The organism is Neisseria sp. LACPHL-SPEC-2024-00856, assembly GCF_047915665.1.
Classification (GTDB): domain Bacteria; phylum Pseudomonadota; class Gammaproteobacteria; order Burkholderiales; family Neisseriaceae; genus Neisseria; species Neisseria polysaccharea.
In genome coordinates this window covers 57672-113324 of sequence record NZ_JBLRPR010000002.1, presented here as the reverse complement: position 1 = coordinate 113324, position 55653 = coordinate 57672, and the positions used below count along the sequence as shown (strand labels likewise).

The 55653-nt window shown below is 52.9% G+C and carries 59 protein-coding genes and 3 pseudogenes (1 of these 62 cut by a window edge); 15 read left to right on the top strand and 47 right to left on the bottom strand.

Annotated features, from left to right (window positions below; translation table 11 throughout):
• From ACNAU7_RS02720 to ACNAU7_RS02605, 24 genes are all read right to left on the bottom strand, one after another.
• Positions 1-67: the 5' portion of an electron transfer flavoprotein-ubiquinone oxidoreductase gene (locus ACNAU7_RS02720; RefSeq protein ID WP_416300472.1), read on the bottom strand. 1595 nt of this gene lie to the left of the window's left edge; only the first 67 of its 1662 coding nucleotides appear in the window; it begins with the start codon at positions 65-67; its stop codon lies off the left edge, out of view.
• A 129-nt stretch (positions 68-196) separates the two neighbouring features.
• Positions 197-1117: a glycosyltransferase family 2 protein gene (locus tag ACNAU7_RS02715; protein WP_107818527.1), complete on the bottom strand. Its 921-nt coding sequence runs from the start codon at positions 1115-1117 to the stop codon at positions 197-199.
• 149 nt (positions 1118-1266) lie between these two features.
• Positions 1267-2061: a YadA-like family protein gene (locus ACNAU7_RS02710; RefSeq protein WP_416300469.1), complete on the bottom strand. Its 795-nt coding sequence runs from the start codon at positions 2059-2061 to the stop codon at positions 1267-1269.
• A 286-nt stretch (positions 2062-2347) separates the two neighbouring features.
• Positions 2348-3274: a metal ABC transporter substrate-binding protein gene (locus ACNAU7_RS02705; RefSeq protein ID WP_118787257.1), complete on the bottom strand. Its 927-nt coding sequence runs from the start codon at positions 3272-3274 to the stop codon at positions 2348-2350.
• Between the two features lie 76 nt (positions 3275-3350).
• The gene (locus ACNAU7_RS02700; RefSeq protein ID WP_118813964.1) at positions 3351-4226 is read right to left on the bottom strand and encodes a metal ABC transporter permease; all 876 of its coding nucleotides are present in this window, start codon (positions 4224-4226) and stop codon (positions 3351-3353) included.
• Positions 4227-4261: 35 nt separating this feature from the next.
• Complete coding sequence (locus ACNAU7_RS02695) at positions 4262-4987, bottom strand: metal ABC transporter ATP-binding protein (RefSeq protein WP_416300797.1); 726 nt, start codon at positions 4985-4987, stop codon at positions 4262-4264.
• Positions 4984-5289, bottom strand: coding sequence for a hypothetical protein (locus tag ACNAU7_RS02690; RefSeq protein WP_304671346.1), 306 nt, complete (start codon positions 5287-5289; stop codon positions 4984-4986). The genes ACNAU7_RS02695 and ACNAU7_RS02690 overlap by 4 nt, the downstream gene beginning before the upstream one ends.
• A 19-nt stretch (positions 5290-5308) precedes the next feature.
• The gene (rplS, locus tag ACNAU7_RS02685; RefSeq protein ID WP_002217809.1) at positions 5309-5674 is read right to left on the bottom strand and encodes a 50S ribosomal protein L19; all 366 of its coding nucleotides are present in this window, start codon (positions 5672-5674) and stop codon (positions 5309-5311) included.
• Positions 5675-5689: 15 nt separating this feature from the next.
• Positions 5690-6439 carry a tRNA (guanosine(37)-N1)-methyltransferase TrmD gene (gene trmD / locus ACNAU7_RS02680; protein ID WP_019273085.1) on the bottom strand — a complete coding sequence of 250 codons (750 nt, stop codon included), beginning with the start codon at positions 6437-6439 and terminating at the stop codon, positions 5690-5692.
• Complete coding sequence (rimM, locus tag ACNAU7_RS02675) at positions 6439-6948, bottom strand: ribosome maturation factor RimM (RefSeq protein ID WP_416300457.1); 510 nt, start codon at positions 6946-6948, stop codon at positions 6439-6441. Before rimM ends, trmD begins: the two co-directional genes overlap by 1 nt.
• 15 nt (positions 6949-6963) lie before the next feature.
• Positions 6964-7209: a 30S ribosomal protein S16 gene (gene rpsP / locus ACNAU7_RS02670; protein WP_416300455.1), complete on the bottom strand. Its 246-nt coding sequence runs from the start codon at positions 7207-7209 to the stop codon at positions 6964-6966.
• A gap of 44 nt (positions 7210-7253) precedes the next feature.
• On the bottom strand, positions 7254-9683 hold the full coding sequence (locus ACNAU7_RS02665; RefSeq protein ID WP_416300453.1) for a GNAT family N-acetyltransferase: 2430 nt from the start codon (positions 9681-9683) through the stop codon (positions 7254-7256).
• Positions 9684-9800: 117 nt separating this feature from the next.
• Positions 9801-11207 carry a two-component system sensor histidine kinase MisS gene (gene misS / locus ACNAU7_RS02660; RefSeq protein WP_416300451.1) on the bottom strand — a complete coding sequence of 469 codons (1407 nt, stop codon included), beginning with the start codon at positions 11205-11207 and terminating at the stop codon, positions 9801-9803.
• 12 nt (positions 11208-11219) lie between these two features.
• Entirely contained in the window at positions 11220-11897 is a 678-nt protein-coding gene (gene misR, locus ACNAU7_RS02655; protein ID WP_003710489.1) for a two-component system response regulator MisR, read from the bottom strand.
• Between the two features lie 189 nt (positions 11898-12086).
• Positions 12087-13901, bottom strand: coding sequence for a Wzy polymerase domain-containing protein (locus ACNAU7_RS02650; RefSeq protein WP_416300448.1), 1815 nt, complete (start codon positions 13899-13901; stop codon positions 12087-12089).
• Entirely contained in the window at positions 13891-14244 is a 354-nt protein-coding gene (locus ACNAU7_RS02645) for a DUF2069 domain-containing protein (RefSeq protein ID WP_002232122.1), read from the bottom strand. The genes ACNAU7_RS02650 and ACNAU7_RS02645 overlap by 11 nt, the downstream gene beginning before the upstream one ends.
• A gap of 15 nt (positions 14245-14259) precedes the next feature.
• On the bottom strand, positions 14260-14865 hold the full coding sequence (locus tag ACNAU7_RS02640; RefSeq protein ID WP_416300446.1) for a Maf family nucleotide pyrophosphatase: 606 nt from the start codon (positions 14863-14865) through the stop codon (positions 14260-14262).
• A 52-nt stretch (positions 14866-14917) separates the two neighbouring features.
• Positions 14918-15688 carry a twin-arginine translocase subunit TatC gene (gene tatC / locus ACNAU7_RS02635; RefSeq protein WP_416300444.1) on the bottom strand — a complete coding sequence of 257 codons (771 nt, stop codon included), beginning with the start codon at positions 15686-15688 and terminating at the stop codon, positions 14918-14920.
• A 14-nt stretch (positions 15689-15702) separates the two neighbouring features.
• Positions 15703-16389, bottom strand: coding sequence for a Sec-independent protein translocase protein TatB (gene tatB, locus ACNAU7_RS02630; RefSeq protein ID WP_416300442.1), 687 nt, complete (start codon positions 16387-16389; stop codon positions 15703-15705).
• 3 nt (positions 16390-16392) lie between these two features.
• Positions 16393-16596 (bottom strand): Sec-independent protein translocase subunit TatA, encoded by a 204-nt coding sequence (gene tatA, locus ACNAU7_RS02625; protein WP_025457908.1) that lies wholly within the window; start codon positions 16594-16596, stop codon positions 16393-16395.
• Between the two features lie 47 nt (positions 16597-16643).
• A complete protein-coding gene (locus ACNAU7_RS02620) occupies positions 16644-16967 on the bottom strand; it encodes a histidine triad nucleotide-binding protein (RefSeq protein WP_002246030.1) in 324 nt (107 codons plus the stop codon).
• 71 nt (positions 16968-17038) lie between these two features.
• Positions 17039-17362 carry a phosphoribosyl-ATP diphosphatase gene (locus ACNAU7_RS02615; RefSeq protein WP_025457909.1) on the bottom strand — a complete coding sequence of 108 codons (324 nt, stop codon included), beginning with the start codon at positions 17360-17362 and terminating at the stop codon, positions 17039-17041.
• Positions 17363-17502: 140 nt separating this feature from the next.
• Positions 17503-18567 (bottom strand): 2,3-butanediol dehydrogenase, encoded by a 1065-nt coding sequence (locus ACNAU7_RS02610; RefSeq protein ID WP_025456896.1) that lies wholly within the window; start codon positions 18565-18567, stop codon positions 17503-17505.
• A 204-nt stretch (positions 18568-18771) separates the two neighbouring features.
• Positions 18772-19890: a histone deacetylase family protein gene (locus ACNAU7_RS02605; protein WP_416300439.1), complete on the bottom strand. Its 1119-nt coding sequence runs from the start codon at positions 19888-19890 to the stop codon at positions 18772-18774.
• 130 nt (positions 19891-20020) lie between these two features.
• Here ACNAU7_RS02605 and yajC point away from each other — a divergent pair, with 130 nt between their 5' ends.
• From yajC to ACNAU7_RS02555, 10 genes and pseudogenes are all read left to right on the top strand, one after another.
• Positions 20021-20287, top strand: a complete 267-nt coding sequence (yajC, locus tag ACNAU7_RS02600; protein WP_003687494.1) for a preprotein translocase subunit YajC — start codon at positions 20021-20023, stop codon at positions 20285-20287.
• 210 nt (positions 20288-20497) lie between these two features.
• Positions 20498-22351 (top strand): protein translocase subunit SecD, encoded by a 1854-nt coding sequence (gene secD, locus ACNAU7_RS02595; protein ID WP_416300432.1) that lies wholly within the window; start codon positions 20498-20500, stop codon positions 22349-22351.
• Between the two features lie 3 nt (positions 22352-22354).
• Positions 22355-23290, top strand: a complete 936-nt coding sequence (gene secF, locus ACNAU7_RS02590) for a protein translocase subunit SecF (RefSeq protein WP_118997686.1) — start codon at positions 22355-22357, stop codon at positions 23288-23290.
• Positions 23280-23414 carry a hypothetical protein gene (locus ACNAU7_RS02585; protein ID WP_003753973.1) on the top strand — a complete coding sequence of 45 codons (135 nt, stop codon included), beginning with the start codon at positions 23280-23282 and terminating at the stop codon, positions 23412-23414. The genes secF and ACNAU7_RS02585 overlap by 11 nt, the downstream gene beginning before the upstream one ends.
• A gap of 82 nt (positions 23415-23496) precedes the next feature.
• Complete coding sequence (gene rpsO, locus ACNAU7_RS02580) at positions 23497-23766, top strand: 30S ribosomal protein S15 (protein WP_002217790.1); 270 nt, start codon at positions 23497-23499, stop codon at positions 23764-23766.
• 78 nt (positions 23767-23844) lie between these two features.
• Positions 23845-23952 (top strand): annotated as a pseudogene (locus tag ACNAU7_RS02575) (IS5/IS1182 family transposase); the annotation flags it as partial.
• Between the two features lie 194 nt (positions 23953-24146).
• Entirely contained in the window at positions 24147-25271 is a 1125-nt protein-coding gene (locus ACNAU7_RS02570; RefSeq protein ID WP_002222840.1) for an ABC transporter ATP-binding protein, read from the top strand.
• A 15-nt stretch (positions 25272-25286) separates the two neighbouring features.
• Positions 25287-26252 (top strand): ABC transporter permease subunit, encoded by a 966-nt coding sequence (locus ACNAU7_RS02565; RefSeq protein ID WP_416300417.1) that lies wholly within the window; start codon positions 25287-25289, stop codon positions 26250-26252.
• Positions 26252-27139 (top strand): ABC transporter permease subunit, encoded by an 888-nt coding sequence (locus tag ACNAU7_RS02560; protein ID WP_003675707.1) that lies wholly within the window; start codon positions 26252-26254, stop codon positions 27137-27139. The genes ACNAU7_RS02565 and ACNAU7_RS02560 overlap by 1 nt, the downstream gene beginning before the upstream one ends.
• A 125-nt stretch (positions 27140-27264) precedes the next feature.
• On the top strand, positions 27265-28560 hold the full coding sequence (locus ACNAU7_RS02555) for an NAD(P)/FAD-dependent oxidoreductase (protein ID WP_416300795.1): 1296 nt from the start codon (positions 27265-27267) through the stop codon (positions 28558-28560).
• Positions 28561-28649: 89 nt separating this feature from the next.
• Here the strand turns inward: ACNAU7_RS02555 and rho are convergent, their stop codons facing one another.
• Complete coding sequence (rho, locus tag ACNAU7_RS02550) at positions 28650-29909, bottom strand: transcription termination factor Rho (protein ID WP_416300414.1); 1260 nt, start codon at positions 29907-29909, stop codon at positions 28650-28652.
• 223 nt (positions 29910-30132) lie between these two features.
• On the bottom strand, positions 30133-32517 hold the full coding sequence (gene ppsA, locus ACNAU7_RS02545; protein WP_196428415.1) for a phosphoenolpyruvate synthase: 2385 nt from the start codon (positions 32515-32517) through the stop codon (positions 30133-30135).
• 411 nt (positions 32518-32928) lie between these two features.
• On the opposite strand from ppsA, the gene ACNAU7_RS02540 reads away from it, so the two are divergent.
• Positions 32929-33750, top strand: a complete 822-nt coding sequence (locus tag ACNAU7_RS02540) for a pyruvate, water dikinase regulatory protein (RefSeq protein WP_416300412.1) — start codon at positions 32929-32931, stop codon at positions 33748-33750.
• A 63-nt stretch (positions 33751-33813) separates the two neighbouring features.
• On the opposite strand, the gene ACNAU7_RS02535 is transcribed toward ACNAU7_RS02540, so the two are convergent.
• The 3 genes from ACNAU7_RS02535 to ACNAU7_RS02525 are packed head-to-tail and all read right to left on the bottom strand — an operon-like array spanning position 33814 to position 36363.
• Entirely contained in the window at positions 33814-34476 is a 663-nt protein-coding gene (locus ACNAU7_RS02535) for an HAD family hydrolase (protein WP_416300410.1), read from the bottom strand.
• A gap of 60 nt (positions 34477-34536) precedes the next feature.
• Positions 34537-35496: a cation diffusion facilitator family transporter gene (locus tag ACNAU7_RS02530; protein ID WP_416300408.1), complete on the bottom strand. Its 960-nt coding sequence runs from the start codon at positions 35494-35496 to the stop codon at positions 34537-34539.
• A gap of 39 nt (positions 35497-35535) precedes the next feature.
• Positions 35536-36363 carry a ferritin-like domain-containing protein gene (locus ACNAU7_RS02525; RefSeq protein ID WP_416300406.1) on the bottom strand — a complete coding sequence of 276 codons (828 nt, stop codon included), beginning with the start codon at positions 36361-36363 and terminating at the stop codon, positions 35536-35538.
• 303 nt (positions 36364-36666) lie between these two features.
• Between ACNAU7_RS02525 and lolA the strand changes: the two genes are divergently transcribed.
• From lolA to ACNAU7_RS02510, 3 genes are all read left to right on the top strand, one after another.
• Positions 36667-37290: an outer membrane lipoprotein chaperone LolA gene (gene lolA / locus ACNAU7_RS02520; protein WP_308075818.1), complete on the top strand. Its 624-nt coding sequence runs from the start codon at positions 36667-36669 to the stop codon at positions 37288-37290.
• Between the two features lie 279 nt (positions 37291-37569).
• Entirely contained in the window at positions 37570-38709 is a 1140-nt protein-coding gene (locus ACNAU7_RS02515; RefSeq protein ID WP_416300404.1) for a polyamine ABC transporter substrate-binding protein, read from the top strand.
• Positions 38710-38780: 71 nt separating this feature from the next.
• On the top strand, positions 38781-39317 hold the full coding sequence (locus ACNAU7_RS02510; RefSeq protein WP_416300402.1) for a gamma carbonic anhydrase family protein: 537 nt from the start codon (positions 38781-38783) through the stop codon (positions 39315-39317).
• Between the two features lie 170 nt (positions 39318-39487).
• On the opposite strand, the pseudogene ACNAU7_RS02505 reads toward ACNAU7_RS02510, so the two are convergent.
• Positions 39488-39673 (bottom strand): annotated as a pseudogene (locus ACNAU7_RS02505) (gamma carbonic anhydrase family protein); the annotation flags it as partial.
• Between the two features lie 159 nt (positions 39674-39832).
• On the opposite strand from ACNAU7_RS02505, the pseudogene ACNAU7_RS02500 reads away from it, so the two are divergent.
• Positions 39833-40024, top strand: a pseudogene (locus ACNAU7_RS02500) (IS3 family transposase); the annotation flags it as partial.
• Between the two features lie 24 nt (positions 40025-40048).
• Here the strand turns inward: ACNAU7_RS02500 and ACNAU7_RS02495 are convergent.
• The 17 genes from ACNAU7_RS02495 to nudB all read right to left on the bottom strand — a co-directional run bounded on the left by ACNAU7_RS02495 (position 40049) and on the right by nudB (position 55631).
• A complete protein-coding gene (locus tag ACNAU7_RS02495; RefSeq protein WP_416300400.1) occupies positions 40049-40432 on the bottom strand; it encodes a DUF305 domain-containing protein in 384 nt (127 codons plus the stop codon).
• Positions 40433-40673: 241 nt separating this feature from the next.
• Positions 40674-42269 (bottom strand): peptide chain release factor 3, encoded by a 1596-nt coding sequence (locus ACNAU7_RS02490; RefSeq protein WP_416300398.1) that lies wholly within the window; start codon positions 42267-42269, stop codon positions 40674-40676.
• Positions 42270-42375: 106 nt separating this feature from the next.
• Positions 42376-42771 (bottom strand): phosphoribosyl-AMP cyclohydrolase, encoded by a 396-nt coding sequence (gene hisI / locus ACNAU7_RS02485; RefSeq protein ID WP_416300396.1) that lies wholly within the window; start codon positions 42769-42771, stop codon positions 42376-42378.
• Between the two features lie 30 nt (positions 42772-42801).
• Positions 42802-43569: an imidazole glycerol phosphate synthase subunit HisF gene (hisF, locus tag ACNAU7_RS02480; protein WP_416300394.1), complete on the bottom strand. Its 768-nt coding sequence runs from the start codon at positions 43567-43569 to the stop codon at positions 42802-42804.
• Positions 43570-43581: 12 nt separating this feature from the next.
• The gene (hisA, locus tag ACNAU7_RS02475; RefSeq protein WP_416300392.1) at positions 43582-44319 is read right to left on the bottom strand and encodes a 1-(5-phosphoribosyl)-5-[(5-phosphoribosylamino)methylideneamino]imidazole-4-carboxamide isomerase; all 738 of its coding nucleotides are present in this window, start codon (positions 44317-44319) and stop codon (positions 43582-43584) included.
• A gap of 32 nt (positions 44320-44351) precedes the next feature.
• Complete coding sequence (gene hisH / locus ACNAU7_RS02470) at positions 44352-44990, bottom strand: imidazole glycerol phosphate synthase subunit HisH (protein ID WP_416300793.1); 639 nt, start codon at positions 44988-44990, stop codon at positions 44352-44354.
• 131 nt (positions 44991-45121) lie between these two features.
• Positions 45122-46624: a phosphate acetyltransferase gene (pta, locus tag ACNAU7_RS02465; protein WP_416300390.1), complete on the bottom strand. Its 1503-nt coding sequence runs from the start codon at positions 46622-46624 to the stop codon at positions 45122-45124.
• Between the two features lie 240 nt (positions 46625-46864).
• Positions 46865-47929, bottom strand: a complete 1065-nt coding sequence (locus ACNAU7_RS02460; protein WP_416300388.1) for an ABC transporter ATP-binding protein — start codon at positions 47927-47929, stop codon at positions 46865-46867.
• 21 nt (positions 47930-47950) lie between these two features.
• A complete protein-coding gene (locus tag ACNAU7_RS02455; protein WP_416300386.1) occupies positions 47951-49468 on the bottom strand; it encodes an ABC transporter permease in 1518 nt (505 codons plus the stop codon).
• Positions 49469-49532: 64 nt separating this feature from the next.
• Positions 49533-50528, bottom strand: coding sequence for an iron ABC transporter substrate-binding protein (locus ACNAU7_RS02450; RefSeq protein WP_416300384.1), 996 nt, complete (start codon positions 50526-50528; stop codon positions 49533-49535).
• A 252-nt stretch (positions 50529-50780) separates the two neighbouring features.
• A complete protein-coding gene (locus ACNAU7_RS02445; RefSeq protein WP_416300382.1) occupies positions 50781-51251 on the bottom strand; it encodes a DMP19 family protein in 471 nt (156 codons plus the stop codon).
• A gap of 57 nt (positions 51252-51308) precedes the next feature.
• Entirely contained in the window at positions 51309-52685 is a 1377-nt protein-coding gene (gene argH / locus ACNAU7_RS02440; RefSeq protein WP_416300380.1) for an argininosuccinate lyase, read from the bottom strand.
• 18 nt (positions 52686-52703) lie between these two features.
• Positions 52704-53573, bottom strand: coding sequence for a UTP--glucose-1-phosphate uridylyltransferase GalU (galU, locus tag ACNAU7_RS02435; protein ID WP_002217750.1), 870 nt, complete (start codon positions 53571-53573; stop codon positions 52704-52706).
• Positions 53574-53600: 27 nt separating this feature from the next.
• Positions 53601-54200, bottom strand: coding sequence for an RdgB/HAM1 family non-canonical purine NTP pyrophosphatase (rdgB, locus tag ACNAU7_RS02430; protein ID WP_416300377.1), 600 nt, complete (start codon positions 54198-54200; stop codon positions 53601-53603).
• Positions 54193-54426 (bottom strand): NGO_0222 family membrane protein, encoded by a 234-nt coding sequence (locus ACNAU7_RS02425; RefSeq protein ID WP_416300375.1) that lies wholly within the window; start codon positions 54424-54426, stop codon positions 54193-54195. The genes rdgB and ACNAU7_RS02425 overlap by 8 nt, the downstream gene beginning before the upstream one ends.
• 111 nt (positions 54427-54537) lie before the next feature.
• Entirely contained in the window at positions 54538-55071 is a 534-nt protein-coding gene (locus ACNAU7_RS02420; RefSeq protein ID WP_101131162.1) for an inorganic diphosphatase, read from the bottom strand.
• A 101-nt stretch (positions 55072-55172) separates the two neighbouring features.
• A complete protein-coding gene (gene nudB / locus ACNAU7_RS02415) occupies positions 55173-55631 on the bottom strand; it encodes a dihydroneopterin triphosphate diphosphatase (protein WP_416300372.1) in 459 nt (152 codons plus the stop codon).
• Between the last annotated feature and the right edge of the window lie 22 nt (positions 55632-55653).

The window sequence follows — 55653 nt, the reverse complement described above, 5'->3', positions numbered from 1 at the left end:
CCGACGGGCCTGCGCCGACAATCACGACATCGTATTGCATACTGTCGCGGGTGATGGATTCTGTCATGGCGGTTCCTATGATTTATTATCGATTATAAAACGGGCAATTATACAACGCAGACAGTTGCTTACCAAATAAAACAATGCCGTCTGAAATAGCTTCTCAGGCATTCAGACGGCATTTGCCCCCATATGGTCAAAGATATTTTTTATCCGGCAGTTGCGTAAAGAGGCTGTCATATTCTTTCTTCAGTTCAGGGATATTTTTGACAATTCTGCCAACTTTATCGAATTCAATCAGTAGGATTTGACGGACAGTTTCTGCGTATCTTGAATCGGTCTGCCTTTCCATCAGCGGTACGAGGTAGGTAAGCAGATTGTGAAGGTAATCGGTCAGCCTGTGGTCGGGTAGGGCGGTTGTCAGACTTCCTTCTCTGCGGTGGTAAATAAAAAAGGGAATATCAACCTCCAAGACTTTTCCGCCTGCAATCAGAAATTCAGAGATGAAAACCATATCTTCCCCAAAACGCATACCGTTGCGATAGGTAACACCCGTAGCGACAAGGTGGCGACGGTCAATCATAAAGCACATATTGTGTAGAGGCCAGTGATGAGGCAGACTCTGCATCAATATCCCCTGCATAGATGAGATTTTCCCATTGTGCTGTTCTTTAAATTGAAAAACGGGCTTACACCTCAACATATTTTTCCCCTCTTCATAAGGAGGACGGAGATATACGCCTTTAATCGCTTGAAGTCCGTTATCTTGAGCAAGTCTTGCCCACAAACCGAAATCTATGGGGTAAAGTTCGTCATCGGGGTCTAAGAACATGATGAAATCCCCCGTTGCAAGTTTTAATCCGGCATTGCGTGCCGCCGCCACGCCCCTGTTTTGGCTGCTGACAACGGTAATAAAGGGATATTGGTGCATATATTTCGCCAGAATTTCCGCACTGCCATCTGTCGAACCGTCATCTATCAAAATAATTTCTTTGCGTACCGTTTGAAGCAATATGCTTTCGAGCGCGCGGGGGATATAGGGTGCAACATTATATACGGGCAGGATGAAGCTGATACTGGGTAGATTATCGGAGGTTGCTTTATCGTTGGAGTACATCTGAATCCTTAATTTGTTGTAAAAGGCGAAGTATGCAGATGGGCAACTTTAGGATATGGTCTGCATACAAAATCCAAAATGCCGCACTTATCTGCAAGTGCGGCATTTTTACTATAGGCTGTGTTCCAATAGGTATTAATGGCGGAAGATCACCATTGATAGCCGACAGCCGCTCCAAATAACGGTTTTTTGGTATTGTTGCCGGAGAAATTGAACGAAGCACCTGCCTTCAGGATTACTTTGCCGTTATCTGAGAGGCTGGAGTAACCGATTGCAAGAGCCTGTTCACCGTTGTAGTGTGCCGTAGAAGCGGATACCATCGAGTGTCCCGCATAAGTCGGTTGAGGAAGGAGTGCAACCGCTCCTGCTTTGGCGATACCGCCGTTCATTGATTTATCCAACTTGTCGACTTTTTGCTCTATAGAGGAAATCTGTTCAGAGGAGGACATATTGTTGATTTTCTCTTTCCCATTTTCGGAAAGGGTTAGAGTTAGTTTGTTATTTGAATATTCAATTTTAACGTCTGATTCAGACTCATTGAATTTATCCGGTAATCCTTGAATTAGATTCTCACGAAATTCCTCAAGCTTTTCCTCAATCTTTTCAGGTACGTGGTTATACAGTTGATACAGTTGATCTCCGGTAACCGCATCAGTCGAACCCAGACCAATCCCACCATTTGCAATATTGGTAATCAGGGTGCCACCGCCGTCATAGCCGATGGGAAACGGCCCACGTGTAATAAAGTTCTCCGGATCGTATGTATCTTCAACTGTTTGTTTATTTTCATCATCAGTTATTGGGTTTATAACCAGTTTTCCAACCGTCGTTGCCCCATTGCCGTCAGCCTGAGCGTATGGTACGGCGGATATGCCGATTCCTGTGGCTGCTGCTGTGAGGATGAGTTTGGATATTGCCGTATGTTTTTTGTCGGAGTGGGTCATGATTGTACCAATTAGAGTTAAAGCTAACGTAATCCTCCGATTATATATTCAGACCCTTACTCTGTAAATAATACGTTGTATTATTTTATCCATTTTTTTTTTTTTTTTTCAATGGTTTATGTTGGTCATTGTATAGTGGGTTAACAAAAATCAGGACAAGGCGGGGCAACGCCGTACCGGTTTTTGTTAATCCGCTATATATTTGTGCGTTGTGGGGCTGCCTTTTGTGCACGGGTATGAGAATGCCGTCTGAAAAAGGTTTCAGACGGCATTGTGTGTTTAGGGTTTATTTCTTCATCGCTTCGCTCATTGCCTTGATGTTGTGGCGGTACATTCCGATGTAGGTGTCGGCGGGCGCGTTGCCGAGTGCGTCGGAATACAGTTTGCCGCTGACGTTGACGCCGGTTTCTTTGGCGATGCGGTCAACCATACGGGTGTCTTTGATGTTTTCGGTAAAGACGGCTTTGATGCCTTCGCGTTTGATTTGTCGGATGATGGCGGCGACTTGTTTGGCTGAAGGCTCGGCTTCGCTGCTCACACCTTGCGGGGCGATGAATTCGATATGGTAACGTTTGCCCATATAGGAAAATGCGTCGTGCCCGGTCAGGACTTTGCGTTTGGCGGCAGGGACGGCGTTAAATGCGGCTTGTGCGTCGCTGTGCAGTTTTTTGAGCTGCATTTGGTAGTTGCCCAAACGTTGTTGATAATAAACTTTACCTTCGGGGTCGGCCTTTATCAGGGCTTCGGCGACGTTTTGGGCATAGGCGGACATAAGGACGGGGTCGTTCCAGACGTGCGGGTCATATTCGCCGTGGTCGTGGTGGTGTCCTTCGTGGTCATGGTCGTGGTCATGATCGTGGTCGTGATGGTGTCCGCCTTCTTCTTCGGCTTTGAGGGGTTGGATGCCTTTGGTCGCTTCGGCATAGGATACTTTGCTTTGTTTGACGGCACGTTGCACATCGGCAGCTTCAAGACCTAAACCGTTAATCAGGACGAGTTTTGCACTGCGGATTTTTTTAATGTCGCCGCTGGTCATATGATAGGCGTGCGTGTCTTGGTTGGCGCCGACCAAACTTTGTATGGATACGCGCTCTCCGCCGATTTGCTTGGCAACGTCGCCCAAAATGCTGAAACTGGTTACAACCGGCAGGGGTGCGGCAGTTGCGGCAGTGGTCAGCAATGCGGCAATAAGGGTGAGTTTGGGGTGTTTCATAACTGTTCTCCTGTGATATAACGTAACATTCATTATGGTAAAACAAGCTGCCTGTTTGTTCAAGCAGCCTGCCGTGTCAGGTGGTATGGTGGCGGTGGTTTTTGAGCCATTTGGGCAAGATGCCGCCTTCTTTTCCGAGTATGACGGAAAAGAGATAAAGGACGCTGCAACAGAGGATGATGGCGGGTCCGGATGGGATTTCGATGTGGTAGGAAATGAGCAGCCCGGTCAAACCGCAAAAGAGGGCGATGAGGACGGACAACAGAATGAGCGTCCCCATATTTCTTGCCCATAGGCGGGCGGTAATGGCGGGCAGCATCATTAATCCGACCGACATCAGGGTGCCGAGGGCTTGAAAGCCGGATACGAGGTTCATAACGACGAGGATGAGGAAAACGACGTGCCAAAGCCCGCCTTTGCCGCCGACGGATTTGAGAAACAGGGGATCTATGCTTTCCAGTACGAGGGGGCGGTAGATGATGGCAAGGGTAATGAGCGTGAGGCCGGAGACGGCGGCGATGAGTTGCAGGGCGGGAATATCGACGGCAAGCACAGAGCCGAAAAGAAGGTGGAGCAAATCGACGCTGCTGCCGTTTTTGCTGATGAGGATTACGCCGATGGCGAGGCTGCTGAGATAAAAGGCGGCAAAGTTGGCATCTTCTTTCAGGGTGGTAAAGCGGCTGACAAGTCCGGCAAGCAGCGCCATCAGCATACCGGCGGCAAACCCGCCCGCACCCATAGCGGGCAGGCTCAAGCCGGCAAATATGTAGCCGACGGCGGCTCCGGGCAAGACGGCGTGGCTGAGTGCGTCGCCGATCAGGCTCATCCGCCGCATAACGAGGAATACGCCGACGGGTGCGGCACTGAGGGACAGGCAGAAGACGGATGCGAAGGCATAGCGCATAAAATCGAATTCTGCAAAGGGTGTGATAAGCAGGTCGTAGGGGTTCATAGTGTTTGGCACGGGGACATGGTTTCAGACGGCATTTATGAGGCGCACCATTCGGGGCTTTCCTGTTTCTGCATCTTGGCGTTGGCCTGGGTGAGGTAAGGTTCTGCCAACACGGTCTCGGTTGCGCCTGCCGCAATTTTTTCGCGGGCGAGCAGCAGGGTATTGGGAAAGTAGGCGCGGACTTGTTCGTAATCGTGCAAAACGGCAATGACGGCGTGTCCGCCGCAATGGCATTTCTGCAATACGTCGAGAAGCTCGTAGGTTGTCCGTGCATCAACGGCATTGAAGGGTTCGTCCAGAAGTAGGAATTTGGCGTTTTGAACCAGCATTCGGGCGAAAAGGACGCGTTGGAACTGTCCGTTGGAAAGGTGGGCAATCTGGCGGTGGGCAAACTGCCGCATTCCTACACGTTCCAAGGCTTCGTGGACGCGTTGTCTTTGAGCGGCATTTATCCCTTTGAAAAAGCCGATTTCATACCAAAGCCCCATTGCCGCCAAGTCGAAAACGGTCATAGGTTGGGAGCGGTCGATGTCGGACTGCTGGGGAAGGTAGGCAATGTTCTGACGGGTCAATCCGTCCAGCCGGATGCTGCCCGTATCGATAGGCTGCAATCCCATTAAGGATTTGAGAAAGGTGGATTTCCCCGCGCCGTTGGGACCGAAAACCGCCCACATACTATGTTCTTCAAAAGTAATGTCCACATGGTGCACGGCAGGTCGGCGGCGGTAGCTGACGGTCAGGTTTTCGACAATGATGCTCATGCGGATACTGCCCAAAAGTAAACGCCCCATAAAAGGGATACGGCAATCAGGGCAAGGACGAGGCGGAAGGTCAATCCTGATAGTAAAAGGGAAGGTGTCATGATGATTTGCGGTTTTGAAAGGGAAGGCGGTAAAGCGTTTATCGTTATATGGCTGATATGATACTGTATAACGTTTGGTCTGTAAATTTTGTTCGGTTCGGACGGGGATTCGGGATGTGCCGGAAGGGGTGTGCTTCTTGGTGCTGTTCCGTTGCGGATGTTGCGGCAATAAGAAATGCCGTCTGAAGGTTCAGACGGCATTGGGGAAAACGGGTTTGGATTAACCTTTGCGTGCAGGCAATTTCTCTTTAATGCGTGCAGCTTTGCCAGTCAGGCCGCGCAGGTAGTACAGTTTGGCACGGCGTACGTCGCCACGGCGTTTGACTTCGATTTTTTCGACGGTCGGAGAGTACAGTTGGAAAGTACGTTCAACACCTTCGCCGCTGGAAATTTTACGGACGATGAAGTTGCTGTTCAGACCACGGTTGCGGCGTGCAATAACCACGCCTTCGTAGGCTTGCAGACGGCTGCGGGTACCTTCCACGACGCGTACGGATACGACTACGGTGTCGCCCGGTGCGAATTCGGGGATTTCTTTGTTCAGGCGGGCAATTTCTTCTTGCTCGAGCTGTTGAATCAGGTTCATTGTTTTTTTCCTAAATTATGATTGGATTTCCCGTTGCTCTTGCAGGATTTTTTTCAAGAGGCGGGATTCCTTTGGGATTAAATCGCGCTTTTCCAATAAGTCGGGTCTGCGCTCCAGGGTGCGGCGAAGCGATTGTTCCAACCGCCATTCCGCAATCAAGTTATGATTGCCCGAACGGAGTACTTCCGGGACAGCCATACCTTGAAATTCTAAGGGTTTGGTGTAGTGGGGGCAATCCAGGATACCGTTTGAGAACGAATCCTGTTCGGCAGACCGAATATCGCCCAATACGCCGGGTACGAGCCTCAATACCGCATCCATCAGCATCATAGCGGGAAGCTCTCCGCCGGAAACGACAAAGTCCCCGATGCTGATTTCTTCATCGACACTGCTTTGCAGCAGTCTTTCGTCTATGCCCTCGTACCGTCCGCACAGCAAAATCAAGTGCGGGAGTTTTGCCAGTTCTGCCGCTTTCTGATGTGTCAGCGGTTTCCCTTGCGGGCTGAGGCAGATAACTTTTGCAGTGTGGGAGGATTGTGCCTTGGCATATTTTATCGCCGCATCAAGCGGCGGAGCCGCCATAATCATTCCCGGCCCGCCGCCGAACGGGCGGTCGTCGATATAGCCCAGCCTGTTGTCGGCAAACGCTCGGGGATTAACCGATTGAAACTGCCAAATCCCCTGTTTGTTTGCACGCCCCGTTACACCGTAATGGATTATGCTGTCGAACATTTCGGGGAAAATGGTAATCGCCTGGATAAGCATCAGTAGTCCAAACCCCAATCGGCAATAATGGTTTTACTGCCGGCATTGACGGTTTCGACGTATTGGGATACGAACGGAATCAGGATTTGCCCGTATTCCCCGTCAACCACCAATACATCGTTTGCACCGGTTTCCATCAGGCTGCTGACTTTGCCCAGTACGGTATTGTCTTTGTTGGCGACGGTCATCCCCACCAAGTCTGCCCAGTAGTATTCCCCTTCTTCCGTCGGTGCGAAGGCTTCTCGGGGGATTTCGATGGTGTAACCGCGCAATGAGAATGCCGAATCGCGGTCGTTTATCCCTTCAAATTTGACTTGGAGTTCGCCGTTGGCAACCTTCCCTCCTTCAAGGGAGACGGCAACGGTTTTTCCGTCTTTGACCAATTGCCACTCGGGGTAATCCAAAAGGCTGTCGGAATACTCGGTATTGGCAGCAATTTTTAGCCAGCCTTTTATGCCGAATACACCTTTGATGTAGCCCATGGCTACCCGGTTTTGAGTGTCTGTCATGGCGGCAAATGCGGATTAGGCGGCTTTTTGTTCTTTAATCAGTTTTGTAACAGAGTCGCTAACCTGCGCACCTTGTGCAATCCAGTGGTTCAGGCGGTCTGCATTGAGGCGGACGCGCTCTTGTTTTTCGTTGGCTACGGGGTTGTAGAAGCCTACGCGTTCGATGAAGCGGCCGTCGCGGCGGCTGCGTGAGTCAGTAACGATGACGTTGTAGAAGGGGCGGTGTTTCGAGCCGCCGCGTGCCAAACGGATAACTACCATTTTGAGTCCTTTTGAGAAAATCGGATATATGGAAACTGCCGATTTTAGGTTATTTTGTGGTCGGTGCGCAAGTTTTTATTTGTTTTTTCTGTTGTTTTGTCTGCCGCAAGGTTCAGATATGCGCGGTACAGGTTTTTTTCGGTGTCCGATTCCTTGAGGGTAAATCCTGATTTTTCAGCAAGTTTGATCATGGGAGTATTGGTTTTGAGAATGTCGGCACTCATAGTCCGGTAGCCTTGCTGTGCGGCGGTTTGGATGATGAGTTCCATCATTTTCTGTGCCAGTCCGCTGCCGCGCATATGTTCCGCCAGTGTGATGCCAAATTCGCATTCGTTGCGGTTCAGGCGGCTGTGGCGGACGACGGCGACGATGTTGCTGTCGGCATCCTTTGCCGTCCATGCGGCTTCACAGTAGTAGTCCGGGTTGCACAGGCGTGCCAACGTGGCGGCGGGCAGTTCGTTGGTGTGGGTTATGAAGCGTGTGTACCGTGCTTCGGGGCTGAGGCTGCGGACGAACTGCTGTTTGGCTTCTGCGTCTTCGGGCAAAAGGGGGGTAATGGTAACGGTCGTGTCGTTTTTTAGGGACAGTGTTTTGGGGTGTGCTGCGGGATAGGGGGCAAGTACGTTGGGTACGGCTGCTCCGGTTTCGGTTTTGCTGCCGAGCAGTTCTGCGGCGGCTTCGCTTGTGTGGCGGAGAAATTCGGCGGCTGTCGGGTTTTTGTGTTTCAGGTATGCGGCGGCACTCTGCATTTTTGCGGCGGCATGTTCGAGGGTTTGGGCGGCTTTGCCTGTGTTCTTGCGTTTGGGCGTGTCGTGTGTTTCGGGTGTCTTTAAGAGGAAATCGCTGCTGTATTGTCCGCCGTTTAGGTTGAGGGTAATGCCGAGAATGTGTTGGCGGTATTCGGGAATGACGGTCAGTGTGTGCAGGAACTGGTCGAGGGTTTGTGTGCCGTCGAGTTCGGCAAAGCGGGCAAGGTGGCGGCTGTCGAGCGTGGTAAACGGCGGGAGTACGGCAGTGGTTTGTCCGTTGCGGCGTGCGGTCAGGATGTCGCCATAGAGGGGGTGGCTGCCAAATTGGAATTGGACGGCGTTATGGGTGGTGGTGTGCCGGTAGGGGGGGAGGTGCAGGGCTTCGGCGAGCAGGGAGGAATTTGCCGCTACAAGGGCTTTTTTGATGTTTTGGGGTTGCGGTGTTTTCAGACGGCATGGCTGCGGCGGTGCAATGTCGAGCTGTGCCTGTTTCAGGGCGGCGGCGGTGTTGCGGTAGGAAAGGGTGCGGATTGCCTGTGCGGGGGTGTCGAAATGTGTTATGCCGTCTGAAAAGGGGCTGCTGACGAGCAGGGGTTTGGCGGTCTGTTCGGACAGGCGGATAAGGGCGCGTGCTGTTTTTTTGTAATCCTCGTGTCCGGAGGGGCTGAGGATGGTCAGGACGGCTTGGGTGTCGGGGCGGGCAAGCTGACGTGAGGCGATGTCGTGGCAGATTGAGGGTGTGGGTGTGCCGGTCAGGTGTCCGTTGCGGATGTGGTGGGGAAGGTTGGGAAAGTGGAGGGTGAGGTTTTTTGGCGCGTGCGCGTGCAGCCATTCGGCAGGCGTGTCGGACAGGATGTCGAGTCGGGACAGGGGTGGAAGGTCGGACAGTTGGGCGCGCAGTGCGGCTTCAAGGTCGTCGGCGTTGAAACTGATGAGGAAGTTGCAGTGTCGGGCGAGGCAGTGCAGTACGGCACGGTCGGTTTCTGTCGTGCGGCAGGTGATGTGGAGAATCAGCGGCGTATGGCGGGTAAATTGGCGGATTGCGCTGAACAGTTTGCGCTGATCCTCTTCAGGGTTGTGGTGTAGGACGGCGGTTTTGGTGTGCAGGCTGTGGCCGAAGCGGTTGAGCCAATCGGCGGATGTGATGGGGCTTATGCCGGGATGCAGGCTGATGTGGCGGGATGTGCCTTGACGGAGTTTGTTCAGGATGTTGTCGATTTGGCGGCTGACGGCGGCATTGCCGGTCAGTATGGCGGTATGACCTGCGGCGTATCCGTCTTGGGTACTGATGTTGAGTCCGAGTGAGGGCAGTTGGATGCCTGCGGTGGTGCAGGCGGTGATGTTGAGTCCGTTGCCGTGGTGTTTGCGGATGGCAGTTTCGGCGGTGTGCAGTTCTGCGGTAGACAGGCTGTCCCAGTCCTGTATGAGGATGATGTGTCGGAGCTGCTTTTTGCGGCAGGTTTTGAGGAGGGTGTCGTAACTGTCGGGCGGGGTAACGGCAATAATCAGGTCTGCACTGCCGGGGATTTTGTTGAGGCTGGTGTAGGCGGGCAGCCCGGCTATGGTGTGGTGGCGCGGGTTTACGGGGGTGATTTTTCCTTGAAAGGGCGTACTCAGCAGGTTGCTGAGTACACGTTCGCCCAGGCTGTACGGTTGTTCGCTCGCGCCTATCAGGATAATGTGGTTGGGCATGAAGAAGTAGCCGGGATCGGTTTGTGCCGACATGATATATTCCTTTGCGGACGGTATGTGCGTGATTTTTGGAGATGCACCCGCTGTGTGTTTGTTTTGGGGTAACTGTTTGTGCAATGCCGTCTGAAACCGGTTCAGACGGCATTATGGTCAGTTCTCACTTTTTTCTGTTTTGGAACCGGTTTTTTTCTTGGGTAGGATAAAGCGCATCCGCAGACCGTTCGGTTTGATGTTTTCGGCGATGATTTTGCCGCAGTGCTGCTCGATGATGTGTTGTGTCAGGGCAAGTCCAAGCCCTGTTCCGGGTTTGTTGGCACTGGAGTCTGCACGGTAGAAAGCGGTGAAGATGTGCGGGAGCTGCATTTCGTCCACGCCGGGACCGTTGTCGGTAACGTCGATTATCCAGTGTTTGTGGTCTTGTCCGATGTTGATCAGGATGGTGCTGCCTTCGGGACTGTAGTTGACGGCGTTGCGGATGACGTTGTCGAAGGCGCGGTACAGGTAGCTTTCGTTGGCAAGGATGGTTGTGTTTTTGGGGATTTTTCCGTCGACGGACAGGGCGACCGTCTGTCCGTTCTTTTGGGCGATACTTTGGTTGTCTTCTACCAGGTTGCCTAGAAAGGGCAGGAGTTTCAGGCTTTCTTTTTCCAAAGCCATATTGGAGGTTTCGAGGCGGGACAGGGTTAACAGTTCCCCGACCAGCGTATCCATGCGGGTCAGTTCGCCTTCCAGCCGTTTGAGATATTGTTCCTGTTTTTGGGGCTGTGCCTGAATCAGTCCGACAATTGCCTGCATACGGGCAAGCGGGGAGCGCATTTCGTGGGAAACGTGGTGGAGCAGGTGGCGTTCTTTGGCAACGAGTTTTTCGAGTTTTTCCGCCATTTTGTCGAATTGGATGGCAAGATGGGACAATTCGTCGTCGCGGTCGTCGACCTGTTGGGAGATGCGGGTTTCAAGTTCTCCGTTTGCCACCCTGTCCATGCCGTTGCCTAAGATTCTGATGGGTTTGGCAATGTTGCCGGCAAGGATATATGCCATCAGCAGTCCGACGATGATGATGAAGGAGAGGATGATGAATTCGTGCCAAATCGGGGCAAGCGGCAGGCCCGGGATAAACAGCGGGCTGGGCAGGCGTTGTGCCTGGTGGTTGTCCCAGCCTTTAATGAAGAACAGGTATTCTTCGCCGAAACGGTCGTATTCGATGCGGACAAGGTTGGAATGGGGGTGTCCGGCGGCAAACAGCCGGGCGCGTTCTATGGTGTAATTGTCGATATAGCGGTTTAAGATGTCTTTTTTCTCGTCGCCCTGTATGACGTAAACGGCGGATGATACGGGGCTGTCTTTCCATTCGGTCAGGATTTCGCGCGCGCCGTTGTCGCCCCGTGTCTTGAATGCGGAAATAATGCTGCCCATCAATGTGGTTTCGATGGTGCGGCGTTGGTTGAACTGGTTTTCGGCAAGGGTGTTCTGCACCAGCCAAAAAGAAAAACTCGCCACAAAGATTGCGCAGACGATGACTGCGCAAAATGTGGCGAAGATGCGTTGGAACAGTTTCATTTGCCCGCTGCTTCAGTTTTTGACAAACAGGTAGCCCAAGCCGCGTACGGTTTGAATCAGCGAGGCATCGCCCAGTTTGTGCCGGATGCTGGAAATGTGTACGTCGATGCTGCGGTCGAATTTTGCCAGCTTGCGGTCGAGCGCTTCGACGGACAGGGTTTCTTTGCTGACCACCTGGCCGGCGTGGCGCATCAGGACTTCGAGCAGGTTGAACTCGGTACTGGTCAGCTCCAGCGGCGTGTCTTTGACGGAAGCCTGGCGTTTGGCGGGGTATAGGACGACATCGCTGGCGGAGATGCTGTTCGGTGCGTTGTTTTGTTCGCCGCCGTGTTGCGTGCGGCGCAGGATGGCGTTGATGCGCGCCAGGAGTTCGCGCGGCGTGCAGGGTTTGGGCACATAGTCGTCCGCACCCATTTCCAAGCCGATGATGCGGTCGATGTCGTCGCCTTTGGCGGTCAGCATAATGATGGGGACGGTGCTTTGCGAGCGGACATTTTTCAAAACGTCCAGCCCGTTCATTTTGGGCATCATGGAATCCAATACGACCACGTCGTATTGCCCGCTTAGGATTTCCTGTACGCCGGCTTCGCCGTCGGAAACGCTGCGGACGTTCAGCCCTTCGGCGCTCAGGTATTCGGTCAGCAGTTCGGTCAGCAGTGCGTCGTCGTCTACGAGTAATACGCGGCTCATGGTGTTTCCTTTTCGTAAGGGTCTGCCCCGATCCTGTTTCGGAAGGGGCGTGAAAAGATTGTTTGACGGCTCATCTTAACACGGCTGCAATGTTTTTTGATAGCGTATTTCCCTGCCGGTTTGCTGTTTTTTGCAATGTCTTGCAGGGAGCTTTACATTTCGGGCGGCATCCGCATCCGCCGGCGCGGGTCATTTGCAGGGTTTTGCTTCCGGATGCCCGGGCGCGGCGGCGAAGGCTTTGCAGTTTTTGAGCAGTTCGGGCAGCAGCGGCGCCCATACGGGCAGTTTGCGGATTTCGTCGGCGTATCGGGGCATCAGGTAGGGGTAATAGGACTGCGTCGCCCGCATCCATTGTTTTGCTTCTGCAACTTTGCCTTGCCGCATCAGGTAGAGGGCGATGCGGTAGGTGGCGGAGTAGGGGCGGTATTTTAGTGCTTTGAGGGTTGCTTCTTCCGCCCAAGGCTGGGTTTCGGTGTGTTCCGGCAGGGCGAAGTTTACGAGGGAGAAGTCGGCATAAAAGGACAGCATCGGGCTGTTTGCGGAAATATAGCGCAACTCGTTGATTTTCCGGTTGATGGTTTTGGCGCTGTCGTCAGTGGCGGGGAAAAAGGAGTGAACCAGTCGGGTGTATGTCCAGTCCAGGTGCAGCAATCCTGCGAATATGGCGGCGGAGGCGGTCAGTATGCCGAGATTGGCGGCTTTTTTGAAGGCGATGCCGTCTGAAGCCTCTGCGGGGGACAGAAAGAGCATCAGTCCGAAGGGGATGAGGAAATAGACATACCACAAAGGATATTCGAGCATACTTTGGCACATACTGACGGCAAGTGTGCAGATCAGGAAAAGCGATGCGGGGGTCAGGGGGCGTTTCAGCAGCCCGGCAATGCCCGTCAGCAGGGTTGCGGCAACCAGAAGCGTGCCGCTGATTCCCATCTCTGCAAGGAGTTGGAGGACGATGTTGTGGGAATGGGTGAACAAGTTGCTGAGGAGGTTGTCGTGTATGTTGTGCTGTTCGGCATTGATGAGGAAGGTTTGTTGGGCAAAACTGTTCCAGCCGTGCCCGAATATCGGGGCGGATTGGAAGGCGGCAAGGGCTTTGCGCCATTCGATTTGGCGCGGCAGGTCTGTGAAACCGCCGTTGGCGACGCGTTCGACGGCAGTTTCGTAGCGGATGCCGGTAAAGGTTTCCAGAATGGTGTTCATGGAAAATTGGAACAGCGCGGTAAGGAATACGGCTGCGGCTATGTTGAGCATCGTCCGCCTGTTGGATTTGTCCGAACGGAAATACCAGAAGGGAAGGATGAGGGCGATGGCGGCTATGTAGGTCAAGATGGTGCGCGAATTGACCAAACCTAAAACGGCGGTCTGCATAATCAGGCAGATTGCACCCAAGGCGGGCGGGATTTTTCGTTGTCCGTTGAGGTAGGCGGCGGCGAGTATGCCCCACATCAGATAGTGTCCGAGGTTGTTGCGCTGTCCGATGTGTCCGATTACGCCTTGCCCGCTGTAAACGATGATGTTTTGAAACAGAGGGGTGCCTTCCCAGCCGGCAAACTGGATGACGACGATGCAGGATTGAAGCAGGGAGCCGATAAGCAGCGACCAGGCAAACAGGGTCACGATGCGTTCTTGTCCGTAGTGTGCGACCAAGCTCCGGCAGGCCCACGCGCCGACGGCGAGCAAGATGAAAATCCAAGAGACGATGTCGTTCATACCGGGGTAAATCAGGTTCATCAGGCGTGCCTGAAGATACCAAAATGCCGCCATTGCAAACAGAAGGAAGCTGATGGGTGGGATTTTGACATCAAACAGCTTTTTTCCTGCCGTGAGGAACAATAGGACAATCAGGCCGGCTGCGGCGGCGGCATCGTGGTAAAAGTCGGGCGACGGTTCCAGCCTGAGTGCGAAGGTAAAGGGGACGATGCCTATCCAAAGGAAACAGGGCAATAGGTAAATCGGCAGTTTGGCGGCGGGGCGGATGCCGGATACGGGCGTTTCAGCGGGCATTGTTTGTTTCCTTGTATTGTTTGACGAACGACAGGCAGGATATGAAGAAGATGATGCTGAATACTGCGGAAAGCGCGGCGCAAATCTGTTCTGCCGGATAAGCGTCGAACAGGCGCATAACGGCTTCGGCAAAATAAATCAGAACCAGCATGGAGCTGTATTGGTAGGTATAGATTTTCTTTTTCAAGATACCTGAAAGCGGCAGACAGAGGGGGAGGGCTTTGAGCGCGAGCCACGAGCCGCCCGGGCGCAACGGTGCAATCCACAGTTCCCAGGAAAGGGATAGGATTATCAGTGCGATCAGGCTGAAAGAAGCAAGGAGGTAAGCGGTTTGTTTGTTCACGGCGGTCTTTACGGGTTAGGCTCGGATGAAGGGTGGGGTACGGTATCCCAAATCCAGCAACATCGAAACGGTTTCATAAACGGGCAGCCCCATAATGCCGCTGAAGCTGCCTTCGATAGATTGGATAAAGATGCTGCCTATGCCTTGTACGGCGTAGGCACCGGCTTTGTCCATCGGTTCGCCGCTTTGGACATAGGCGGAAATTTCTTCCGAACTCAGGGGCTTGAAAACGACGCGGTTGGTTTGGACGCGGTTTTCCGCATTGCCGCGATAATGAATGCAGACGGCAGTCAGGACGGTATGTTGTTTGCCGGACAATCGGCTTAAAAATTCGATTGCTTCGGCTTGGGAGCGGGGTTTGCCCAATATGATGCCGTCTGAAACGACGCAGGTGTCGGCGGTAATCAGGGGGAAATCGGGCATTGTGCCGTTGGTTTCGCAAAAGAGGGTCAGGGCGGTTCGGTTTTTTTCTTCTGCCATCCTTTGAACGTAACGGGCAGGGTCTTCGTTCTGTCTGACCGTTTCGTCGATGTCGGCAGGCAGCTTGACGACCCGATAGCCCAACTGCGTCAGGATTTCCATTCTGCGTGGGCTGTTTGAACCTAAATAGAGGGTATTCAAAGGTATTCCTTAATCTGTGGCGGTATGAGGTGGGGCTTCAGACGGCATAGTGTCAGGTTTTTACAGGCGGCTGTATGTCGCCATCCTGTTCTGAACGTGGCGTGAAAAAGCGTCCGAACCAAATACCTGCTTCGTATAAGAGAATCAGCGGAATGGCAAGCAGGGTTTGTGAAATAACGTCGGGTGGTGTGATGACTGCGGCAATGACAAACGCACCGACAATGACATAGGGGCGGGCATGTTTGAGTTGTTCGGTTGTTACCACGCCGATTTTGGTTAACAGGATAACGACGATGGGAACTTCAAATGTTGTACCGAATGCGACAAACATCCCCAAGATGAAGGAGAGGTATTTGTCTATGTCGGTCGCCATATTGACTCCGACGGGGGTTACGCCGGCAAGGAATTTGAAAATGACGGGGAAAACCAGAAAGTAGGCAAATGCCATACCGATGAAAAACAGGCTGACGCTTGAGAGGACAAGCGGGGTAATCAGGCGTTTTTCGTTTTGATAGAGTGCGGGGGCGACAAATGCCCAGATTTGGTAGAGCGTATGCGGCAGCGAAATTAAAAATGCCGCCATCAGGGTAACTTTGACCGGAACGAAAAACGGTGCGATGACATCGGTCGCAATCATGCTGGTGTCTTTGGGCAGGTTTGCCATCAGCGGGTCGGCGATAAAAGTATAGAGTTGTTGGGCAAACGGCATTAGGCCGAAAAAGCAGACTAAGATGCCGACAACCGTCCACATCAGGCGGCGGCGCAGCTCGATGAGGTGTTCGACAAGCGGTTGGACGGGTTGTTCGTTTTGTGTTTCGGACACCGGATTTGCCCTCTTTATGATTTACGGACGCGCAATTTAGGTTTGGCGCGGGATCTAGGACGCAAACCGCGTTTGCGGCTTATTGCCTGTTTGCGCAGGGAAGTGGTGTGCGGAACAGGCGTTTCAACAGCAGTATCGATATAGCTGACTTCGACGGTCTGTACGACGGGTGCGGCGGCAGAAGCAGTCAGGTATTCCCGCCATGCGCGGTCTTTGTCGGTTTCCGCGGGTTCGGCTGTACTGCCGGTTTGCCTGTCGTCTCCAAGGGTTTCGGCGGAAGTATCGGAACGTTCAGACGGCATAACGTCGGAAATGCCGTCTGATAGGGTGTTTGCCGCATCGGGAAGCGGATTGCCGTTTTCATCGACACCGAAATCGGCAGGCGTGCGCTGTTCGGGCAGTTTTTCCCAAGGCTTCAGACCGTCGGAAATGTCGTGCAGATTGCCTTCCATATCCGTACCGGTTTCTTTGAGGCTGTCTCGAACCTGAGCGGCGGCAGCTTCAAATTCCTGCTTTGCCTTGCGCAGTTCTTCCAGTTCGATTTGCGTGTCAAACTCTTGTTTGACGCTGCCGACAAAGCGTTGCAGCCTGCCGATGAGCCGTCCGGCGGTGCGGGCGGCCTCGGGCAGGCGTTCGGGGCCGAGGACAATCAGGGCGATAATGCCGACTAAAATCAGCTCGCCCAAACCGAAATCAAACATAAGTTATGCTTTGTCTTCGTCTTTTTTGTGTTCGATTACATCGTCTTTTTTGGCTTCTTTGCCGTCTGTGCCTTCGTTCAGCCCCTGTTTGAAGTCATGAACCGCGCCGCCGAGGTCTTTGCCGACGTTGCGCAGTTTTTTGGTGCCGAATATCAAAACGACGATAATCAGTACGATAATCCAGTGCGTAAGAGAAAAACTGCCCATGATGTATCCTTAAGTAAGTATTAGGGGGTTGATTGTGAAATAACGGTTTATACGGGTGTGCCCATGATGTGTATATGCAGGTGGAAGACCTCTTGTCCGCCGCCTTTGCCGGTATTGATAAGGGTTTTGAAACCGTCTGCCAGTCCTGCCGCTTTGGCGATTTCGGGAACTTTCAACATCATTTTGCCCAGCAGCATCTGATGTTCGGGAGCGGCGTGTGCCAACGAATCGAAATGGACTTTGGGAATCAGCAGCAGATGAACCGGAGCAGCGGGGTTGATGTCTTTGAAACAAATCATCTCCCCGTCTTCATAGACGGTTTGCGCCGGAATGTCTTTGGCGGCGATTTTGCAGAAAATACAGTTGTCCATAACAGCTCCGATGCCGTCTGAAAAGCGGTCAGACGGATTGAATGTGGGAAAGTGCGGATTGTAATATAAATTCAAGATTCTGTGCGAGCGGCTTTTTCGGCCAAGCCCGACAAACCTTGACGGCGCGCAAGTTCGTCCAGTACGTCTTCCGCCTTCAGGTCGTGGTGTGTCAGAAGAACCATGGTGTGAAACCATAAGTCGGCAACTTCGTAAACCAGGTGGGACGGGTCTTTGTCTTTGGATGCCATCAACACTTCGCCCGCTTCTTCAATCACTTTTTTTAGGATTTTGTCTTCGCCCTTATGCAGGAGCTGTGCGACGTAAGATTCGGACGGGTCGGCAGATTTTCGCTGGGTGATGGTTTGTTGGATGGCGGATAGTACGGAATCTCCCATGATTTTCCTTCTGTTTGTTTCTGTTTGTTCGGAATGATAGGCTAAACGGCTGCTCTCGGGCAATACGCCTGTTACGTTTCGTTGGAAAATGCCGTCTGAGCGTTTCAGACGGCATTTGTGCTGTTGCAAATATAATTTGCTTACAGGTTTGGATTCACAATAATTTTAACGGCGGATTCGTTGTTGTGGATCAGACGCTCGAAGCCTTCGGAAACCAGTTCGTCCAGCTTGATGCGCTGAGTGATGAAGGGTTCGAGGTTGATTTTGCCTTCTTCGACCAGTTTGATGGTTTCGGCGTGGTCGTTGCAGTAGGCAATCGTGCCGCGCACATCCAGTTCTTTCATCACGACGCTGTGGACGTTGACGGTTGCAGGGTGGCTCCAGATGGATACGATAACCAAGTTGGCGGCAGGTTTGCAGGCTTCGACCAAAGTATCCAACACTTTGTTCACGCTGGTACATTCGAATGCCACGTCCACGCCTTCGCCGTTGGTCAGTTTTTTCACCTCTTCGACAACATCGACTTCGGACGGGTCGAGGATGTAGTCGGCAACGCCGGATTCGCGCGCTTTGTCTTTGCGTGCTTTACTCAACTCGGTGATGATGACTTTGATGCCTTTGGCTTTCAGCACGGCAGCCAACAGCAAACCGATCGGGCCTGCACCGCCAACCAATGCGACATCGCCTTCTTTCGCGCCACTGCGTACATAGGCGTGGTGTCCGACAGACAGTGGTTCGATCAAAGCGGCTTGATCCAACGGGATTTTGTCGGAAATCGGATGCACCCAACGGCGTTTGACGGCGATTTTTTCGGACAGGCCGCCGCCGCAGCCGCCCAAGCCGATAAAGTTCATGTCTTTGGAGAGGTGGTAGTTGCTGCCCGGGCCGGTCGGTACGTCGTCGTGTACGATGTAAGGCTCGACAACGACGTGTTGGCCGACTTTGATGTCGTCCACGCCTTCGCCGACGGCATAGACTACGCCAGAGAATTCGTGTCCCATCGTTACGGGAGCGGACTCGCCGGAAATCGGGTGCGGATGACCGCAGGGCGGGATGAAAATCGGACCTTCCATGAATTCGTGCAGGTCGGTACCGCAGATGCCGCACCAGGCAACATTGATGCCGACGGTGCCGGGGGCGACGGTCGGTTCGGGGATGTCTTCGATGCGGATATCACCTTTATCGTAAAAACGTGCTGCTTTCATTGTAACGCTCCTTGTTTTCAAGTAGGAATGCCGTCTGAAAAATGTCGGACGGCGGTTGAAATGGGAATGGCGTGAAGAAGCCTGACCGTTTCCGGTTGAATCTGTTTAGATGTTATTTTACTACAAGAGATGTGTTTAAGCACGCGGAAGGCTTTCTGTTTGCGTCAGGTCAAATAATGATGCCGTCTGAAAACCGAATCGGCTTCAGACGGCATTTATATCGTAACGGTCGGATTGGGTAGGTTGGCGCATCTGTCCGGTTTTCGGTTTGGCAAACCGTTTTTTTGTTGGATACAGTGTTTTCTGATAGGCGGTTGCGGTATCGGATTTGCCCAGCCCTGCCAGCACGCGGATATGCTCGGCAGTAGATTGTGCCAGAGGTTCAAGGGTGTAGCCGCCTTCGAGTACGGATACGATTTTGCCGGGGCAGCCCGATGCCGTCTGAATGATTTTGTGTGTCAGCCAGGCAAAATCCGCCTCGTGCAGGTTGAGCCTGCCCGATTCGTCCAGACGGTGTGCGTCGAATCCTGCCGACAGCAGCACCAGTTCGGGTTTGAATGCGGCAAGCCGGGGCAGCCACTGTCTGCGGACGGCTTCGCGGAATGTGCGGCTGCCCGTTCCCGGCGGCAAGGGCAGGTGCACCATATTGCCGCCGTCGGGCATATCGTTGTTTTCGGGGAAGGGGAAAAGGTCGGTTTCAAACAGGTTGAAAAACAGGATGCGCGGATCGTCTTTGAATATTTCTGCCGTACCGTCGCCGTAGTGGACATCGAAATCGATGACGGCAATGCGTTTCAGGCGGTATTCGGCAATGGCATGCATGACGCCGGCGGCAACGTTGTTCAGCAGGCAGAATCCGCCGGCTTTGCCGCTGCCTGCATGGTGTCCGGGCGGGCGGGCGGCGCAAAAGGCATGCCATGCTTTGCGGTTCATGACCATGTCGACTGCCTGAACTGCCGAACCGGCGGCAAAGCGTGCGGCAGACAGCGAGCCTGTGCTGATTGCAGTGTCGTCATCCAGGCGGAAAATCTTGCCTTTTTGGGGCTGGCAAGATTCTAAACGGTTCAGATATTTGCTCGAGTGGACAAGTGCAAGGCGCGTATCGCTGATTTCTTCCGCCTCTACGGTTTGGAGGTGCTGCCAAATACCGGCGCGGCGCAATGCCTGCTCGATGCAGAGGATGCGGTCGGGCGAATCGGGATGGTTTGCTCCGGGTTCGTGCCCGGTGCAGGCGGGGTGGAAAAGCCAGGCGGTCTGGGCGTTTTTGCCCAAAAAAAGGCGCAGCAGGGCGTAGAGTTTCAGGAACAGGCGGGTCAGCGGCATGGGTTCGGGAAAGGGGTTGCAGACGGCATACGGTTGGGTATGGGCAGCAAACCCGATATATTGTTTACGGTCTTATGCTATTATATACCCCGCTCGATTTTCAATCATATTTAGAAAGAACGGATAAATTATGAATCAAGCTGTTGCACAATTTGCTCCTTTGGTGTTGATTATGGTGGTGTTCTACTTCCTGATCATGCGCCCCCAACAAAAGAAATTCAAAGCGCATCAGGCAATGCTTGCCGCCTTGAAAGCCGGCGACAAAGTGGTCTTGGCGGCAGGTTTCAAGGGTAAGGTAACCAGAGTCGGCGAACAGTTTTTTACCGTGGATATCGGACAGGGTACAAAAATCGAGGTCGAAGTAGAACGCAATGCGATTGCCGCAAAAGTCGATTGATTTGTGCCGACAAGCCGCATCGGGAAAGCCCGAATGCGGCACTTTGTTTTGAATTCCAACCGAAGGCTTGACCATGTTCCGACACGCAGGGCGGCTATTCAGGATGTCGCCTTCCGGTCTTGCCTGGCTGGGAAGGGGTTTTGCCTCTTCTGAAATAGCCCGATTCCGACACCACCGAAAGGGTGGGGTTCCAACCATTAAGGAACAATGATGAACCGTTATCCTTTATGGAAATATCTGCTGATTGTGTTCACGATTGCGGTTGCCGCAGTGTATTCGCTGCCCAACCTATTCGGCGAAACACCCGCCGTGCAGGTATCGACCAACCGACAAGCCATCATCATCAACGAACAGACTCAATTCAAAGTGGATGCCGCGCTGCAAAACGCGGGTATTCAGACCGACGGGATGTTTGTTGTGGACAATTCACTGAAAGTGCGTTTCAAAGACACCGAAACGCAGCTTAAAGCGCGCGACGTCATCGAAAACACTTTGGGCGAAGGGTATATTACCGCGCTCAACCTGTTGGCGGACAGCCCCGAATGGATGGCGAAAATCAAAGCCAATCCGATGTTTTTGGGTTTGGACCTGCGCGGCGGCGTGCATTTCACCATGCAGGTCGATATGAAAGCGGCGATGCAGAAAACATTTGAACGTTATTCGGGCGACATCCGCCGCGAACTGCGCCGCGAAAAAATCCGCAGCGGTACGGTACGCCAGACTGAAAACAGTTTGACCGTCCCTTTGCAGGATGCAGGTGATGTGCAAAAGGCACTGCCGCAGTTGCGCAGGCTGTTTCCTGAAGCAACGCTGAATTCAGACGGTAGCAATATCGTCTTGACGCTTTCGGAAGAGGCGGTGAATAAAGTACGTTCCGATGCGGTCAAACAGAACATCACTACCCTGCACAACCGTGTAAACGAGTTGGGCGTGGCCGAACCCGTCATTCAGCAGTCCGGTGCCGACCGCATCGTCGTGCAGCTTCCCGGTGTGCAAGACACTGCCAAGGCAAAAGACATCATCGGCCGTACCGCGACTTTGGAAGTCCGCATGGTGGAGGACGATCCTGCCAAGTTGCGCGAGGCATTGGAAGGCAATGTGCCGAGCGGTTATGAGTTGCTTTCAAGCGGCGGAGATCGTCCCGAAACTCTGCTAATCAGCAAACAGGTCGAGCTGACGGGCGACAACATCAACGATGCGCAACCGAGTTTCGACCAAATGGGCGCACCTGCCGTCAGTCTGAGCTTGGACAGCGCGGGTGGCAGCATTTTTGGCGAACTGACTGCCGCAAATGTCGGCAAACGCATGGCGATGGTTTTGATCGACCAAGGAAAATCCGAGGTTGTAACCGCGCCGGTTATCCGTACTGCCATTACCGGCGGACGCGTGGAAATTTCCGGAAGCATGACGACAGCCGAAGCCAACGATACGTCTTTGCTGTTGCGTGCCGGTTCTCTTGCCGCACCGATGCAGATTGTCGAAGAACGTACCATCGGTCCGTCTTTGGGTAAGGAGAACATCGAAAAAGGCTTCCATTCGACTTTATGGGGTTTTGCCATCGTTGCTGCATTCATGGTGATTTATTACCGCTTGATGGGTTTCTTCTCTACCATTGCCTTGAGTACCAACATACTGTTCCTAATCGGTATTTTGTCTGCCATGCAGGCAACGTTGACCCTGCCAGGTATTGCTGCGTTGGCATTGACATTGGGTATGGCGATTGACTCCAACGTATTGATTAACGAGCGTATCCGAGAGGAATTGCGTGCGGGTGTCGTACCGCAGCAAGCCATCAACCTCGGTTTCCAACATGCATGGGCGACCATTGTCGATTCGAACCTGACTTCGCTGATTGCCGGTATCGCGCTTTTGGTATTCGGTTCCGGCCCGGTACGCGGTTTTGCGGTCGTACATTGTTTGGGTATTCTGACTTCGATGTATTCGTCCGTCGTCGTATTCCGTGCGTTGGTCAATCTGTGGTACGGACGCAGACGCAAATTGCAGAATATTTCCATCGGTGCGGTATGGAAACCTGAAGCCGAAACTGCGGCAGGTAAGGAGTAAGCTATGGAACTCTTTAAAATCAAACGCGATATTCCGTTTATGAGCTACGGCAAACTGACGACCTTCATTTCGTTGGTTACGTTTATCGCTGCCGTGTTCTTCTTGGTGACCAAAGGCCTGAATTTCTCCGTCGAATTTACCGGCGGTACGGTAATGGAAGTCCAATATCAGCAGGGTGCGGATGTCAATAAGATGCGCGAACGCCTCGATATGCTGAAAATGGGTGATGTACAGGTTCAGGCATTGGGTACGAACAAACACATTATGATCCGCCTGCCGAACAAAGAAGGTGTTACTTCCGCACAGTTGTCCAATCAGGTTATAGATTTGCTGAAAAAAGACAGTCCCGACGTTACTTTGCGCCAAGTCGAATTTATCGGTCCGCAAGTCGGTGAGGAATTGGTAAGTAATGGATTGATGGCTTTAGGTTTTGTCGTTATCGGCATCATTATTTACCTGTCGATGCGTTTCGAATGGCGTTTTGCCGTATCTGCCATTATCGCCAATATGCACGACATCGTGATTATTCTCGGCTGCTTTGCCTTCTTCCAATGGGAATTTTCGCTAACCGTCTTGGCGGGCATTCTTGCCGTATTGGGCTATTCTGTGAACGAATCCGTCGTCGTCTTCGACCGTATCCGTGAAAACTTCCGCAAGCCGGCGATGCGCGGACATACCGTGCCGGAAGTCATCGACAACGCGATTACCGCAACGATGAGCCGCACCATCATTACCCACGGTTCGACCGAGGCGATGGTTGTTTCTATGCTGGTGTTCGGCGGTGCGGCCTTGCACGGCTTTTCTATGGCGTTGACCATTGGCATCGTGTTCGGCATTTATTCTTCCGTATTGGTTGCCAGCCCGCTCTTGCTGATGTTCGGTTTGAGCCGCGACAATATCGCCAAGGAAGCGAAACAGAAGGAAGAAATTGTGGTCTGATGTCAAATGCCGTCTGAAACCGGAAGATGTCTCCGTTTTCAGACGGCATTTCGCCGACATCGCAAAATATCGTGCAGAACAGCAAAAATTGTGTGATAATGCGCCGTTCCTGTTTCAGGAATAGGGAGTTTGCCGTTGTCTTCAGGCTTGGCAAACTTGTCCGAATCCCATTTGGGGTTCTTTTTATTTTTCGGAGTTTTTCCATTATGGCACTGACCGTAGAACAAAAAGCACAAATCGTTAAAGATTTCCAACGTAAAGAAGGCGACACCGGCTCTTCTGAAGTACAAGTCGCCCTGTTGACTTTCCGCATCAACGACCTGACCCCCCACTTCAAAGCCAACCCCAAAGACCATCACAGCCGTCGCGGCCTGTTGAAAATGGTCAGCCAACGCCGCCGCCTGCTGGCCTACTTGCGCCGTACCCAGCCCGATACGTATCGCGCGTTGATTACCCGCTTGGGTCTGCGTAAATAATTACGCTTTCCGACACCGCCCAGAAAAATGGGCGGTGTTTTCTTTTCTGTTGCTTTCCGACAAGCTCAAATCCATATTTATAGTGGATTAAATTTAAATCAGGACAAGGCGACGAAGCCGCAGACAGTACAAATAGTACGGCAAGGCAAGGCAACGCTGTACTGGTTTAAATTTAATCCACTATATTGCCCGAAAACCGCATAAACTAATATAATATAAAGTTCTTTGGAATCTTGTTCCATTTCATGCTGCCCGTGCGCTTTACAAGAGTTTCAGACGGCATCAAACGTTTAACTCCCGCCAGCAATCAAACAGCTTTTTATCACCCATTCGAAAATCCGTTTTGCCGGTACTCGTCTTTTTATTGGAGTATTGCCATTATGACCGCAACCACTGCGTCTTCAGCCAAACCTTATCTCAAAATCCAAGGTTTGGTGAAAAAGTTTGGTGACAATTACGCTGTCGATAACATCGACTTGGACATTTATCAACACGAAATCTTCGCCCTTTTGGGCAGTTCCGGCAGCGGAAAATCTACACTGCTGCGTATGCTGGCGGGTATGGAAAGTCCCAATCAGGGAAAAATTATCCTTGATGGTCAGGATATTACCAAACTTGCACCCTATGATCGCCCCATCAATATGATGTTCCAAAGTTACGCGCTTTTTCCGCATATGACCGTAGAACAAAACATTGCCTTCGGTCTGAAACAGGACAAAATGCCTAAAGGCGAAATCGCCGCGCGCGTCGAAGAAATGCTCCGCCTGGTTCAGATGACCAAATTTGCTAAACGCAAACCGCACCAATTGTCCGGCGGTCAGCAGCAGCGCATTGCTTTGGCACGCAGTCTGGCAAAACGTCCGAAAATTCTACTGCTGGATGAGCCCCTCGGTGCATTGGACAAAAAACTGCGCCAACAAACCCAGCTTGAGTTGGTCAATACGCTGGAACAAGTCGGCGTAACCTGTATTATGGTTACGCACGACCAAGAAGAGGCGATGACGATGGCGACCCGCATCGCCATTATGTCCGACGGTCAGTTGCAGCAAGTCGGCACACCCAGCGACGTGTACGACTATCCCAACAGCCGCTTCACTGCCGAGTTTATCGGCGAAACCAACATCTTTGACGGTGTGGTGATTGAAGATCATGCCGACTATGCCGTTATCGAATGCGAAGGTTTGGAAAACCACGTCCGCATCGACCACGGTTTGGGTGGTCCGAGCGAGCAGGACCTTTGGGTTAGTATTCGACCAGAGGATATTGATTTATATAAAGAAAAACCCGAATATTTGGGCGACTACAACTGGGCGAAAGGCACGGTAAAAGAAATCGCCTATTTGGGCAGCTTCGCCATTTACCATATCAAGCTCGGCAACGGGCGCGTCGTCAAAAGCCAAGTCCCCGCCCCTTACTGGTATGTGCGCAACATTACACCGCCGACTTGGGACGAAACCGTCTATATCAGCTGGCCGGAAAACCAACCGACTCCGTTGTTCCGTTGATTTAAGGGGAATGCAATGAACCTTAATAAACTGAAAAACAAACTGTTCCGCCGTCCGGGGCAGCGTGCGGTGATTGCCGTACCGTATATTTGGCTTTTGGTGCTGTTTCTGATTCCGTTCGCCATCGTGCTGAAAATCAGCTTTGCCGAACAAGAAATCGCCATTCCGCCGTTTACGCCGCTGACCAGCATCGACGAGGATTTAGGCCGTCTGAATATTGCTGTCAGCTATCAAAATTATGCCGATATTTTCCAAAATTTCTGGAATACCCTGAATCCCTTCGGCAACAGCGAAAACAGCAATATCTATCTGATGACCTATTGGTCTTCAATAAAAACTGCACTGACTACGACGGTAATTTGTCTGTTGGTCGGTTATCCGACAGCATATGCGATTTCCCGTGCCAATCCTTCTGTCCGTAATGGTTTGCTGCTTGCCATCATGTTACCTTTCTGGACATCGTTCCTGCTGCGTGTCTATGCGTGGATGGGTTTGCTCGGGCATAATGGCATCATAAACAACTTATTGATTAAGATGGGTATTATTAGTGAACCATTAGATTTGTTCTACAATGCGTTCTCATTGAACTTGGTGATGGTTTATGCCTATCTGCCGTTTATGATTCTGCCGCTTTACACGCAGCTGGTGAAACTGGACAGCCGCCTGCTCGAAGCAGCTTCCGATTTGGGTGCGGGACCGGTCAAGTCGTTCTTGACGATTACACTGCCTTTGTCTAAAACCGGCATTATTGCAGGTTCAATGCTGGTTTTCGTTCCAGCAGTCGGTGAATTCGTGATTCCCGAGCTGGTCGGAGGTTCGGAAAACTTGATGATTGGTAAAGTCTTGTGGCAGGCATTCTTTGATCAAAACAACTGGCCGTTGGCTTCCGCCGTCGCCGTCGTGATGGTCGCGCTGCTGGTCGTGCCGATTGCGCTGTTCCAGCATTATGAAAACCGCGAATTGGAAGAAGGAGCCAAATAATGCAGAAATCCAAATTGTCTTGGTTCCTGAAACTGATGCTGATGTTGTCGCTGGCGTTTCTGTATATCCCGCTGGTCGTTTTGGTTGTCTATTCGTTTAACGAATCCAAGCTCGTTACCGTTTGGGGAGGCTTTTCGACCAAGTGGTACGGCGCATTGCTGGAAAACGACACCATCTTGGAAGCTGCTTGGTTATCGCTGCGTATTGCCGTTGTGTCTTCGCTTGCCGCTGTCGTTTTGGGTACGCTGGCGGGCTATGCGATGGCGCGTATCAAACGTTTCCGCGGCAGTACCTTGTTCGCGGGTATGATTTCCGCACCTATGGTTATGCCTGACGTGATTACCGGTTTGTCCATGCTGCTCTTGATTATTCAGGTGCAAATGTTCCTGCAAGGTAGCGAATTGCTGCAATCGCTTTATTTTGATCGAGGCTTTTTCACTATTTTCTTAGGACATACCACGCTTTGCATGGCATACATTACCGTTGTTATCCGTTCGCGTCTGGTTGAGCTTGACCAATCGCTCGAAGAAGCTGCAATGGATTTGGGTGCGCGTCCGCTGAAAATCTTTTTTGTCATCACTTTGCCTTTGATTGCCCCTGCCATTGCTTCAGGCTTTCTGCTCGGCATTACCCTGTCTTTGGATGATTTGGTGATTACCTCCTTCCTGTCTGGCCCTGGTTCTTCTACATTGCCGCAGGTGATTTTCTCCAAAATCAAGCTGGGTCTTGATCCTCAGATGAATGTCTTGGCAACCATCCTGATCGGCATCATCGGAACATTGGTCATCATCGTCAATTATTGGATGATGAGGCAGGCAACCAAGCGCGACCGTGAGGCAGCGGAAGCCTACCGCCAAGAAAAATTGGCTGCCGAGAAAGCAAATTAACTAACAAGGCAGGCTGACCGCATGACTGGGTCAGCCTGTTTTCTTAAATCGATTTTCTGTTTGGACGATATGGTTCGACAGCCTGTATCATGCCGTCTGAAAATATACCTGATAAAGTAAACATCATGATTCGTCCTGATTTTCAAGAATATCTGCCTTCTTATTATTTTAGTTCGGTTAATCCTCATACTGTTTATCCGAAACTTCAATGCCGTCTGAAAACCGATACCTGTATCATCGGTGGCGGTTTGAGTGGTTTGTGCACTGCACTGCCCTTAGCGGAGCAGGGACATGAAACGGTTGTGTTGGAAGCCGCGCGTATCGGTTTCGGCGCATCGGGACGGAGTGGCGGGCAGGTTATCAGCGATTACGCCTGCGGTATGGAGGAAATTGAAAAACAGGTTGATTTGGAGCGGGCACAATGGTTTTGGCAGCAGTCTTTACAGGCGGTTGAGCTTGTGGACGAGCGCGTACGCAAATATGCGATTGACTGTGATTGGCAACGCGGTTATGCCACGGTTGCCGTTCGTCCGCAACATTGGGAAGAATTGCAACAATGGCATGAGCACGCCCAAAAATATTACGGTGCAACTCATTATCAACTTTGGGATAACACTGAATTGAAGCAGCAACTCGACAGCGATATGTACCAAGGCGCACAGTTCGATCCCTTGTCCGGGCATCTTCATCCGCTCAATTACACGTTGGGTGTTGCCGGTGCCGCTGCCGAAGCCGGTGCGCAGATTTTTGAGCATTCTCCCATGATACGCATCGAACCTTATCAAAACGGTTGGTTGGTTTACACTCCGGAAGGCAGTGTCGAATGTAAAAATGTGGTATATGCCGTCAATACTTATGCCGGTTTGAACCCGATATTCCAGCCTTTGGAACGCAAGGCGATTGCCGTCAGCACCTTTATTATTGCCACCGAACCCTTGGGCACGCGCGCAAAAAGGCTTATCCGCAACAATATGGCAGTATGCGACAACCGCCATATTTTGGACTATTACCGCCTCAGTGCGGACGGCAGATTGCTTTTCGGCGGTAAAGACCATGAATTTATCGACGATCCTGCGCGTATGACCGAGCTTGTCCGCCAAGACATGCTTAAAGTTTTTCCGCAGCTTGCCGATGTTAGAATCGAATATTCGTGGGGCGGGGAGTGCGATATTACCGCCAACCTTGTCCCGCATTTCGGACGTTTGGCCGCAAATGTTTTTTATACGCAAGGTTATTCCGGACACGGGATGGCGATAACGGGCATTGCAGGTCTGGCGGTTGCCGAAGCAATTTTAGGGGACGAATGCCGTCTGAAGCCGTTTGAGCAGTTGCGCCAGCCGAATATCATCCTCCAACCGTTTTTGAGAAAGCTCGGTTCTTTCCTCGGCTCGAAATATTATCAGTGGAAAGACAGCCGTTGAGTGTTAGGGAACGGCAAATGCATAAAAATGCCGTCTGAAGCCTGCTTTCCAGGTTTCAGACGGCATTTTTTGAATGCTGTACGGTGTGTTTATTTGCCGCGCATTAGCTCGAAGAAATCGTCGTTGTTTTTAGAGGCTTTGATTTTTCCGATTAAAAATTCGGCTGCCTCGATTTCGTCCATCGGGTGCAGGAACTTGCGCAGCAGCCACATACGTTGCAGCTGGTCGTTCGGAACAAGCAGTTCTTCGCGGCGCGTGCCGGATTTGTTGATGTTGATGGCGGGGAAGAGGCGTTTTTCCGCCATGCGGCGGTCAAGATGCAATTCCATATTGCCGGTGCCTTTGAATTCTTCGTAAATCACATCGTCCATACGGCTGCCGGTTTCAACCAATGCGGTGGCGATAATGGTCAGCGAACCGCCTTCTTCCACGTTGCGTGCTGCGCCGAAGAAACGTTTGGGACGGTGCAGTGCGTTGGCATCGACACCGCCGGTCAGGATTTTGCCCGAGGTAGGCACGACGGTGTTGTAGGCACGGGCAAGGCGGGTAATCGAATCCAGCAGGATGACCACGTCTTTTTTGTGTTCCACCATACGCTTGGCTTTTTCAAGCACCATTTCGGCAACTTGGACGTGGCGTTGCGCCGGCTCGTCAAAGGTGGAGGAGACTACTTCACCTCGGACGGAACGGCTCATTTCGGTTACTTCTTCGGGACGCTCGTCAATCAAGAGGACGATGAGCTCGACTTCGGGATAGTTTGCGGTAACGGCGTGGGCAATGTTTTGCAGCATTACGGTTTTACCGCTTTTGGGCGGGGCAACCAAGAGGGCGCGCTGACCTTTGCCGATGGGCGAAATCAGGTCGATGGCGCGTCCGGTAAGGTTTTCTTCGGACTTTAAGTCGCGTTCCAGCTTCAACTGTTCGGTCGGAAACAGCGGGGTCAGGTTTTCAAACAGGATTTTATGGCGGCATACTTCCGGGTGGTTGCCGTTGATGGAATCCAGTCTGACCAGGGCAAAATAGCGTTCGTTGTCTTTGGGGACGCGCACGCTGCCTTCGATGGTGTCGCCCGTATGCAGGTTGAAGCGTCGGATTTGGGTGGGTGAGACATATATGTCATCAGGGCCTGCAAGATAGGACGTGTCCGCGCTGCGGAGGAAGCCGAAGCCGTCGGGCAGGATTTCGAGCGTGCCGGAGCAGGTGAAACCCTCGCCTTTTTTCATCATTTGGCGGACGATGGCAAATACGAGATCTTGTTTGCGGAATCGGTTGGCGTTTTCGATGCCGTGTTCTTCCGCTAATTCTAAGAGTTTGGAAATGTGCAGGGTTTGTAATTCAGAGACGTGCATAATAATGATATATAGAAGAGGAAAAGACGGGCGGATGCCGTCTGAAAGAAGAAGCTGACCGTTGCCGGTTGCTCGGAGAAAGGGGGAATTGTAGGCAGTCGGCGTGCAGGTGTCAAATATTATCTCAGGCGGGGTTAGCCTTTATCGGCAGGATATATCGCTTGAGTAAAGTCGTTTGGAAAAATACCCCCGAGCTTTTCAGGCTTGGGGGTATGGGCATTGATTATTTATTCAATTCATCAGCTAAATACAGCCAGGTTTCGATGACGGTATCCGGATTCAGGGAGACGCTCTCTATGCCTTCTTCTACCAGCCATTTGGCGAAGTCCGGATGATCTGACGGGCCTTGACCGCAAATACCGACGTATTTGTTTTGTTTGCGGCAGGCGGAGATTGCCAAGTGCAACATTACTTTAACGGCAGGGTTGCGTTCGTCAAACGATTCGGACACCAAGCCGCTGTCGCGGTCGAGACCGAGGGTCAGTTGGGTCATGTCGTTCGAGCCGATGGAGAAGCCGTCGAAGTATTGCAGGAATTGTTCCGCCAATACCGCGTTGCTCGGCAGTTCGCACATCATAATCAGGCGCAGGCCGTTTTTGCCGCGTTCCAAGCCGTTTTCTTTCAGGGCTTTGACAACGGCTTCGGCCTCGCCCAAGGTGCGGACGAACGGAATCATGATTTCAACGTTGGTCAGCCCCATTTCGTCGCGGACGCGTTTCAAGGCTTTGCATTCGAGGGCGAAGCAGTCTTTGAAATTGTCGGCTACATAACGCGCTGCGCCGCGGAAGCCCAGCATCGGGTTTTCTTCGTGCGGTTCGTATACGCTGCCGCCCACCAAGTTAGCGTACTCGTTGGATTTGAAGTCGGACATACGGACGATGGTTTTACGTGGATAAACCGATGCGGCCAAAGTTGCCACGCCTTCTGCGATTTTATCGACGTAGAAGTCGACAGGGGACGCATAGCCGACGATGCGGCGGGTAATTTCCGCTTTCAATTCGTCGTCTTGTTTGTCAAATTCCAACAAGGCTTTGGGGTGGATACCGATTTGGCGGTTGATGATAAATTCCATACGCGCCAAGCCGATGCCTTCGCTGGGCAGATTGGCAAAGCTGAATGCGAGTTCGGGATTACCGACGTTCATCATCACTTTGACGGGTGCTTTGGGCATATTATCCAAGGCGACATCGGTAATCTGTACGTCCAGCAGGCCGGAGTAGATGAAGCCGGTATCGCCTTCGGCACAGGATACGGTAACTTCCTGACCGTTTTCCAAGAGTTCGGTCGCATTGCCGCAGCCGACAACGGCAGGAATGCCCAGTTCGCGCGCGATAATCGCCGCGTGGCAGGTGCGGCCGCCGCGGTTGGTAACGATGGCGGAAGCACGTTTCATCACGGGTTCCCAATCCGGATCGGTCATGTCGGTAACCAGTACGTCGCCGGCTTCGACGGAATCCATCTCGGAAGCATCTTTAATCAGACGTACTTTACCCTGTCCGACTTTTTGACCGATGGCACGGCCTTCACATAATACGGTTTTGTCGCCGTTGATGGCGAAGCGGCGCAGGTTGCGGCTGCCTTCTTCCTGGGATTTTACGGTTTCGGGACGGGCTTGCAGGATGTAGAGTTTGCCGTCCAAGCCGTCGCGTCCCCATTCGATATCCATCGGGCGGTCATAGTGTTTTTCGATGGTCAGCGCGTAGTGTGCCAACTCGGTGATTTCTTCGTCGGTAATGGAGAAGCGGTTGCGGTCTTCTTCGGGGACATCGACGTTGGTTACCGATTTGCCTGCTTCTGCTTTGTCGGTAAAAATCATTTTGATGTGTTTCGAACCCATGGTTTTACGCAGGATGGCGGGCTTGCCCGCTTTGAGCGTAGGTTTGAACACATAAAATTCGTCCGGGTTGACCGCGCCTTGTACGACGTTTTCGCCCAGACCGTAAGAGGAGGTAACAAAGACGACTTGATCGTAGCCGGATTCGGTGTCGAGGGTGAACATCACACCTGATGCGCCACTGTCGGAACGCACCATGCGTTGAACGCCGGCGGAAAGGGCGACGATGTCGTGTTCGAAGCCTTTGTGGACACGGTAGGAAATGGCGCGGTCGTTGTACAGGGAGGCGAATACATGGCGCATCGCTTCTTTAACATTTTCCAAGCCGTTGATATTCAAGAAGGTTTCCTGTTGGCCGGCAAATGAAGCGTCCGGCAGGTCTTCGGCGGTTGCGGAAGAGCGTACGGCAACGGAAATGTCCGCGCCGCCGGCATCGGCAACCATTTTGTTCCATGCCGCTTCGATTTCGGCATCGAGCTGTTCGGGGAAAGGCGTGTCCAAAATCCATTGGCGGATTTCTTTGCCGACGCGTGCCAGTTCGGCAACGTCTTCGACATCCAATTTTGCCAGTGCGGCGGAAATGCGTTCGCTCAGACCGTTGTGTGCGAGAAATGCGCGGTAGGCATCGGCTGTGGTGGCAAAGCCGCCGGGGACGCGAACGCCTTTTTCGGTCAGCTGACTGATCATTTCACCCAGCGAGGCGTTTTTACCGCCCACGCGTTCAACATCTGTCATACGCAGGTTTTCAAACCAGATTACGTAGTTGTCGGCCATTTGTGTGTCCAATCCAAAATATGTTAAAAAAGAAACAAATCCGCGTGCTTATTTTAAGCGATTCGTTCCTCTGCTGTCATGTGTTTTATCCGTTTTAAAATCATGATGCCGTCTGAAAAATTGCGCTTTCGGCGTGTGTAGCGGTTTGAAACTTGCAGCCGGTATGTTTCTTTTTTTGGGTATTTTCTTTGTAAAACAGATGGTTTGAATAGGTTAATGTTTTTTCTGTTTGATTTTTTTGTTTATTTTTTAAAATTTTCTGCCAAAAAATGCTTTATATAAATAATTTTATTTCAAAATTATATTGTGTCTGTTTGGGTGTAATCCGAGGTAGGCGTGCTGCGGGTGCTTTCCTTGTGTCTGCTGCTGCTGTTATGATGGGGTTTTAAACCTGTGTTTTAAGGATGGAAGATGAGCAGTCCGCGCCATGTGTTTTACATTTCCGACCGTACCGGTCTGACTGCCGAGAATATCGGCGAGGCTTTGCTGAACCAGTTTGGCAATCTGTCGTTCAAACGCCATACGCATCCGTTTGTCGATACGCCGGAAAAGGCGCGCGCGGTGGTGGAGAAGGTCAATCAGAGCCGGCAGGAAAACGGTCAGCGTCCGATTGCGTTTGTCAGCGTGGTCAATGATGAAATCCGTGAAATCATCAAACAGGCAGACGCTTTCCACATCAATTTTTTTGAAACCTTCCTCGGGCTTTTGGAAAAGGAACTCAACACCGAGGCGGTTGCCGCCGAACAGGGACACCACAGTATCGGTAATACGAAGCGTTACGATGCGCGTATGGAGGCGGTCAATTTTTCTTTGAACCACGATGACGGGGTCAGCGATAAGAACCTTCAGGAAGCGGATGTGATTCTGATGGGCGTGTCCCGTTCGGGTAAAACGCCGACCTGCCTTTACCTCGCCCTGCAATACGGCATCCGTGCGGCAAACTATCCGCTGATTCCCGACGATTTGGAATCGGCCGATCTGCCGCGTATGGTCAAGCCGTATAAAGACAAGCTGTTCGGGTTGACCATCCAGCCGGAACGTTTGCAGGCAATCCGTCAGGAACGCCGCCCGAATTCGGCTTATGCGCGCATCGACACCTGCCGCAGCGAGGTGGCGGACGCGCAGAGTATGTTCAGACGGCATGGGATTCCGTTTGCGAATACGACGGATAAATCGGTGGAAGAGCTTGCCGTGCATATCCTTCAGGCGTGCAAGTTGAAGCGTAGGTTCTGATGTGGTGTCGGGATTGTACCTAAATGTGGGAAATGCCGTCTGAAAGGTTTTCAGACGGCATTTTCATACCTGTTTTTTGTTAAGGCAGCCGATTAGTTCGATCGGTGTGGCGATGCGGTAGTCGGGTTGCCATGAGTCGGTATCATCTTCATCTGAGATATAGCCCCATTCGGCGAGGACGGTCGTCATACCGGCGTTGCACCCCGCCTGTATATCGCGTTCCGCGTCGCCGACGTAGAGTGTGTGTTGCGGGTCGGCGTGGATTTGTCCGCACGCATACAGCATGGGTTTGACGCTGGGCTTGGGCTCGCCGCAGGTGTCGCCGCTGACGACGACGGCGGGTGGGATGATGAAGCCGAGTTTGGGGACGAGTTTGTCGGTGAAGCGCATGGGTTTGTTGGTGATGATGCCCCATTTGATACCGCGTTGGTTGAGTTCGGCAATGAGTTCGTTCACGCCGTCAAAGAGCTCGGTGTCTTGGGCGTAGCGGCTGTCGTATTCGTCTAGGTATTCGGCGCGCCATCGGGTGTAGTCGGGGTGGTCGGGGGTGATGCCTGCGCCGAGCTTGAGCAGTCCTGCTGCGCCGTGGCTGGCTTGCATGCGGATTTCGTCCATGCTTTTTTCGGGCAGTCCGTGGCGGGCGAGCAGGGTGTTGAGTGCGCCGCCGAGGTCTAGGGCGGTGTCGGCGAGCGTGCCGTCGAGGTCGAACAATACGGCTTGTATCATGTGTTTTCCTTTGGTTTTTTGGTGGGGTCGTCTGAAAAGGGTTTCAGACGACCTTTGGGTTTAGTGGTGGTGATGGTGCGCGTTATCGGTCTCGTTGGCACACAAGACGCTGTCGGGATGCGGGTGGTGTTCGCTTTCGATTTGGATGGTGCAGTGTCCGATGTTTTTGTGGGACAACTCGTGTTCGATGCGGTAGGCGATTTGTTCGGATTCGGCAACGGTTATGCTGCCGTCCACGACGATGTGGCAGGATAGGGCGTTGATATTGCTTGTAATCGTCCAGACGTGTAAGTCGTGGACGGATTTTACGCCTTCGGTGTTGCGGATAACGTCGAGCAGGTCGTCGGTGCGGATGTTTTCGGGTGTGCCCTCCATCAGGATGTGCAGCGTTTGTTTGAGCAGGCTCCGGCCGCTTCGTCCGACCAGCGCGGCAACGAACATACTGACGAGCGGATCCGCCCATTTCCAGCCGAACGCCATCATAAGTACGGCGGCGGCAATCGCGCCGACCGAGCCGAGAAGGTCGCTTAAAACGTGCAGATACGCGCCGCGCATATTGACGTTGGCTTCGGTATCGCTGTTTTTCAGCATATAAACTGCCACGCCGATGTTGACCAGCAGTCCGATAATGCTGATGACGAGCATCCCCGGCGTGGCGATTTCGGGCGGATAAAGCAGGCGTTTGACGGCTTCGTAGAAAATCATTACGGCGATGACCACCAGCGACAAGCCGTTGAACATGGCGGTGAGGATTTCAAAACGTTTGTAGCCGAAGGTCTTTTGCAGCGTGGTTTCTTTTTCGCCGAGTTTGAATGCCCACAATGCCGCGCCCAAGGAAAACGCGTCGCCGAACATATGCCCAGCGTCGGAAAGCAGCGCGAGCGAGTGGGTCAGCCGGCCGCCGGCCGCCTCCAGCAGCATAAAGGCGGCGATGATGATGAACGACACGCGCAATACTTTTTTATTGGCGGTATGCGTGTGGGCGTGTGCGTGATGATGGTGTTCGTGATGGTGAGACATAATGTTCCTCAGCAGAGGTCGTCTGCGGATTCAGGGTTTTCAGACGACCTTTTTGTTCTGTTTCAAACCCTGCTCGAAATCTTCCAACATATCCAATTCAAAGCGGCTGAAGCCCGCTTTTTCCCGCGCTTCGATGTTCACATAGCCGCGGAAGATAAACATATCGTAACGGGCAATCAGACTGCGGAACAGGGTGACAGGTTCCAAACCGCGTTCGCGGCAGAGGTGTTGATACCAATGGTTGCCGATGGCGACATGGCCCACTTCGTCGCGGTAAATGATGTCCAACACGCCGCAGGTTTCCGAATCGCCGCGCTGCTCCACCTTCGCGCGTATCCCCGGCGTAACGTCCAGCCCGCGCGCTTCCAACACGCGCGGCACCAAAGCCATGCGCAACAGCGGGTCGTAGGCGGTTTTATACGCCATGTCCCACAAATGGTTGTGCGCCTCGAAATCGCCGTAATCGAAGCCGAAAGCGCGCAGCCTTTCGCGCATCAGGCGGAAGTGGTAAACCTCTTCCTTCGCCACCCGCACCCAGTCGCGCACAAACTGAAACGGCAGCGTGCGGAAACGGTATGCCGCGTCCAAAGCTAGATTGATGGCGTTGAACTCGATATGCGCAATCGCGTGCAGCATCGCCGCATAGCCTTCGGTTGTGTTCATCTTGCGCGGCGTCAGCTGCGACGGCGCGACCAAAACAGGCTTCGGCGGCCGTCCCGCGTGGCGGAAGTCGAGCGGCGCGGAGCCTGCTTTAGCCTCTTCCATATTTTGAACGGCGGCAAACGCCTCGTCCGTCAGCCGTCCTTTTTCATCGGGGTTGTCTGAAAGCAGGGCAAGTTCGAGCAAAGTATAAATATCAGGTTTCATTCCAAGTCCGCCGTTTTTCGGAAAACAAATATTATAGCGTTTAAAAAAAACAATATAAGGAATATAATCTTTACAATTTGGCGTTGCGCGTCAAAAACCATGAAATACCACAGTTTGCACAGTCGGCATACATTAAAGAATTGTGAAACCCGATTGTCTTTTCCGCAGGAAAAAATCCTGAATCTTCAAAAATTAGCTCTTGGAAAACACTGTTTGCAAAATGTAAACCGCCCATAAGCGGCTTGCATTGTTATTTTGTAACATCGATACTGGGCGCCACATCCCTTCCAACAAGGAAAAATAATGATGAAACAACACAACCTGTTCAAATTCCTCGCCGCTTCCGCCCTGACCGCAACCATTGGTTTCGCACAGGCAGGCGCAGTGGATGCACTCAAGAAATTCAACAACGACGCCGACGGTATCAGCGGCAGCTTCACCCAAACCGTCCAAAGCAAAAAGAAAACCCAAACTGCACACGGTACTTTCAAAATCCTGCGTCCGGGCTTCTTCAAATGGGAATACACCAAGCCCTACAAACAAACCATCGTAGGCGACGGTCAAACCATTTGGCTCTATGACGTTGATTTGGCACAAGTGACCAAGTCCTCCCAAGACCAAACCATCGGCGACAGCCCTGCCGCCATCCTCTCCAACAAAACCGCCCTTGACAGCAGCTACTCCCTCAAAGAAGACGGCTCGTCCAACGGTATAGACTACGTCTTGGCAACGCCTAAGAAAAACAACGCTGGCTACCAATATATCCGTATCGGCTTCAAAGGCGACAACCTCGCCGCCATGCAGTTGAAAGACAGCTTCGGCAACCAGACCTCCATCAGCTTCGGCAGCCTGAACACCAAACCCAACCTTTCGCGCGGCGCATTCAAATTTACGCCCCCGCAGGGTGTGGACGTATTGAGCAACTGACCTGTTTGTTTGGCATTATGCCGTCTGAACGTATGGCACGTTCAGACGGCATATTCGTTTAAGATGGCGGAGCAGGTGCATTGTTTGAAAATAAACGGCTGCACATATATTTTTTTCCGGCATTAAAATTAAGTATTGCACTGCCGCGTCTTTTGCCGTTTAATTCAGTCCAGCTGAATCAAGGGCACAAGGAAGCAAGCCGGCCGCCCCCACAGTTTCCCTTTTGTATGTGGTATCGGACCACTGCAATGTTTTCTTTTTCACAAAAGGACTGTATCCATGAGAAAAATCTTGATGGCGGCGGCAGTTTTCGGCCTCGTCTTGACTGCATGCGGCGGTGGCAGCCAAACCACCGCAGAGCCCGAAGCATCCGAAGTGCAACATACTGTTTCCGACAAACTCAATATCTATAATTGGTCGGATTACGTCGATCCCCAAACTCTCTCCGATTTTGAAAAAGATGCCCATCTCAATATCCGGTACGACTATTATGACAGCAACGAGGCACTCGAAGCCAAGCTGCTGACCGGAAAGTCCGGTTATGATTTGGTCGTACCTTCCGTCGCCAATGTCGGCAGGCAGATTAAAGCCGGCGCATACCGGAAAATCGATAAAAGCCTGATACCCAATTACGCCAACATTGATGCCTCCCTGCTGGCAATGATGGCGGAAGTCGATCCGGGCAACGAATATGCCGTCCCTTATTTTTGGGGCATTAATACCTTGGCAATCAATACGCAGCAGGTGAAAAAGGCCTTGGGTACGGACAAATTGCCCGAAAACGAATGGGATTTGGTATTTAATCCCGCATATACGCGCAAACTGAAATCCTGCGGTATCAGTTATTTTGACAGCGCTATCGAGCAGATTCCCCTGGCATTGCACTATTTGGGCAAAGACCCCAACAGTGAAAATCCCGAAGACATCAAAGCCGCCGTCGATATGATGAAAACCGTCCGTCCGGACATCAAACGCTTCACTTCTTCAGGCTATATCGACGATATGGCGACCGGAAACCTGTGTGTCGCCATCGGTTACGGCGGTGATTTGAATATTGCCAAAACACGTGCCCGGGAATCGGCAAACGGTGTGGACATCAAGGTATTGGTACCGACAACCGGCGTGGGTGTATGGGTGGATTCGCTGATGATTCCTCGTGATGCGCAAAATGTCGCCAATGCCCATAAATATATCAATCACACCCTGGATCCGAAAGTTGCCGCGCAAAACGGCAGTTTCGTTACCTATGCACCGGCCAGTCTGCCTGCCCGAGAACTGATGGATGCGAAATATACATCCGACGCATCGATTTTTCCGACTAAAGAACTGATGCAGAAAAGTTTCATCGTATCGCCGAAATCCAGCGATGTCAGCCGTCTCAGTGTCAGACTGTGGCAGTCGCTTAAGGCAGGAAAATGAGCGGTTCCGTTTGAGCTGTTTCAGACGGCATCTAGAGAATAAGCCGGACAACGGCAGTAAAGGAGAGAAAAATGAACGCAATCCGAACTTTCCAAAACCACACTCCCGAAATTCACGAAACCTGCATGATAGACGAAGCGTGCGTCGTCATCGGCGAAGTGTCGCTTGCCGAAGACGTTTCCGTGTGGCCGTGCGCCGTGTTGCGCGGCGATGTGAACAGCATTACCGTCGGTGCGCGCAGCAATATACAGGACGGCAGCGTTTTGCATGTTTCCCACAAAACCGCCGCCAAACCCGAAGGGTCGCCGTTGGTTATCGGCGAAGACGTTACCGTGGGGCACAAAGTGATGCTGCACGGCTGCCGTATCGGCAACCGCGTCTTGGTCGGTATGGGCAGCACCGTTTTGGATGATGCCGTGATTGAGGACGAAGTGATGATCGGCGCGGGCAGCCTCGTGCCTCCGCGCAAACGTTTGGAGGGCGGCTATCTTTATGTCGGTTCTCCGGTCAGACAAGTGCGCGTGTTGACCGATGAGGAAAAAGCCTTTTTGAAGTATTCCGCCGCGCATTATGTAAGGCTGTCGCAACAATACCGACAAGCGGAATAAGATTTTGGGTTGAAAAAACATGCCGTCTGAAATTTTGGGTTTCAGACGGCATGTTTGTTTTTTGTTACCTTACAGCTTCACCGAATGCTCGCGCGTTTCGTGGAACACGATGTCCGCCGGCGTTCTTGCGTCAGATTCAGGTTGACGCGGTTAGGCGCGAGGTAGGCGAGGCCGTCCTGTATATTGCTGCGCGCGCCGACGGTAATGCTGTTCACGTTGCCGCGCAACACGGCACACGGCCACACGGAAATATCTTCGGCAAGCGACACTTCGCCGATGACGACGTAGGCTTCGTCTATCATACAGGTTTCGTGGATTTCGGGCGTGCGGTTTTGGAAAGTTCGGATTGCGTTCATTTTTCCTCCTTCGGTAAGGTATATATTGTTAAAGGATTTATTAAACATTCCCTCTGATTACTTTTAAAATCCTGCCTGTAATATCGACTCCGAATAATGTGATTATCGGGAATATCAGCTTATATATCAACTTATTGGACCTTAACAGCATAAACCTTATTAGATAATAGTGCGATGGAAAGCTTCTTTGGACGATTAAAAATGGAATGTTATTACGGTAAATGATTTGAGACGTTCTAACAACTGGAAAAAACGATTCATGAGTACATTCATTATTACAACCATGAGCGCATTCAGGGGAAACTAAAAGGACTGAGCTCTGTGAATTACAGAACTCAGTCCTTGAACTAAATCAGTCTAACTTTTGGGGTCAGATCATTTTACGGAGCTTTTTTTGTTGTGTGCTTTAAGCCATTTTTGCATTTGTTCAATTTCCGCTTGTTGTGCGTTAATAATATCCTCAGCAAGCTTACGCATCTTAGGATCCTTTCCGTATTTTAATTCAACTTCCGCCATTTTTACTGCGCCAATATGGTGTGGCAGCATACCTGCTGCAAAAGCAACATCAGGATCTTTATATTGCGCAGCTGCCATCATGTCTTGATGCATTTGATTCATACCTTGCATTAATTCTTGTTGCATTGCAGAACCTGTCGACATTTGCATATTCATGTGTGCTTGATGCGGTTGTTCATTAGCGTGGGCATGAATTGAAACTGCAGCAGCGCTAAGTGTGATAAAAGTCATAAGTTTTTTCATGTTTTTCGCCTATGTGATAACTGAAGGAGCACAAATTATAAACTTTGACCTAAGGTTAAGGTCAACATTTATTCCGAAAATGTTTGGTGAGGTGCTAAAAGCTAAAATAAGACAATATTTGAGCTGCGGTACGGATTTATGTTGCTGCTGTGCCTGACCATTGGAAAGTTTGCTTGGGATTTATTGGGTTGATATCGAATGAAAAAAAGGCCGTCTGAATGTTTCAGACGGCCTTTGTGTTTTACAGTTTAACCGAATGCTCGCGCGTTTCGTGGAACACGATGTCTGGCCAGCGTTCTTGCGTGAGTCCCAGATTCACGCGGTTAGGCGCAAGGTAGGCGAGGTTGCCGCCTGCGTCTATCGACAGATTGCCTGCATTGGCTTTTTCAAATTCCGCCAGCTTTTTCTTGTCTTCGCATGATACCCAGCGCGCCGACCAGATGGATGCGCTGTCGAACACGGCTTCTACGCCGTATTCGTTGGCAAGCCGCGAGGTAACGACTTCAAACTGCAACACGCCGACCGCGCCCAAAATCAAATCTGCGCCGCTCATCGGTTTGAACACCTGTACCGCGCCTTCTTCGCCGAGTTGTTGCAAACCTTTTTGCAGTTGCTTGATTTTCAGCGGGTTTTTGATGCGGACGCTGCGGAACAGTTCGGGCGCGAAGAAGGGGATGCCGGTGAACGCCAGTTGTTCGCCTTCGGAGAAGCTGTCGCCGATTTGGATGTTGCCGTGGTTCGGGATACCGATAATGTCGCCCGCGTAGGCTTCTTCCACCAGCTCGCGGTCGTGCGACATGAATGTAACTACGCTGGAGGCGGCGATTTCGCGGTTGATGCGCAGGTGTTTCATCTTCATGCCGCGCTCAAATTTGCCGGAGCAGACGCGCAAGAAGGCGATGCGGTCGCGGTGTTTCGGATCCATATTGGCTTGGATTTTGAAGATAAATCCGGAGAATTTCGGCTCGTCCGGCTCGACCATACGCACGGTCGCATCGCGCGGTTTCGGAGCGGGTGCCCAGTCAATCAATGAATTGAGGATTTCCTGAATACCGAAGTTGTTAATCGCAGAGCCGAAGAACACGGGCGTGAGTTCGCCTGCAAGGAATTCGTCGAGATTAAACTCGTTGGAAGCCGCCTGCACCAATTCGATTTCGTCGCGCAACTGCTGGATTTCAAACGGAAAGCGTTGTTCCAATTCGGGATTGTCGATGCCTTTGATGATGTCGAACTCGTGCGGCAGGCGTTCGCCGCCCGCTTCAAAGAGATAGATTTCGTCGTTCAGGATGTGGTACACGCCTTTGAAGTTTTTGCCCATACCGATCGGCCAGGTAACGGGCGCGCAACGGATTTGCAGGATGTTTTCCACTTCGTCCAAAAGTTCCAGCGAATCGCGCACTTCGCGGTCGTATTTGTTCATAAACGTAACAATCGGTGTATCGCGCAGGCGGCAGACGTTTAAGAGCTTGATGGTTTGCGCTTCCACGCCTTTTGCCGCGTCGATGACCATTAATGCGCTGTCCACGGCGGTTAAAACGCGGTAGGTGTCTTCGGAGAAGTCTTGGTGTCCCGGCGTGTCCAAGAGGTTGACGGTGTGGTCTTTGTAATCGAACTGCATCACACTTGATGCCACGGAAATGCCGCGCTGCTTCTCGATTTCCATCCAGTCGGAAGTGGCGAATTTGCCGGTTTTCTTGCCTTTTACCGTACCCGCGCTCTGAATCGCGCCTGAAAACAGCAAGAGTTTTTCGGTCAGCGTGGTTTTACCCGCGTCAGGGTGGGAGATGATGGCAAACGTGCGGCGGCGGCGCACTTGGTCGAGGATTTCTTGGGACATGGTTTTCTTTGCAAAAAGGTTCAGGCCGCTTTTCAGACGGCCCGGACAGTGTTTGAGACGGCGAGATTGTACAAAAAAATGCCTGATAATTCAATGTTGGAGGCGGTCAGTGCGTGCTGCCGTAAATCTCTTTTTCGTCTTTCAGGACGGCATCGGCGGTTTCCCACGCGCCGCCGCGCCAGACTTTGTAAAAGCAGCTTTCGCGCCCGGTGTGGCAGGCGATGCCGCCGTTTTGGGCGATGAACATCACAATGGCGTCGCCGTCGCAGTCGAGGCGCAGTTCGCGGACTTTTTGCGTGTGTCCCGACTCTTCGCCCTTCATCCATTGTTTTTGGCGCGAACGGCTGTAATAGTGGGCAAAGCCGGTTTCGACGGTTTTTTGCAGGGCTTCGGCGTTCATCCACGCCACCATTAAAACACGTTTGGTTTCGGCATCTTGGGCGATGGCGCAAACCAAACCTTTTTCGTCAAATTTGACGGCTTCAAGCAGGTTTTTATCCATATTTCCTTTCAGACGGCATAGTCGGGGCGGTCAGAGGCGCACTTCGATGCCGGCTTCGTGCATAGCGCGTTTGGCTTCGCGGATGGCGATTTCCCCGAAATGGAAAATGCCGGCGGCAAGTACGGCATCGGCTTTGCCTTCGGTTATGCCTTCAATCAGGTGCCGGACATTGCCGACCCCGCCGGAGGCGATGACGGGGATGTCGACGGCTTCGGCAACGGCGCGGGTCAGCGGCAGGTTGAAACCCTGTTTCGTACCGTCCCTGTCCATACCGGTGAGCAGGATTTCGCCCGCGCCGCGTTTTTGCATTTCGACCGCCCATTCCACCGCATCCAAACCGGTCGGATTGCGCCCGCCGTGGGTAAAGATTTCCCAGCGTGTGTTTTCGGGGTTGGCGGCTTTGGCATCGACGGCGGCGACGATGGCTTGCGAACCGAAAAATCCGGCGGCTTCGTCAATTAAATCGGGACGGGTAACGGCGGCGGTGTTGATGCTGACTTTGTCCGCGCCGGCATTGAGCAGGCGGCGGATGTCGGCAACGGTGCGTACGCCGCCGCCGACGGTCAGCGGGATGAAGACTTGTCCGGCAACCTCTTCGATGATGTGCAGGATGGTGTCGCGGTTGTCGGATGAGGCGGTGATGTCGAGGAAGGTCAATTCGTCCGCGCCTTCGCCGTTGTAGCGTTTGGCGGCTTCGACGGGGTCGCCCGCGTCGCGCAAACCGATGAAGTTCACGCCTTTGACGACGCGCCCGTCTTTTACGTCGAGACAGGGGATGATGCGTTTTGCCAGTGCCATAATCGGATGCCTTTAGTCGAGGGAATCTGCCAGTTGCTGCGCTTGGGCAAAATCGATGCTGCCCTCGTAAATCGCACGGCCGGTAATCGCGCCTGCTACGCCATGTTTTTCGGCGGCACACAGGGCGCGGATGTCATCCAAGCCGGTCAGTCCGCCGGAGGCGATGACGGGAATGCGGACGGCTTGGGCGAGTTTGACCGTCGCGTCGATGTTCACGCCGCTCATCATACCGTCGCGCCCGATGTCGGTGTAGATGATGCTGTTGACACCGTCGTCTTCAAAGCGTTTTGCCAAATCAATTACATGATGCCCGGTTACGGTTGCCCAGCCGTCGATGGCGACCATACCGTCTTTGGCATCCAGTCCGACGATAATCCTGCCGGGGAAGGCTTTGCACGCCTCGCGCACGAAGTCGGGGTTTTTGACTGCCGCCGTGCCGATAATCACGTCGTTCAGACCCAAATCCAAATATTGTCCGATGGTTTTCAAATCGCGTATGCCGCCGCCGAGCTGTACGGGGATGTCTTTGGCGACGGCGGCAAGGATGTCTTTGATGGCGGGCAGGTTTTGTGGAACGCCGGCAAACGCGCCGTTCAAATCCACCAGATGCAGGCGGCGCGCGCTTTGTTTGAACCAGTGCAGTGCGGTTTCGGCGGGCGAATCGGAAAAGACGGTCGCCTCTTCCATCAGTCCTTGTTTCAGGCGGACGCAGCGTCCTTCTTTCAAATCGATGGCGGGTATCAGCAGCATAATTTTTCTCCTTGTGCGGGGCCGTGTCCGGCTTACCAGTTTAAAAAGTTTTTCAACATCGTCAGCCCGGCATCGTGGCTTTTTTCGGTGTGAAATTGCGTGGCGAATACGTTGTCTTTGCCGACGATGCAGGCAAACGGGGACGAGTAGTCGCTTTCGCCCAATATGGTTTCGGGATTTTCGGGGGCGAAATAGTAGCTGTGGACGAAGTAAAAACGCGTGTCTTGGGGGATGCCTTGAAAAAGCGGGTGGTTTTGGGTTTGGCGCACGGTGTTCCAGCCCATATGCGGGACTTTCAGACGGCATCCCTGCCGGTCGAGGAGGTCGCGCTCAAAGCGTCTGACTTTGCCGCCGAACCAGCCCAAGCCGTCGGTGTTTCCTTCTTCGCTGTGGTCGAATAAGAGTTGCGCGCCGACGCAGATTCCGAAAAAGGGTTTGTTTTTTAAGGCATCTTTGACTGCCTTGTCCAAGCCGTCGCGTTTTAATGCCGCCATACAGTCGGGCATCGCGCCCTGCCCGGGAAAAATGACTTTGTCGGCGCGGGACACGCGTTCGGGGTCGCCGCTTAAAAAGATTTCGACATTTTTTCCGGCAAGCTGCCCCGCCGTCCGGACGGATTTCAATACGGAATGCAGGTTGCCCATACCGTAATCGATAATGGCGGTTTGCATGGCTTCCTCCTCTTTTTTTTGCAATATGGCTGCGATTTTAACAAACAAATGTGCCGGGCTGATAAAAATGCCGTCTGAAAACGGGAATCTGTCTTCAGACGGCATAGGGTTCAAACCCGGAAAGCCGTTTGTCAGCCTTCCATTTGTTTGGCCTGAACGGCAGTCAGGGCGATGGTGAACACGATATCTTCCACCAGCGCGCCGCGCGACAGGTCGTTGACCGGTTTGCGCAGACCTTGCAGCAGCGGGCCGACGCTCAAGACGTTGGCACTGCGTTGGACGGCTTTATAGGTGCAGTTGCCGGTGTTCAGGTCGGGGAAGACCAAAACGGTTGCCTGTCCTGCCACCGGGCTGCCCGGGGCTTTGGATTTGCCCACGCCCGGCACGGTTGCCGCATCATATTGCAGCGGGCCGTCGATGGCGAGGTCGGGGCGTTTTTCCCGGGCAAGTTTGGTTGCTTCGATGACGGTATCGACATCGGAGCCGCTGCCGGAGTTGATCGTAGAGTAGGAAATCATGGCCACTTTCGGGTCGATGCCGAAGGCTTTTGCGGAATCGGCAGACTGGATGGCGATGTCGGCCAGCTGTTGCGCGGTCGGGTTCGGATTAACCGCGCAGTCGCCGAAGACGAGGACTTGGTTGGGCAGCAGCATAAAGAATACGCTGGATACGAGGCTTGCACCCGGTGCGGTTTTAATCAGCTGCAAGGCGGGGCGGATGGTGTTGGCGGTTGTATGAACCGCACCGGATACCAGACCGTCCACATCATTTTGCGCCATCATCATCGTACCGAGTACCACGGTGTCTTGCAGTTGCTTGCGCGCGTCTTCGGGTGTCAGGCCTTTGGATTTGCGCAGTTCGCACATCGGCTCGACGTATTGTTCGACCAATGAGGCGGGATCGATGATTTCCAAAGAGTCGGGCAGGCTGATGCCGCGTTCTTTGGCAACGGCTTCGACTTCTTCGCGTTTGGCAAGCAGGACGCAGCGGGCAATGCCTTTTTCGTGGCAGATGGCGGCGGCTTGGACGGTGCGGGGTTCTGCGCCCTCAGGCAGGACGATGCGTTTGCCGGCTTGGCGGGCGAAGTCGATCAGGTTGTAGCGGAATTGGGCGGGCGAAAGGCGTTTGGTTTGTCGGTTTGCCAATACGGATACGTCTTTCAGCGCGTCGCTCGAACCGAAGAAGGTCAGGCCGGTTTTTTCGGCTGCCGCTTCGGCAACGGAGGCTGCCGCGCCGTCCACGACAAAACCTTCCAATACGCCCGGCGCGGCGGCGAAGAACTGTTTGGCAAGGTTCAGCCGGTGCGCCAGTTCGTCTGCATCGGCATTGTCGGAACGGACGGCAAATACGGCGGCGGCGTCCAAAGAGAGCGCCAGTTCGACGTTTTTGCCTGCAAGGTAGATTTTGTCGGCATCGGGCGCGATGCCTTCGATAATGAGGTTGGCGGCATCGAGTGCGGCAACTTTGCCGACCAGTGCGTCGAACCAGTCGTCGCTTTTGCCTTGCGCGAGCAGGGTTTCGGCGGTTGCGTCAACGGCTTGGAAAATTTGTGCGTCCAGTGCTTTTGCAAAGGCTTGTGCGGCGGCGGAGGCGTTCAGTCCGGCAGATACGGGTACGATGAGTACTTTTGCCATAATATATCCTTTCGTATGCTGCGGTGTGCGGCATGTATGTTGGAAGTGTTGGGATTTGAGGGGAAATGTCGGGATAGGCTATTTCCCGTCCGGTTTGCGCAAACAGGTGTTTTCTGTTTTGGGGCGGCAGCCGGTTTTACGCTGCCGCGTGTTTTTATATTAACAAATAAATTATGTTTTCAACAAGATAAATATCGTCAGGCATCGTTATGCCTTTCAGACGGCATCGTGTCCTCTGCCTTATGGGGCAGGCGGTTCGGGAAAAAACAGGGCTTCTGAATTTAAGTAGATGCGTGTCTGTGTGCCGTCTGAACAATCGGGGGCATAGGGGGTATCCAGCGTCAGGACGGTTTGCCCGATTTTCAGGCGGATTTGGGTGTGGCGTGCTTTGGGTATGGCGTTGAGGATGGTGGCGGATAATTCGGCGACTGGGGCGGACTGGCGGTGAAGGCTGAACTGTTCCGGACGGATGAGCAGTGTGCCGCGCGTGCCTGCGGGTGCGCCGCTTTGAACGGGCAGCCGGCCCAATCCGCAATCGGCGGTGCCGTCGGCGTTGAGCACGGCGGGGGACACGATGCCTTCGCCGATAAACAGGGCGGCATCAAGGTTGGCGGGGCGGCGGTAAAGTTCGGCAGGCGGGGCGGTTTGGAGTAGTCTGCCTTGTTGGATGACGGCTATTTTGTCTGCGTATTGCAGGGCTTCTTCCCGGTCGTGGCTGACGAAAACGGCAGATTTGCCGTTGGCGCGCAGGGCGGCAATCATGTCTTCGCGAATCTGGCGGCGTAACTGTTCGTCCAGTGCGCTGAAGGGTTCGTCCAGCAGGATGAGTTCGGGATCGGGGGCGAGGGCGCGGGCGAGGGCGACACGTTGTTGCTGTCCGCCTGAAAGTTCGTGCGGATGACGGTTTGAGAGTTCGGAAATGCCGGTCAGAGCCATCATGGCTTCGATGCGTTGCCGCTCCTGCGCCGTCTTGCCTTTGCCGTTGCCCAGTCCGTAGGCGATGTTGCGGTAAACGGTCAGGTGGGGGAACAGTACGCCTTCTTGTACGACGTAACCCAAACGGCGTTCGCGGACGGGAAGGTTGGTATTTTCTGAATAGATTGTTCTTCCGTAAAGCGAGATTTCTCCGGAATCGGGCTGTTCAAAACCGGCAAGGCAGCGCAGCAGCGTGGTTTTGCCGCAACCTGATGCACCGATGACGAAGAGGATTTCCCCTTTGCCGAGTGTGAGCGAGATATTTTGCAGAACGGCATGGTTCTGGAAGTTTTTGGTCAGTTGGCGGATTTGGAGTGCGGGCGCGGTCATAGTCGGTCTTTCGCAGCAGTGTTATTTGAAGGCGTATTTTTTCAGTATGAATACGGGCAGGCCTGAAAACAGTACCAGCATAAGGGCATACGGGGTGGCGGCGGCATATTGTGCGTCTGACGTGTATTCCCAAACGGCGGTGGAGAGCGTGTGGACATCATCTGCGGTTAGCAGCAGGGTGGCGGTCAGCTCTTTCATCAGGTTGAGGAAGACGAGTGCGAATGCGGCGGTAATGCCGGGCAGGATGGACGGCAGCACCAACGTCCTGAAAATAAAGAAGTGTCCGCGCCCCAATGTTGCGCCGACCTGTTCCATGCCTTTGGGGAATTGTTCCAAGGAAGTCCTCAGGGTGGTTTGCGCCATCGGCAGGTAAAGCATGAAATAGGCAAGGACGACGACGATAAAGGTTTGGTAAACGGATGGTGCATAGTTGATGCTGAAATAAATCAGCGACAAGGCGATCACCAGGCCGGGTACGGCGTGCAGCAGGAAGGGCAGCCTGTCTATCCATACGGTTATCAGGTTGCGGTAGCGTATGGATGCCCAAACCAAGGGCAATGCGCACAAAATGGTCAATAATGCGCCGGCGGCGGATACGCTCATCGATCGGGCAAATGCATCGAATACGGATACGAGTTCAAATGTGCCGGACGAGCCGACCATCATCCAGCGGATAAGGATGCCGAATGGGATGACGATGCTTAAAACCAGCAGCGAGCCAAGAAAAAATACTGTGCAGATTTGCGCAGGCAGCTTCATCGTTTTGACCGGGTAGGGGCGGGCAACGCCTTTGCCGCTGTGATAGAGCTTGGTTTTTCCACGGAAAATGCTTTCTCCAAATACGACGATGCCGCACACTGCCATTAAAACGGCGGACAGCAGCGCGGCGGTGTTATTGTTGAACGACATTTCGTATTCTTGGAAAATGGCGGTGGTAAAGGTCGGATAGTTGAGTATCGATACTGCACCGAATTCAATCAGCATGTGCAACGCAATCAGCAGGATGCTGCTGCCGATGGCAGGTTTGAGTTGGGGAAGTATGGCGGAAAAGAAAGTTTGCAGGCGGCTTTTACCCAAGGAAAGGCTGACTTCTTCAAACGACAGGCTGATGCGTTTGAGGGCCGCCTCGACCGGTAGGTAGGCGAGGGGAAAAGACGACAGGCTCATAATCATAACGGTTCCCCAAAATCCCTCCACGCGGAAAGTCAGGCTGATCCATGTAAAGCAGCTGACAAATGCAGGTATGCATAAGGGCAGAGTAATTGCCGTCTGAAAAAAGGTTTTGCCGAAAAAGCGGTAACGTTGGAACAGGACGGCGCAGGTAATACCCAAAACGATAGAAATCAGGGTAACGCCGAACATCAGCATCAGAGTGTTTCCCAGCAAATCAAACATGCGTGGGCGGAACAGCAGTTCGTAGGCGCGTGTTGCACCAACCTGCCACGAACGCATGGCGACATAAAGGAAAGGAAGGGTCAGCGGTAAGGCGATAAGCAGGATGAGGGCGGTCAGCCATGAGGGTATTTTGTTGCGGGACATAAATCGGATTCGGATAGAAAACGGTCGGACAGCAGGGTTGTCCGACCGTTTGAACGGAAAAAGTTTATTTCAAACCTGCCTGTTCGAGGAGGCGGGTGGCATTTTCTTGGTCGGCGACGGTGGTTGCCGAGACTTCCGGTGCTTCCAATTTGGCATAAGGGTCCATATTGAACGGGGAAGACACGCCGGCGTGCAGCGGATATTCTGCGCGGGCGGAAGCCAAGACCTGCTGTCCTTGTTTGCCGGCAAGGAAGGCGACGAATTTTTGTGCTTCGGCTTTGTTTTGGGAAGATTTCAGCACAGCCGCGCCGGAATAGGTAACGAGTGCGCCGGGGTCTTTGTGGCGGACGAAGTTCAGGCGGGAATGGATGTTGTTCACGCCTTTTTCTTTGGCAAACGCATACCAGTAGTAGTTGTTGATGAGGGCGGCCGGCACTTCGCCGTTTTCGACGGCTTGGAGCGCGACAGTGTTTTTAGCATACAGTTTGCCGTTTTCTTTTAAGCCTTTGAGCCATTTCAGGGCGGCTGCTTCGCCTTTCAGTTTGACGATGGCGACAACCTGTTCCAAGAACGCGCCCGAAGTCGGTACATAACCGATACGGTCTTTCCATTTCGGCGTGGCGTAATTCAGGACGGATTTTTCCAAATCTTTTTCAGACAGTTTGCGGGTGTCGTAAACGACGACGCGCGAACGTCCGCTCAATGCCACCCAGTCTTTTTTGGCGGCAACCGGCACGCCTTTGCGGCGTGTGTCGTTAATCGTTTTTGCAGGGAGGGTTTCTAAGAGGTTGGCTGCGGAAAGCGTAACCAGCGGGGGGATTTGTTCGGAATAGAATACGTCGGCGGGGCTTCGGCTGCCTTCTTCTTTGATTTGTCCGGCAAGCTGGTCGCTTTTGCCGCTGTTAATTTTTACTTTGATGCCGGTGGCTTGGGTAAAGGCATCGGCAAGTGCCTGCGTGGCTTCTTTGTGTTGGCCGTTGTACACGGTAATGTCTGCCAGCGCGGGGGCGGCGGCGGTCAGGGCTGCGGCAAGCAGTGCGTATCGGATAGATGTTTTCATATCGATTTTCTCCTAATGAATGAGGGTGTATATCTTGTTAAGACATAACGGGGTATAGTGTATTCCTTCTTTTTTATAAATGCAAATAATTATTTTTTTAAATTTGTTGTTGTCCGATCCGGTTATGGTTTGTTATGACTTGTATTTTTTTCCGTGCATCGCGCCCGTAAGGCGGAAGCGGCGGGTAATGCGTGTCGGAATGTGGGTAAAGGCGGCATTTTGATTTGTCGGAATGCTTGAGAACATCTCCCTTTAAAACGTCGTCTGAACAGGGTTGCCGGAATAGTATTGCCATCCCAGCAGATACAGTTTGTCGGGGTCTTGCCAATATTGTTCATCCAGACTGTTCAGCAGTGAGGCGGTTTTGTTGTCGAGATGTTGCGTTATATCCCACATTTCTTTCAGGTTTTTACCTTCCGATTGGAGGCGGCGGATTTCTTTTCCCAATGCGTCTGCCGCCCGATGGATCAGCATTGCGCTGTGTATCGCGCCGATTTTTTTCAGAACGGAACAAGTCTTTTCGGCGGCGGGAAAACCCCAGTTGCAGACAAATTGCAGTATGCCGCCGTTGCCGATATCGGCTTCCGCCCGCCAAATCAAAACCAGTTCCTGTTCCCGTCCGTCCATGCTTTCGAGTTTGCCGTCATGCTGTTCAAAAAGTTTGTCCACCGCCTGCCACATCATCTGCTCGAAGCGGTCGGCTTGGGTATCCGTATCGGTCATCGTGTTCTTGCCTTTTAAAAATGCCGTCTGAACGTTTCTTCAGACGGCATCGGGGGGTTAAGCTGATATTTCCCGCCAGCGTTTGACTTGGAAGCGCACTTGTTCCGGCGCGGTGCCGCCCAAGTGGTTGCGCGCGTTTAAGCTGCCTTCGGGTGTCAGCACGCCGTACACGTCGTCTGAAATCAGCTTGCTGAAACCTTGTAAGACTTCGAGCGGCAGTTCGCTCAAATCAACGCCAGCTTCATCGGCGTGGCGCACGGCTTGGGCGACGACTTCGTGGGCATCGCGGAAAGGCATGCCTTTTTTGACCAGATAATCCGCCAAGTCGGTGGCGGTAGCGAAGCCCTGCATCACGGCGGCGCGCATATTGTCGGGTTTGACGGTTACGCCGCGCATCATATCGGCGTAAATCCGCAGGGTGTCGATGAGCGTGTCGGCGGTGTCAAACAAAGGTTCTTTGTCTTCCTGATTGTCTTTGTTGTACGCCAAGGGTTGGGATTTCATCAGGGTAATCAGGCCGATAAGGTGTCCGATGACGCGTCCGGATTTGCCGCGCACGAGTTCGGGCACGTCGGGATTTTTCTTCTGCGGCATGATGGACGAGCCCGTACAGAAACGGTCGGCGATGTCGATAAAGCCGAAACGCGGACTCATCCACAAAATCAATTCTTCGGACAGGCGGCTCAGGTGAACCATAACCAGCGAGGCGGCGGCGGTGAACTCGACGGCAAAATCGCGGTCGGATACGGCATCGAGCGAGTTTTGGCAGATTTGCTCGAAACCCAGTAATTCGGCGGTGATTTCACGCCGAATCGGGTAGGTCGTCCCGGCAAGGGCGGCTGCGCCGAGCGGCATACGGTTGACGCGGCGGCGGCAGTCCGCCATCCGTTCGTTATCGCGGCCGAGCATTTCGACGTAGGCGAGCATATGGTGTCCGAAGCTGACGGGCTGGGCGACTTGCAGGTGGGTAAAGCCGGGCATAACGGTTTCGGCGTTTTGTTCCGCCAAATCCAGCAATGCCGTCTGAAGGTTTTGAATCAGGCTTCGGATAACGGTAATCTGATCGCGCAGCCACAGGCGGATGTCGGTGGCGACTTGGTCGTTGCGGCTGCGGCCGGTGTGCAGACGCTTGCCCGCATCGTCAATTTTGTCGGTCAGGCGGCGTTCGATGTTCATATGGACATCTTCCAAATCGGACGACCATTCGATTTTGCCGCTGCGGATTTCTTCAAGGATTTCCGCCATACCCCGGCGGATATCCGCCAAATCGCCTTCGTCCAACACGCCGGTTTCTTTCAACATTTGCGCGTGGGCGAGCGAGCCTTGAATGTCCCATTCGGCAAGCCGTCGGTCGAAACCGATGGAGGCGGTGTATTGTTTGACGAGTTCGGAAACGGGTTCGTTGAAACGTCCGGACCAGGTTTTGTCGTGCATAAGGATTCCTTGATGGGGTTATTCGGTGCGGTATTTTTCCAAAAGGCGGCGGAAGGGTTCGCCGGTTTCGGGGTGTTTCAGGCCGTAGGCGACGGTGGCTTCGAGGTAGCCCAGTTTGCTGCCGCAGTCGTAGCGCGTACCTTCAAAGGGGTGCGCCAGGACAAATTCGTGATCGAGCAGCTTGGCGATGCCGTCTGTAAGCTGGATTTCGTTGCCCGCGCCGCGCGGCAGTCCGGTCAGTAAGTCGAAAATGCGCGGGGTAAGGATGTAGCGTCCGACGACGGCAAGGTTGGAGGGCGCGTCTTCGGGCTTGGGTTTTTCGACAATGCCGGTAATGCGTTGGAACTGTTTGAGCTGTTCGGTTTCGACGATGCCGTATGAGCCGGTTTGCGATGGTTCGACGGTTTCTACGCCCAAAATGCTGTTGCCGCTGCGTTCGTACACTTCGACCATTTGTTTGAGCGCGCCTTTTGGGGCATCGATTAAGTCGTCAGCCAAAATCACGGCAAAGGGTTCGTCTCCGATGGCGGCGCGGGCGCACAAGACGGCGTGTCCCAAGCCCAGTGCTTCCGCCTGGCGGATGTAGAGGCAGGTAATGTTCGGCGGCAGGATGTTGCGGACGTGTTCCAGAAGTTTGTCTTTATGGCGCATTTCCAACTCGGTTTCGAGTTCGTATGCCTTGTCGAAATGGTCTTCGATGCTGCGTTTGTTGCGTCCGGTAACAAACACCATTTCCGTGCAGCCGGCTTCCACGGCTTCTTCCACGGCGTATTGGATCAGCGGCTTATCGACGATGGGCAGCATTTCTTTCGGGCTGGCCTTGGTGGCGGGCAGGAAGCGGGTTCCCATCCCTGCGACGGGGAAAACGGCTTTTTTTATCGGTTTCATTCTTTTTCCTTTGTATTGTTTTGATGTTTAAAGGGCGAGTTTGCGAATTAAATCGGCGAGTGCCTGCGCGCGGTGGCTTTCGCGGTTTTTGACCTCCGAATCCAATTCGGCGGCAGTTTTGCCGTGTTCGGGCAGATAAAAATACGGGTCGTAACCGAAACCGTTTTGCCCGAGCGGCGTGTCGTGCCATTGTCCGTGCCACACACCTTCGGCAATAATCGGGCGCGGGTCGTCTTGATGGCGGACAAAAACCAATACGCAGACGTAGCAGCAGCTTTTGTCGGCTTTGCCGGCAAGTTCGGCGGCAAGTTTCAGGTTGTTGGCGGTATCGGATTTGGGATTGTCGCCGGCGTAGCGTGCGGAATGGATGCCCGGCGCGCCGTTTAGGGCGGCGGCACAGATGCCGCTGTCGTCGGCGAGTGCGGGCAGCCCGCTGTATTTGGCGGCGTGCCGGGCTTTTGCCAGCGCGTTTTCGACAAAGGTGGAATAGGGTTCCGGACATTCGGGTATGCCGAACTCGGATTGCGGCAATACGGTAATGCCGTATGGTTCGAATAGCTTGCCGAATTCTTTGAGTTTGCCTGCATTACCGCTTGCCAAAACGATTTTTTCCGGTTTTTCAGACATAGCGGTTCCTTTGTGGTGTGGATGGGTCGGCGTGTAGGGATTTGTGCCGCAAATAGAGGGCGAGTGCGCCGATTTGTCCGAACAGCGCGCCGAATGCGAAAAGGAAGGCGGCGACGGCAAAGGCTTTGCTGCCGGCGGTCAGCAGATAAGCACCCAAGAGGACGAGCAGCATAAATGCCAGTGTGAACAGGGCAACAGACAACAGATAGATTTTTCGGCGGTTCATGGCGTTCGGTCGGAAACGGTATGTTCGGATTATATCCGATTGGGACGGCATTCCCTAGAGCTTGGAAAAATGCCGTCTGAAGGGGTGTTCAGACGGCAGGGCAGGCGGATGTTATGCCTGTTTGTTCCAGCGTTCGATGGATTCTTTGATGACTTTTTTCGCTTCTTCCACATCGCCCCAGGATTCGACTTTGGTCGTACCCGCTTTTTTCAGGTCTTTGTAGTGGTTGAAGTGGAACTCGATTTGTTTGATCAGCTGCTGCGGCAAATCGGCCAAAGTTTTGTAGGCGTTGCCGTTGTTGCGGTCGTCGGCAGGAACGCAGACGATTTTGTCGTCAACTTCGCCATCGTCAACGAATTTCATCACGCCGATAACGCGCGCTTCCAAGAATACGCCGGTTGCCAGAGGTTGTTCGGTAACGAGCAGCACGTCCAATTCGTCGCCGTCTTCGTCTAATGTTTGGGGAATGAAGCCGTAGTTGGTCGGTTTGGCGAAGATGGCGGGTTCGACACGGTCGAGTTGGAATGCGGCCAGTTTGCGGTTCCATTCGATTTTGTGGTTGCTGCCGGCGGGGATTTCGTTGACAACGTTGATGATGCCGCCGTCCACGTCGCCGGGGGTCAGGATTTGGTTGAAGTCTGCCATTTGGTTTCCTTTATTTGGGAAGGTTTGAAGTTTGAAAGTATAGCACAAACGTCCGGCTGGAAATGCGCCCGATGCCGTCTGAAAGGGTGTACGGGCGCGTATTACCGTTTGCTCAAAAACCTGCCCAGTTCCAAAATTGCGCGCCTGTTAGACGGGGAAAACACTTTTTCCGCCGCTTCTTCCAAGCCGAACCAGCCGTAGGAGACGTGTTCCTCGGGTTGCAGGACGACGGGCGTATCGCGCGGGATTTCGGCAGAGAAGAGGTGTTCGCGGTTTTCAAACACGCCTTTTGGATAGCGGTGCCGCCAGTGGTGGTAGATTTCGTAAACCGTGCTGTCGTGCCAGTCTTGAAGCTGCCCGTCCGCCAGCAGGATGCCGGTTTCTTCCCAAACTTCGCGCCTTGCCGTTTGGGCGACGGTTTCGCCCGGTTCGAGGCTGCCGGTTACAGACTGCCAAAATCCTTTCGGATGCGTGCGTTCGATGAGCAGGATGCCGCCGTCCCCACTATAAAGGACGACCAGTGCGGAGACGGGATATTTGAGCGGTTTTGCCATCGGCATCTTTCGGCGGGCTGCGGTAATG

Excerpts from the sequence above, each read along its gene's own strand:
- ACNAU7_RS02715 (WP_107818527.1), bottom strand. The coding sequence starts at position 1,117 with ATGTACTCCAACGATAAAGCAACCTCCGATAATCTACCCAGTATCAGC.
- ACNAU7_RS02710 (WP_416300469.1), bottom strand. The coding sequence starts at position 2,061 with ATGACCCACTCCGACAAAAAACATACGGCAATATCCAAACTCATCCTC.
- ACNAU7_RS02705 (WP_118787257.1), bottom strand. The coding sequence starts at position 3,274 with ATGAAACACCCCAAACTCACCCTTATTGCCGCATTGCTGACCACTGCC.
- ACNAU7_RS02700 (WP_118813964.1), bottom strand. The coding sequence starts at position 4,226 with ATGAACCCCTACGACCTGCTTATCACACCCTTTGCAGAATTCGATTTT.
- ACNAU7_RS02695 (WP_416300797.1), bottom strand. The coding sequence starts at position 4,987 with ATGAGCATCATTGTCGAAAACCTGACCGTCAGCTACCGCCGCCGACCT.
- ACNAU7_RS02690 (WP_304671346.1), bottom strand. The coding sequence starts at position 5,289 with ATGCCGTCTGAACCTTCAGACGGCATTTCTTATTGCCGCAACATCCGC.
- rplS (WP_002217809.1), bottom strand. The coding sequence starts at position 5,674 with ATGAACCTGATTCAACAGCTCGAGCAAGAAGAAATTGCCCGCCTGAAC.
- trmD (WP_019273085.1), bottom strand. The coding sequence starts at position 6,439 with ATGCTTATCCAGGCGATTACCATTTTCCCCGAAATGTTCGACAGCATA.
- rimM (WP_416300457.1), bottom strand. The coding sequence starts at position 6,948 with ATGACAGACACTCAAAACCGGGTAGCCATGGGCTACATCAAAGGTGTA.
- rpsP (WP_416300455.1), bottom strand. The coding sequence starts at position 7,209 with ATGGTAGTTATCCGTTTGGCACGCGGCGGCTCGAAACACCGCCCCTTC.
- ACNAU7_RS02665 (WP_416300453.1), bottom strand. The coding sequence starts at position 9,683 with ATGTCGGCACAAACCGATCCCGGCTACTTCTTCATGCCCAACCACATT.
- misS (WP_416300451.1), bottom strand. The coding sequence starts at position 11,207 with ATGAAACTGTTCCAACGCATCTTCGCCACATTTTGCGCAGTCATCGTC.
- misR (WP_003710489.1), bottom strand. The coding sequence starts at position 11,897 with ATGAGCCGCGTATTACTCGTAGACGACGACGCACTGCTGACCGAACTG.
- ACNAU7_RS02650 (WP_416300448.1), bottom strand. The coding sequence starts at position 13,901 with ATGCCCGCTGAAACGCCCGTATCCGGCATCCGCCCCGCCGCCAAACTG.
- tatB (WP_416300442.1), bottom strand. The coding sequence starts at position 16,389 with ATGTTTGATTTCGGTTTGGGCGAGCTGATTTTAGTCGGCATTATCGCC.
- tatA (WP_025457908.1), bottom strand. The coding sequence starts at position 16,596 with ATGGGCAGTTTTTCTCTTACGCACTGGATTATCGTACTGATTATCGTC.
- ACNAU7_RS02620 (WP_002246030.1), bottom strand. The coding sequence starts at position 16,967 with ATGGACAACTGTATTTTCTGCAAAATCGCCGCCAAAGACATTCCGGCG.
- ACNAU7_RS02615 (WP_025457909.1), bottom strand. The coding sequence starts at position 17,362 with ATGGGAGATTCCGTACTATCCGCCATCCAACAAACCATCACCCAGCGA.
- ACNAU7_RS02610 (WP_025456896.1), bottom strand. The coding sequence starts at position 18,567 with ATGAAAGCAGCACGTTTTTACGATAAAGGTGATATCCGCATCGAAGAC.
- ACNAU7_RS02605 (WP_416300439.1), bottom strand. The coding sequence starts at position 19,890 with ATGCCGCTGACCCGCCTGTTCCTGAAACTCTACGCCCTGCTGCGCCTT.
- yajC (WP_003687494.1), top strand. The coding sequence starts at position 20,021 with ATGAATCAAGCTGTTGCACAATTTGCTCCTTTGGTGTTGATTATGGTG.
- secD (WP_416300432.1), top strand. The coding sequence starts at position 20,498 with ATGAACCGTTATCCTTTATGGAAATATCTGCTGATTGTGTTCACGATT.
- secF (WP_118997686.1), top strand. The coding sequence starts at position 22,355 with ATGGAACTCTTTAAAATCAAACGCGATATTCCGTTTATGAGCTACGGC.
- rpsO (WP_002217790.1), top strand. The coding sequence starts at position 23,497 with ATGGCACTGACCGTAGAACAAAAAGCACAAATCGTTAAAGATTTCCAA.
- ACNAU7_RS02570 (WP_002222840.1), top strand. The coding sequence starts at position 24,147 with ATGACCGCAACCACTGCGTCTTCAGCCAAACCTTATCTCAAAATCCAA.
- ACNAU7_RS02565 (WP_416300417.1), top strand. The coding sequence starts at position 25,287 with ATGAACCTTAATAAACTGAAAAACAAACTGTTCCGCCGTCCGGGGCAG.
- ACNAU7_RS02560 (WP_003675707.1), top strand. The coding sequence starts at position 26,252 with ATGCAGAAATCCAAATTGTCTTGGTTCCTGAAACTGATGCTGATGTTG.
- ACNAU7_RS02555 (WP_416300795.1), top strand. The coding sequence starts at position 27,265 with ATGATTCGTCCTGATTTTCAAGAATATCTGCCTTCTTATTATTTTAGT.
- rho (WP_416300414.1), bottom strand. The coding sequence starts at position 29,909 with ATGCACGTCTCTGAATTACAAACCCTGCACATTTCCAAACTCTTAGAA.
- ppsA (WP_196428415.1), bottom strand. The coding sequence starts at position 32,517 with ATGGCCGACAACTACGTAATCTGGTTTGAAAACCTGCGTATGACAGAT.
- ACNAU7_RS02540 (WP_416300412.1), top strand. The coding sequence starts at position 32,929 with ATGAGCAGTCCGCGCCATGTGTTTTACATTTCCGACCGTACCGGTCTG.
- ACNAU7_RS02535 (WP_416300410.1), bottom strand. The coding sequence starts at position 34,476 with ATGATACAAGCCGTATTGTTCGACCTCGACGGCACGCTCGCCGACACC.
- ACNAU7_RS02530 (WP_416300408.1), bottom strand. The coding sequence starts at position 35,496 with ATGTCTCACCATCACGAACACCATCATCACGCACACGCCCACACGCAT.
- ACNAU7_RS02525 (WP_416300406.1), bottom strand. The coding sequence starts at position 36,363 with ATGAAACCTGATATTTATACTTTGCTCGAACTTGCCCTGCTTTCAGAC.
- lolA (WP_308075818.1), top strand. The coding sequence starts at position 36,667 with ATGATGAAACAACACAACCTGTTCAAATTCCTCGCCGCTTCCGCCCTG.
- ACNAU7_RS02515 (WP_416300404.1), top strand. The coding sequence starts at position 37,570 with ATGAGAAAAATCTTGATGGCGGCGGCAGTTTTCGGCCTCGTCTTGACT.
- ACNAU7_RS02510 (WP_416300402.1), top strand. The coding sequence starts at position 38,781 with ATGAACGCAATCCGAACTTTCCAAAACCACACTCCCGAAATTCACGAA.
- ACNAU7_RS02495 (WP_416300400.1), bottom strand. The coding sequence starts at position 40,432 with ATGAAAAAACTTATGACTTTTATCACACTTAGCGCTGCTGCAGTTTCA.
- ACNAU7_RS02490 (WP_416300398.1), bottom strand. The coding sequence starts at position 42,269 with ATGTCCCAAGAAATCCTCGACCAAGTGCGCCGCCGCCGCACGTTTGCC.
- hisI (WP_416300396.1), bottom strand. The coding sequence starts at position 42,771 with ATGGATAAAAACCTGCTTGAAGCCGTCAAATTTGACGAAAAAGGTTTG.
- hisF (WP_416300394.1), bottom strand. The coding sequence starts at position 43,569 with ATGGCACTGGCAAAACGCATCATCCCCTGTCTCGACGTAAAAGACGGG.
- hisA (WP_416300392.1), bottom strand. The coding sequence starts at position 44,319 with ATGCTGCTGATACCCGCCATCGATTTGAAAGAAGGACGCTGCGTCCGC.
- hisH (WP_416300793.1), bottom strand. The coding sequence starts at position 44,990 with ATGCAAACCGCCATTATCGATTACGGTATGGGCAACCTGCATTCCGTA.
- pta (WP_416300390.1), bottom strand. The coding sequence starts at position 46,624 with ATGGCAAAAGTACTCATCGTACCCGTATCTGCCGGACTGAACGCCTCC.
- ACNAU7_RS02460 (WP_416300388.1), bottom strand. The coding sequence starts at position 47,929 with ATGACCGCGCCCGCACTCCAAATCCGCCAACTGACCAAAAACTTCCAG.
- ACNAU7_RS02455 (WP_416300386.1), bottom strand. The coding sequence starts at position 49,468 with ATGTCCCGCAACAAAATACCCTCATGGCTGACCGCCCTCATCCTGCTT.
- ACNAU7_RS02450 (WP_416300384.1), bottom strand. The coding sequence starts at position 50,528 with ATGAAAACATCTATCCGATACGCACTGCTTGCCGCAGCCCTGACCGCC.
- ACNAU7_RS02445 (WP_416300382.1), bottom strand. The coding sequence starts at position 51,251 with ATGACCGATACGGATACCCAAGCCGACCGCTTCGAGCAGATGATGTGG.
- argH (WP_416300380.1), bottom strand. The coding sequence starts at position 52,685 with ATGCACGACAAAACCTGGTCCGGACGTTTCAACGAACCCGTTTCCGAA.
- galU (WP_002217750.1), bottom strand. The coding sequence starts at position 53,573 with ATGAAACCGATAAAAAAAGCCGTTTTCCCCGTCGCAGGGATGGGAACC.
- rdgB (WP_416300377.1), bottom strand. The coding sequence starts at position 54,200 with ATGTCTGAAAAACCGGAAAAAATCGTTTTGGCAAGCGGTAATGCAGGC.
- ACNAU7_RS02425 (WP_416300375.1), bottom strand. The coding sequence starts at position 54,426 with ATGAACCGCCGAAAAATCTATCTGTTGTCTGTTGCCCTGTTCACACTG.
- ACNAU7_RS02420 (WP_101131162.1), bottom strand. The coding sequence starts at position 55,071 with ATGGCAGACTTCAACCAAATCCTGACCCCCGGCGACGTGGACGGCGGC.
- nudB (WP_416300372.1), bottom strand. The coding sequence starts at position 55,631 with ATGCCGATGGCAAAACCGCTCAAATATCCCGTCTCCGCACTGGTCGTC.